This is a genomic window from Roseivivax sp. CAU 1753 (assembly GCF_054482575.1).
Map to the genome: position 1 here is coordinate 227522 of NZ_JBTLRF010000002.1, position 54042 is coordinate 281563.

The 54042-nt window shown below is 66.3% G+C and carries 60 protein-coding genes and 1 pseudogene (2 of these 61 only partly in view); 28 read left to right on the forward strand and 33 right to left on the reverse strand.

Translation table 11 applies throughout. The features are described from left to right. From ACXYMN_RS05975 to rbfA, 4 genes are all read right to left on the reverse strand, one after another. Positions 1 to 474, reverse strand: the 5' portion of a protein-coding gene (locus tag ACXYMN_RS05975) for an inositol monophosphatase family protein (RefSeq protein ID WP_459012587.1). Its footprint begins 321 nt before the window's first position; only the first 474 of its 795 coding nucleotides appear in the window; the start codon lies at positions 472 to 474; its stop codon lies off the left edge, out of view. After that, on the reverse strand, positions 461 to 1807 hold the full coding sequence (locus ACXYMN_RS05980) for a TldD/PmbA family protein (protein WP_459012588.1): 1347 nt from the start codon (positions 1805 to 1807) through the stop codon (positions 461 to 463). Before ACXYMN_RS05980 ends, ACXYMN_RS05975 begins: the two co-directional genes overlap by 14 nt. 67 nt (positions 1808 to 1874) lie before the next feature. Next, entirely contained in the window at positions 1875 to 2621 is a 747-nt protein-coding gene (locus tag ACXYMN_RS05985) for a phosphodiester glycosidase family protein (protein ID WP_459012589.1), read from the reverse strand. Between the two features lie 4 nt (positions 2622 to 2625). Beyond that, complete coding sequence (gene rbfA / locus ACXYMN_RS05990; RefSeq protein ID WP_459012591.1) at positions 2626 to 3021, reverse strand: 30S ribosome-binding factor RbfA; 396 nt, start codon at positions 3019 to 3021, stop codon at positions 2626 to 2628. Positions 3022 to 3108: 87 nt separating this feature from the next. On the opposite strand from rbfA, the gene dapB reads away from it, so the two are divergent. Beyond that, on the forward strand, positions 3109 to 3921 hold the full coding sequence (dapB, locus tag ACXYMN_RS05995) for a 4-hydroxy-tetrahydrodipicolinate reductase (protein WP_459012592.1): 813 nt from the start codon (positions 3109 to 3111) through the stop codon (positions 3919 to 3921). 130 nt (positions 3922 to 4051) lie between these two features. Next, positions 4052 to 4402: a dihydrodipicolinate reductase gene (locus ACXYMN_RS06000; protein ID WP_459012593.1), complete on the forward strand. Its 351-nt coding sequence runs from the start codon at positions 4052 to 4054 to the stop codon at positions 4400 to 4402. A 49-nt stretch (positions 4403 to 4451) separates the two neighbouring features. Here the strand turns inward: ACXYMN_RS06000 and ACXYMN_RS06005 are convergent, their stop codons facing one another. Then, positions 4452 to 4640, reverse strand: coding sequence for a DUF1674 domain-containing protein (locus ACXYMN_RS06005; protein ID WP_459012594.1), 189 nt, complete (start codon positions 4638 to 4640; stop codon positions 4452 to 4454). A gap of 65 nt (positions 4641 to 4705) precedes the next feature. Between ACXYMN_RS06005 and ACXYMN_RS06010 the strand changes: the two genes are divergently transcribed. From ACXYMN_RS06010 to ACXYMN_RS06020, 3 genes are read left to right on the forward strand one after another with little or no spacing between them, the layout of a single operon-like run. Further along, on the forward strand, positions 4706 to 5959 hold the full coding sequence (locus ACXYMN_RS06010) for an RsmB/NOP family class I SAM-dependent RNA methyltransferase (RefSeq protein ID WP_459012596.1): 1254 nt from the start codon (positions 4706 to 4708) through the stop codon (positions 5957 to 5959). A gap of 59 nt (positions 5960 to 6018) precedes the next feature. Next, positions 6019 to 8130 (forward strand): 4Fe-4S binding protein, encoded by a 2112-nt coding sequence (locus ACXYMN_RS06015; RefSeq protein WP_459012597.1) that lies wholly within the window; start codon positions 6019 to 6021, stop codon positions 8128 to 8130. Further along, on the forward strand, positions 8127 to 8993 hold the full coding sequence (locus ACXYMN_RS06020) for an FAD:protein FMN transferase (protein WP_459012598.1): 867 nt from the start codon (positions 8127 to 8129) through the stop codon (positions 8991 to 8993). Before ACXYMN_RS06015 ends, ACXYMN_RS06020 begins: the two co-directional genes overlap by 4 nt. A 44-nt stretch (positions 8994 to 9037) precedes the next feature. Here ACXYMN_RS06020 and ACXYMN_RS06025 read toward each other — a convergent pair whose 3' ends face one another. Together ACXYMN_RS06025 and rnhA are read right to left on the reverse strand one after the other, a co-directional pair. Then, a complete protein-coding gene (locus tag ACXYMN_RS06025) occupies positions 9038 to 9676 on the reverse strand; it encodes a trimeric intracellular cation channel family protein (protein WP_459012599.1) in 639 nt (212 codons plus the stop codon). After that, positions 9673 to 10131, reverse strand: coding sequence for a ribonuclease HI (gene rnhA, locus ACXYMN_RS06030; protein WP_459012600.1), 459 nt, complete (start codon positions 10129 to 10131; stop codon positions 9673 to 9675). The genes ACXYMN_RS06025 and rnhA overlap by 4 nt, the downstream gene beginning before the upstream one ends. Before the next feature lie 163 nt (positions 10132 to 10294). On the opposite strand from rnhA, the gene ACXYMN_RS06035 reads away from it, so the two are divergent. Beyond that, positions 10295 to 10855 carry a type 1 glutamine amidotransferase domain-containing protein gene (locus tag ACXYMN_RS06035; protein ID WP_459012601.1) on the forward strand — a complete coding sequence of 187 codons (561 nt, stop codon included), beginning with the start codon at positions 10295 to 10297 and terminating at the stop codon, positions 10853 to 10855. Positions 10856 to 10916: 61 nt separating this feature from the next. Here ACXYMN_RS06035 and ACXYMN_RS06040 read toward each other — a convergent pair whose 3' ends face one another. Next, positions 10917 to 11366: a DUF4399 domain-containing protein gene (locus ACXYMN_RS06040; protein ID WP_459012602.1), complete on the reverse strand. Its 450-nt coding sequence runs from the start codon at positions 11364 to 11366 to the stop codon at positions 10917 to 10919. 198 nt (positions 11367 to 11564) lie between these two features. Here ACXYMN_RS06040 and ACXYMN_RS06045 point away from each other — a divergent pair, with 198 nt between their 5' ends. Next, on the forward strand, positions 11565 to 12470 hold the full coding sequence (locus ACXYMN_RS06045; RefSeq protein ID WP_459012603.1) for a LysR family transcriptional regulator: 906 nt from the start codon (positions 11565 to 11567) through the stop codon (positions 12468 to 12470). A 112-nt stretch (positions 12471 to 12582) separates the two neighbouring features. Here ACXYMN_RS06045 and rlmN read toward each other — a convergent pair whose 3' ends face one another. Together rlmN and ACXYMN_RS06055 are read right to left on the reverse strand one after the other, a co-directional pair. After that, positions 12583 to 13761, reverse strand: a complete 1179-nt coding sequence (gene rlmN, locus ACXYMN_RS06050) for a 23S rRNA (adenine(2503)-C(2))-methyltransferase RlmN (protein ID WP_459012604.1) — start codon at positions 13759 to 13761, stop codon at positions 12583 to 12585. A gap of 131 nt (positions 13762 to 13892) precedes the next feature. Beyond that, complete coding sequence (locus ACXYMN_RS06055) at positions 13893 to 14420, reverse strand: invasion associated locus B family protein (RefSeq protein WP_459012605.1); 528 nt, start codon at positions 14418 to 14420, stop codon at positions 13893 to 13895. Positions 14421 to 14588: 168 nt separating this feature from the next. Here ACXYMN_RS06055 and ACXYMN_RS06060 point away from each other — a divergent pair, with 168 nt between their 5' ends. After that, on the forward strand, positions 14589 to 15590 hold the full coding sequence (locus tag ACXYMN_RS06060; protein ID WP_459012607.1) for an asparaginase: 1002 nt from the start codon (positions 14589 to 14591) through the stop codon (positions 15588 to 15590). Between the two features lie 21 nt (positions 15591 to 15611). On the opposite strand, the gene serB is transcribed toward ACXYMN_RS06060, so the two are convergent. Then, positions 15612 to 16493 carry a phosphoserine phosphatase SerB gene (gene serB, locus ACXYMN_RS06065; protein WP_459012609.1) on the reverse strand — a complete coding sequence of 294 codons (882 nt, stop codon included), beginning with the start codon at positions 16491 to 16493 and terminating at the stop codon, positions 15612 to 15614. Between the two features lie 416 nt (positions 16494 to 16909). Between serB and ACXYMN_RS06070 the strand changes: the two genes are divergently transcribed. The 8 genes from ACXYMN_RS06070 (at position 16910) to ACXYMN_RS06105 (ending at position 25073) form a co-directional block, all read left to right on the forward strand. Then, positions 16910 to 18064 (forward strand): phosphoserine transaminase, encoded by a 1155-nt coding sequence (locus ACXYMN_RS06070; RefSeq protein WP_459012610.1) that lies wholly within the window; start codon positions 16910 to 16912, stop codon positions 18062 to 18064. 119 nt (positions 18065 to 18183) lie between these two features. Further along, on the forward strand, positions 18184 to 19779 hold the full coding sequence (gene serA / locus ACXYMN_RS06075; protein ID WP_459012611.1) for a phosphoglycerate dehydrogenase: 1596 nt from the start codon (positions 18184 to 18186) through the stop codon (positions 19777 to 19779). A gap of 103 nt (positions 19780 to 19882) precedes the next feature. Then, positions 19883 to 20587: a metallophosphoesterase family protein gene (locus ACXYMN_RS06080; RefSeq protein WP_459012612.1), complete on the forward strand. Its 705-nt coding sequence runs from the start codon at positions 19883 to 19885 to the stop codon at positions 20585 to 20587. An 82-nt stretch (positions 20588 to 20669) separates the two neighbouring features. Then, on the forward strand, positions 20670 to 21104 hold the full coding sequence (locus ACXYMN_RS06085) for a universal stress protein (protein ID WP_459012613.1): 435 nt from the start codon (positions 20670 to 20672) through the stop codon (positions 21102 to 21104). Between the two features lie 10 nt (positions 21105 to 21114). After that, positions 21115 to 22659 carry an alanine/glycine:cation symporter family protein gene (locus ACXYMN_RS06090; protein WP_459012614.1) on the forward strand — a complete coding sequence of 515 codons (1545 nt, stop codon included), beginning with the start codon at positions 21115 to 21117 and terminating at the stop codon, positions 22657 to 22659. An 80-nt stretch (positions 22660 to 22739) separates the two neighbouring features. Continuing rightward, on the forward strand, positions 22740 to 23657 hold the full coding sequence (fmt, locus tag ACXYMN_RS06095; protein WP_459012615.1) for a methionyl-tRNA formyltransferase: 918 nt from the start codon (positions 22740 to 22742) through the stop codon (positions 23655 to 23657). Continuing rightward, entirely contained in the window at positions 23657 to 23893 is a 237-nt protein-coding gene (locus ACXYMN_RS06100; RefSeq protein ID WP_459012616.1) for a hypothetical protein, read from the forward strand. The genes fmt and ACXYMN_RS06100 overlap by 1 nt, the downstream gene beginning before the upstream one ends. A 190-nt stretch (positions 23894 to 24083) precedes the next feature. Further along, the gene (locus ACXYMN_RS06105) at positions 24084 to 25073 is read left to right on the forward strand and encodes a glutathione S-transferase family protein (RefSeq protein ID WP_459012617.1); all 990 of its coding nucleotides are present in this window, start codon (positions 24084 to 24086) and stop codon (positions 25071 to 25073) included. Between the two features lie 43 nt (positions 25074 to 25116). Here ACXYMN_RS06105 and ACXYMN_RS06110 read toward each other — a convergent pair whose 3' ends face one another. Then, on the reverse strand, positions 25117 to 25449 hold the full coding sequence (locus tag ACXYMN_RS06110; RefSeq protein WP_459012890.1) for a hypothetical protein: 333 nt from the start codon (positions 25447 to 25449) through the stop codon (positions 25117 to 25119). Between ACXYMN_RS06110 and ACXYMN_RS06115 the strand changes: the two are divergent. Together ACXYMN_RS06115 and ACXYMN_RS06120 are read left to right on the forward strand one after the other, a co-directional pair. Next, positions 25425 to 25511: pseudogene (locus tag ACXYMN_RS06115) on the forward strand (hypothetical protein); the annotation flags it as partial. The gene ACXYMN_RS06110 and the pseudogene ACXYMN_RS06115 sit on opposite strands and share 25 nt — an antisense overlap. 145 nt (positions 25512 to 25656) lie before the next feature. Next, the gene (locus tag ACXYMN_RS06120) at positions 25657 to 26829 is read left to right on the forward strand and encodes a lytic murein transglycosylase (RefSeq protein ID WP_459012618.1); all 1173 of its coding nucleotides are present in this window, start codon (positions 25657 to 25659) and stop codon (positions 26827 to 26829) included. A 16-nt stretch (positions 26830 to 26845) separates the two neighbouring features. On the opposite strand, the gene smc is transcribed toward ACXYMN_RS06120, so the two are convergent. The 17 genes from smc to ffh form a co-directional block, all read right to left on the reverse strand. Continuing rightward, complete coding sequence (gene smc / locus ACXYMN_RS06125) at positions 26846 to 30301, reverse strand: chromosome segregation protein SMC (RefSeq protein WP_459012619.1); 3456 nt, start codon at positions 30299 to 30301, stop codon at positions 26846 to 26848. A 198-nt stretch (positions 30302 to 30499) separates the two neighbouring features. Beyond that, complete coding sequence (locus ACXYMN_RS06130; RefSeq protein ID WP_459012620.1) at positions 30500 to 30913, reverse strand: hypothetical protein; 414 nt, start codon at positions 30911 to 30913, stop codon at positions 30500 to 30502. A 34-nt stretch (positions 30914 to 30947) separates the two neighbouring features. Continuing rightward, positions 30948 to 31739: an HpcH/HpaI aldolase family protein gene (locus ACXYMN_RS06135; RefSeq protein WP_459012621.1), complete on the reverse strand. Its 792-nt coding sequence runs from the start codon at positions 31737 to 31739 to the stop codon at positions 30948 to 30950. A gap of 28 nt (positions 31740 to 31767) precedes the next feature. Then, on the reverse strand, positions 31768 to 32577 hold the full coding sequence (locus ACXYMN_RS06140; RefSeq protein ID WP_459012622.1) for a division plane positioning ATPase MipZ: 810 nt from the start codon (positions 32575 to 32577) through the stop codon (positions 31768 to 31770). A gap of 109 nt (positions 32578 to 32686) precedes the next feature. After that, complete coding sequence (locus ACXYMN_RS06145; RefSeq protein ID WP_459012623.1) at positions 32687 to 33607, reverse strand: endonuclease/exonuclease/phosphatase family protein; 921 nt, start codon at positions 33605 to 33607, stop codon at positions 32687 to 32689. A 55-nt stretch (positions 33608 to 33662) separates the two neighbouring features. Beyond that, positions 33663 to 34259: a hypothetical protein gene (locus tag ACXYMN_RS06150; protein WP_459012624.1), complete on the reverse strand. Its 597-nt coding sequence runs from the start codon at positions 34257 to 34259 to the stop codon at positions 33663 to 33665. Between the two features lie 173 nt (positions 34260 to 34432). Further along, positions 34433 to 34654, reverse strand: coding sequence for a 50S ribosomal protein L31 (rpmE, locus tag ACXYMN_RS06155; protein ID WP_459012625.1), 222 nt, complete (start codon positions 34652 to 34654; stop codon positions 34433 to 34435). 11 nt (positions 34655 to 34665) lie between these two features. After that, complete coding sequence (gene rplS / locus ACXYMN_RS06160; protein WP_459012627.1) at positions 34666 to 35055, reverse strand: 50S ribosomal protein L19; 390 nt, start codon at positions 35053 to 35055, stop codon at positions 34666 to 34668. A 53-nt stretch (positions 35056 to 35108) separates the two neighbouring features. Continuing rightward, entirely contained in the window at positions 35109 to 35918 is an 810-nt protein-coding gene (gene trmD, locus ACXYMN_RS06165) for a tRNA (guanosine(37)-N1)-methyltransferase TrmD (protein ID WP_459012628.1), read from the reverse strand. A gap of 67 nt (positions 35919 to 35985) precedes the next feature. Next, positions 35986 to 37332 (reverse strand): hypothetical protein, encoded by a 1347-nt coding sequence (locus ACXYMN_RS06170; protein WP_459012629.1) that lies wholly within the window; start codon positions 37330 to 37332, stop codon positions 35986 to 35988. Positions 37333 to 37447: 115 nt separating this feature from the next. Further along, a complete protein-coding gene (rimM, locus tag ACXYMN_RS06175) occupies positions 37448 to 37954 on the reverse strand; it encodes a ribosome maturation factor RimM (RefSeq protein WP_459012891.1) in 507 nt (168 codons plus the stop codon). A 79-nt stretch (positions 37955 to 38033) separates the two neighbouring features. Continuing rightward, positions 38034 to 38825: a MipA/OmpV family protein gene (locus ACXYMN_RS06180; RefSeq protein ID WP_459012630.1), complete on the reverse strand. Its 792-nt coding sequence runs from the start codon at positions 38823 to 38825 to the stop codon at positions 38034 to 38036. Positions 38826 to 39069: 244 nt separating this feature from the next. Then, the gene (gene rpsP / locus ACXYMN_RS06185; protein WP_459012631.1) at positions 39070 to 39459 is read right to left on the reverse strand and encodes a 30S ribosomal protein S16; all 390 of its coding nucleotides are present in this window, start codon (positions 39457 to 39459) and stop codon (positions 39070 to 39072) included. 41 nt (positions 39460 to 39500) lie between these two features. Continuing rightward, positions 39501 to 39797 (reverse strand): chorismate mutase, encoded by a 297-nt coding sequence (locus tag ACXYMN_RS06190; RefSeq protein ID WP_459012632.1) that lies wholly within the window; start codon positions 39795 to 39797, stop codon positions 39501 to 39503. Further along, positions 39790 to 40392, reverse strand: a complete 603-nt coding sequence (locus tag ACXYMN_RS06195; RefSeq protein ID WP_459012633.1) for a GNAT family N-acetyltransferase — start codon at positions 40390 to 40392, stop codon at positions 39790 to 39792. Before ACXYMN_RS06195 ends, ACXYMN_RS06190 begins: the two co-directional genes overlap by 8 nt. Beyond that, positions 40389 to 40919 carry a GNAT family N-acetyltransferase gene (locus tag ACXYMN_RS06200; RefSeq protein ID WP_459012634.1) on the reverse strand — a complete coding sequence of 177 codons (531 nt, stop codon included), beginning with the start codon at positions 40917 to 40919 and terminating at the stop codon, positions 40389 to 40391. The genes ACXYMN_RS06195 and ACXYMN_RS06200 overlap by 4 nt, the downstream gene beginning before the upstream one ends. A 133-nt stretch (positions 40920 to 41052) precedes the next feature. Next, positions 41053 to 42555 (reverse strand): signal recognition particle protein, encoded by a 1503-nt coding sequence (gene ffh, locus ACXYMN_RS06205; protein WP_459012635.1) that lies wholly within the window; start codon positions 42553 to 42555, stop codon positions 41053 to 41055. Positions 42556 to 42873: 318 nt separating this feature from the next. On the opposite strand from ffh, the gene ACXYMN_RS06210 reads away from it, so the two are divergent. Then, on the forward strand, positions 42874 to 43752 hold the full coding sequence (locus ACXYMN_RS06210; protein WP_459012636.1) for a LysR family transcriptional regulator: 879 nt from the start codon (positions 42874 to 42876) through the stop codon (positions 43750 to 43752). Positions 43753 to 43891: 139 nt separating this feature from the next. Here the strand turns inward: ACXYMN_RS06210 and ACXYMN_RS06215 are convergent, their stop codons facing one another. After that, positions 43892 to 44239: an ArsR/SmtB family transcription factor gene (locus tag ACXYMN_RS06215; RefSeq protein ID WP_459012637.1), complete on the reverse strand. Its 348-nt coding sequence runs from the start codon at positions 44237 to 44239 to the stop codon at positions 43892 to 43894. Between the two features lie 253 nt (positions 44240 to 44492). Here ACXYMN_RS06215 and ACXYMN_RS06220 point away from each other — a divergent pair, with 253 nt between their 5' ends. The 6 genes from ACXYMN_RS06220 (at position 44493) to ACXYMN_RS06245 (ending at position 47943) form a co-directional block, all read left to right on the forward strand. Continuing rightward, positions 44493 to 44837 carry an AtpZ/AtpI family protein gene (locus ACXYMN_RS06220; protein WP_459012638.1) on the forward strand — a complete coding sequence of 115 codons (345 nt, stop codon included), beginning with the start codon at positions 44493 to 44495 and terminating at the stop codon, positions 44835 to 44837. Then, positions 44827 to 45582 carry a F0F1 ATP synthase subunit A gene (locus ACXYMN_RS06225; protein WP_459012639.1) on the forward strand — a complete coding sequence of 252 codons (756 nt, stop codon included), beginning with the start codon at positions 44827 to 44829 and terminating at the stop codon, positions 45580 to 45582. The genes ACXYMN_RS06220 and ACXYMN_RS06225 overlap by 11 nt, the downstream gene beginning before the upstream one ends. 81 nt (positions 45583 to 45663) lie before the next feature. Continuing rightward, the gene (locus ACXYMN_RS06230) at positions 45664 to 45900 is read left to right on the forward strand and encodes a F0F1 ATP synthase subunit C (RefSeq protein ID WP_076447653.1); all 237 of its coding nucleotides are present in this window, start codon (positions 45664 to 45666) and stop codon (positions 45898 to 45900) included. A gap of 88 nt (positions 45901 to 45988) precedes the next feature. Beyond that, positions 45989 to 46537, forward strand: a complete 549-nt coding sequence (locus ACXYMN_RS06235; protein WP_459012640.1) for a F0F1 ATP synthase subunit B' — start codon at positions 45989 to 45991, stop codon at positions 46535 to 46537. Positions 46538 to 46542: 5 nt separating this feature from the next. Further along, positions 46543 to 47106: a F0F1 ATP synthase subunit B gene (locus tag ACXYMN_RS06240; RefSeq protein ID WP_459012641.1), complete on the forward strand. Its 564-nt coding sequence runs from the start codon at positions 46543 to 46545 to the stop codon at positions 47104 to 47106. Positions 47107 to 47250: 144 nt separating this feature from the next. After that, on the forward strand, positions 47251 to 47943 hold the full coding sequence (locus ACXYMN_RS06245; RefSeq protein ID WP_459012642.1) for a hypothetical protein: 693 nt from the start codon (positions 47251 to 47253) through the stop codon (positions 47941 to 47943). A 33-nt stretch (positions 47944 to 47976) separates the two neighbouring features. On the opposite strand, the gene ACXYMN_RS06250 is transcribed toward ACXYMN_RS06245, so the two are convergent. After that, the gene (locus ACXYMN_RS06250; protein WP_459012643.1) at positions 47977 to 49140 is read right to left on the reverse strand and encodes an alkane 1-monooxygenase; all 1164 of its coding nucleotides are present in this window, start codon (positions 49138 to 49140) and stop codon (positions 47977 to 47979) included. A gap of 67 nt (positions 49141 to 49207) precedes the next feature. Continuing rightward, positions 49208 to 50266, reverse strand: a complete 1059-nt coding sequence (mutY, locus tag ACXYMN_RS06255; protein WP_459012644.1) for an A/G-specific adenine glycosylase — start codon at positions 50264 to 50266, stop codon at positions 49208 to 49210. 90 nt (positions 50267 to 50356) lie between these two features. Between mutY and ACXYMN_RS06260 the strand changes: the two genes are divergently transcribed. Genes ACXYMN_RS06260 through ACXYMN_RS06270 form a run of 3 tightly spaced genes read left to right on the forward strand, consistent with a single transcriptional unit; the run spans position 50357 to position 52740 of the window. After that, positions 50357 to 50869 (forward strand): DUF721 domain-containing protein, encoded by a 513-nt coding sequence (locus ACXYMN_RS06260; RefSeq protein ID WP_459012645.1) that lies wholly within the window; start codon positions 50357 to 50359, stop codon positions 50867 to 50869. Between the two features lie 39 nt (positions 50870 to 50908). Then, positions 50909 to 51619, forward strand: coding sequence for a DsbA family protein (locus ACXYMN_RS06265; protein WP_459012646.1), 711 nt, complete (start codon positions 50909 to 50911; stop codon positions 51617 to 51619). Then, complete coding sequence (locus ACXYMN_RS06270) at positions 51616 to 52740, forward strand: CaiB/BaiF CoA transferase family protein (RefSeq protein WP_459012647.1); 1125 nt, start codon at positions 51616 to 51618, stop codon at positions 52738 to 52740. The genes ACXYMN_RS06265 and ACXYMN_RS06270 overlap by 4 nt, the downstream gene beginning before the upstream one ends. 93 nt (positions 52741 to 52833) lie before the next feature. Here the strand turns inward: ACXYMN_RS06270 and ACXYMN_RS06275 are convergent, their stop codons facing one another. Further along, positions 52834 to 54042, reverse strand: the 3' portion of a protein-coding gene (locus tag ACXYMN_RS06275) for a Y-family DNA polymerase (protein ID WP_459012648.1). 447 nt of this gene lie beyond the right edge of the window; 1209 of the gene's 1656 nt are visible here — the last part of the coding sequence; its start codon lies beyond the right edge, outside the window; its stop codon occupies positions 52834 to 52836.

Sequence of the window (54042 nt, forward strand, 5' to 3'; positions counted from 1 at the left end):
TTTGGTGGCCAGAACCTCGGCCCCGGCCAGCTCGGACCTCCGGCTGGGGGCGATGGCGCGACCGTTCAGCTGCGCGCCCTGACCGCGCGCGGCCTGGTACAGCTTGTCGCGCATCGGCAGGAACACCACGGCGGCGGTGATCTCGCCGGCCACGGACACCGCCAGCGAATGCGCCCAGGTGTCGGATCCGTCGATGAAACTGCGGGTGCCGTCGATCGGGTCGACGATGAAGGTCGCGGGCGAGGTCAGCCGCAACGGATCATCCTCGCTTTCTTCCGACAGCCACCCATAGGCGGGGCGGGCGCTGCGCAGGGTGTCCTCCAGCACGTCGTTCACGGCGATGTCGGCGGCGGTCACCGGCCCCTGGCCGTCGCCCTTGTCGCGCGTGTCAAGGGGGCCGCCGACAAAGCGCGTCGCGGTCTCGGCGGCCAGTCCCGCCGCCCGAAGCAGAAGGTCGAGGTCACTCTCCGGCAAGGGTCAGTCCTTCGACCAGCAGCGACGGCACCACGCGGCTGAGCCAGGGGCGCGCGTCGTTGGCGGGCCGGATCGTGCGCAGGAAGGCAGGCAGCGACCCGGCGATGGTCACGCCCGAGACCGGATAGGCGATTTCGCCGTTTTCGACCCAGTGGCCCGCCGCGCCGCGCGAATAATCGCCGGTATTGGGGTTGATGGTCGCGCCGATCATCGAGGTGACGATCAGGCCGGTGCCCATCTCGCGGATCAGGTCGTCGCGGCTGTCGCGGCCCTGCGTCAGCGCCACGTTCCACACCGAAGGCGACGGGCCGGACGCGACCGACCGCGCGGCATTGCCGGTGGGGGAAAGACCCAGCTTGCGGGCGCAGGCCAGGTCAAGCGTGTAGGATGCCAGCGCGCCGTCCTCGACGATCTTGCGCGGACGCGTCGGCAGGCCTTCGGCGTCGAAGGGGCGCGATGCGGTGGCGCGCGCACGGTGCGGGTCCTCGGTCAGGGACAACCCCTTGGGCAGCACGTCGCGCCCCAGCGCATCCAGAAGCCAGGACGCCCCGCGCGACACCGCCTGGCCTGACGCCGCCGCCAGCAGGTGCCCGATCAGCGACGACGAGATGCGTTCGTCGAACAGCACAGGGTAGGCCCCGGTCTTCGGACGGCGCGGGTTCATCCGCGCGACGGTACGCTCCCCGGCCCGGCGTCCGATGTCCTCGGGGCTGCGCAGATCCGACTGGAAGATGCGCCCGTCGCCGTCGTGGTCGCGCTCCATCCCGGTGCCTTCGCCCGCGATCGCGACGCAGGAGGTCGACCGCTGGGTCCGCGTGTAACCGCCGGAAAAGCCCTCTGTGGTCGCCAGGTGGACGCGGGTCGCGCCGTAGCCCGCCGAGGCCGCGTCGATCCGGGTGATGCCGTCCACGCCAAGGGCTGCGGCCTCTGCGCGCCGGGCATCGTCTTCCAGCATGGCCGGGTCCGGCTCTGTGGTGGGATCGGCAAGCTCCAGCGCGGCAAGATCCCAGTCGCGGGCCAGATCGGCGGCGGGGGCGAGCCCGATATAGGGATCCTCGGGGGCCTCGCGGGCCATGGCGACGGCGCGCTCGGCCATCTCGGCCATGGTCTCGGGCCGAACATCCGACGCCGATACCGTGGCCGAGCGTTGCCCGATCAGCACCCGAAGTCCGATCTCGACCGCCTCCGAGCGTTCGGCCTGCTCCAGCCTGCCGCCGCGCACGTCCACGCCAAGCGAGGTGCCATCGACAGCCATCGCATCGGCATCGGGCGCGCCCGCGGTCTTCGCCGCGTCGAGCAATTGTTCGGTCAGTCTGGACAGGTCGTGCGCCATGGGGCCTCCGCAAGGTGTCGCATCGCCGAGAGGTAGGTCGCAGGCCGCCCGAGCGCAAGCCGCTGGATCAGTCGGGGCTGGGCACCACGACACCCACGATGGGGCCCATCGGGCGGCCCAGATCGGCACGGTTGAGCGATGGCGCGTAGATCCGCGAGATGTTGCCGTCGAGAAACAGCGCCTGCGGCAGGGCCAGCGCGTCGCGGAACAGGCGCCCGAACTCGTGGAAGGTCACCGGCTTTTCCGAGATCGCGAACACCACCTCGCTGCCATCGGCAGAGGTGCCGACGCCGTTGCGGATATAGCGGCTGTCGCTGTTCACCAGGAAACGCGGGTGCAGATCGCCGTCGATCACCAGCATCGGGCCGGATTGCGTGGCATAGCGGCAATCGGGGGCCTCGCGTTCGAAGCGCCGCGTCTCGATCACACGGGCACGTCCCGCGCCGATGCAGAACACGCCGTTGGGCAGCAGCCCGAAGTTTCCGGGCCCCGCCGAGGCGATCACCCGTTGCTCTTCGCGGCCCTCTTCGACGTAGTGGCCCACCGGCGCGCGATCCGGATGGTACATGCCGGCGTTCATCGCGAAGGCCAGCCGTTCGCCCTTGCGGTTCAGCTGCTGGTCGACCTGACCGAACTGGCCGAACGGCACGCCGTCGTCGTTGTAAAGAAACAGCCGCAAGCCTTCGGCGGCGGGATCGACCCGGCAGATCGTATAGGGCGTGCCGTCATGGGTCAGCGCTTCGCAGCTCACCGCTTGCGCAGCGGCGGGAAGGCTGCCGAAGAGCAGCGGAAACAAGAGGCCGGGCCATCGCATCGGCCTAATCGTCAAGATCGCGCTGCACGTCGTCCTGGGCGAACAACCGGCGCGTCTCGTCGAGCTTGTCGAAGGTGTCATCCAGCCGGAACCGCAGCTCTGGCGCGTATTTCAGCGTGAGGTGCCGGGCAACCTGACGACGCACCTCTCCGGAATTGCGGGCGAGGACCTTGATCACCTTGTCGCGCCCCTTGCCACCCAGCGGCAGCACATAAGCCGTCGCCACCTTGAGGTCGGGCGACACCCGCACCTCGCCGACGGTGATCGACATGCCCGAAAGGTCCGGATCGTGGATGTCGCCGCGCATCAGCACATCCGACAGGGTGCGGCGCACCAGTTCGCCGACGCGCAGCTGGCGCTGGGTCGGTCCGGGTCCGTCATGAAAAGATCGTTTGGCCATGGGGGGCAGATACGCCTTCGACCCGGCTTTGCCAAGGCGCGGCACGCAAGGTAAGGGAGACGTCAGTCGGTCTGAAGGAGATAGGACATGGGCGATTTGCCGGGTGTGGTCATCACGGGTGTGTCGGGTCGGATGGGCCAGATGCTGGTGCAATCCTTGGCGGCGTCCGACACGCTGCGTGTCGCGGGCGCGGTCGAGCGCAGCGGCCACGACTGGATCGGGCGCGATCTGGGCACCGCGATGAACGGCCGGGCGTCGGGCGTCGTTGTCACCGACGATGCCGAGGCGGCGTTTGCGCAGGCCGACGCCGTGATCGACTTTACCGCGCCCGAGGCCAGCATCACCTTCGGGCGGCTGGCGGCGGCAAGGGGGCTGGTGCATGTCATCGGCACCACCGGGTTCACCGACGCTCAGATCGAGGCGCTGCAAGAGGCGTCGGACGGCGCGGTGCAGATCCGCGCGGGCAACATGTCGCTTGGGGTCAACCTTCTGACATTGCTGACGAAAAAGGTCGCCGCCGCGCTGGATGCGGATTTCGACATCGAGGTGGTCGAGGCGCATCACAACCGCAAGGTCGACGCGCCGTCGGGCACGGCGCTGATGCTGGGCGAGGCCGCAGCCGAGGGGCGCGGCGTGGCGCTGGCGGATGTGTCGGATCGCGGACGCGACGGGATCACCGGGGCCCGCAAGCGCGGCGATATCGGCTTTGCCGCGATCCGGGGCGGCGACATCATCGGCGAACATGACGTGATCTTCGCCGGTCCGGGTGAACGGATCGTGCTGCGCCACGTGGCCTCGGACCGTGCGCTCTTTGCCCGTGGCGCGCTCAGGGCGGCGCTCTGGGGGCAGGGCAAGGCGCCGGGGTTCTACGACATGCTGGACGTTCTGGGGCTGGACTGACCGGAGATCCGCCCGCCCGTCCATCCGTCCATCCGTCCATCTGTTGCAATCTTCACGAGCCTGTCAGCGTCGGTTGCCTTCGGGTCGGCTCCGCTATCTTCACGATACCGTCGTTTGTCTGGAGATGATGATGCGCACACCCCTGCTCCTGACGCTCTGCGTCGCACTGTCTGCCCCGGTCATGGCATCGGCCGAACGCGTGGTGTCGAAACCCGAATTTGTCGATCTGGTACAGGGCAAGAAACTGACGCGACCGCTGGTCGAGCTTCAGGTCACCCCGGATGGCGCAATTGCTGGCACCGGCGCTGCCTGGGACGTGACCGGCAAGTGGACCTGGCAAGACGGGTATTTCTGCCGCGATCTGGTCTGGGGCGGCGATTCCTTGGGCTACAACTGCCAGATGGTCACCGCCACCGGCGACCGCATCACCTTCACCTCGGATCGCGGTCAGGGCCGGTCGGCGGGCTTCACGCTGCGCTGACGTTCTTTGCTGTCGGGGCTGCCGGGACTGTCGGGCCAGCACCCGACCCTCAGAAGTCGATCGCCAGCCCCTTCTTTTCCCAGTCGCCGTAGCGCACCGGCTCTGGTCCGTCGCGGCCACCAAGTTCGATCGGGCGGGCGTTTTCCCGCTCTTCCGCCTCGGCGATCCTGCGGCGTTCCGCAGCCTCGGCCAAGGCTCGCCGTGCGGCGGGCGGCAATTCGGGGTTTTCGTCGCTCATTCGCGGTTCCTCCGGTCTGTCCGGGTTGATATACGCCTCCGGCGAGCGGGAACAAGGCGGACGACATGGATCAGGCGCGGCGCGCATGCGTGGACCTACTGGATGGCGTTCTGGCCGAGGGCCGCCTGCTGAGCGAGATGACCGGCGGCGACCGCTTCCTGCGTCTTGCCCCCGAGGATCGCGCCGCGGCGCAACGGCTGGCCGCGGATGTGTTGCGCAACATCGACCGGGCGGACCGGCTGCTTGCGCCGCATCTTGCGAAAAAACCGCCGTTGCGGGGCATGCATATCCTGCGTCTGGGCACGGTCGAACTGGCCCGGGGCGGTGCCGCGCATGGTGTGGTGAATGCCTGTGTCGGCCTGGCCGAAGGGCACAAGCGGACCCGGGCGCTCAAGGGGCTGATCAACGCGGTGCTGCGCAAGATCGCCGACGAGGCCCCGGCGGTCTGGGACACTTTGCCGCCCGCGCGTCTGCCCGAATGGCTGCGCGGGCCGTTGCTGGCGGCCTGGGGCCGCGATGCCGTTCGCGGGATGGAGCGGGCGCACCAGACGGGCGCGCCGCTCGATCTGACGGCCAAGGGCGATGCGGCTGCGCTGGCCGAGGCTGTGGGCGGCACGCTTCTGCCCACCGGCTCGGTGCGGCTCGACGCGCGGCGTCAGGTCTCGACGCTGCCGGGCTATGCGGCGGGCGACTGGTGGGTGCAGGATGCCGCCGCGGCACTTCCGGTGCGCCTGCTAAGCGATCTGGCGGGACAGACCGCGCTTGACCTCTGCGCGGCACCCGGTGGCAAGACCATGCAACTGGCCGCGGCGGGGGCCGATGTGACGGCGCTGGACCTGTCCGAGGCGCGTCTTGCCCGGGTGCAGGAAAACCTGACCCGCACCGGCCTTGCCGCCCGGATCGTCGCGGGCGATGCGCTGACCCATGCGGGCGGGCCCTACGATACGATCCTGCTGGACGCGCCCTGCTCGGCCACCGGCACGATCCGCCGCCATCCCGATCTGCCCCATGCCCGCACCGGCGAGGGCATCTCTGAACTGATCGCGCTTCAGGCGCGGATGATCGACCATGCGGTCACGCTTCTGAAACCCGGTGGGCGGTTGATGTTCTGCACCTGCTCGCTGATCCCCGACGAGGGCGAGGTTCAGATCGACGACGCGCTGGAGCGGCATCCGTCGCTGCGGGTGGTCCCGCCGGACGCCCCCTGGATCGAGGCCCACTGGCGCAGCAGCGAGGGCGGTCTGCGCCTTCGCCCGGATTTCTGGGCCGACACGGGCGGCATGGATGGCTTCTACATGGCCTGCCTGACAATCGCCTGATCCGGCCCCGCACCAAGGTCGAATATTGCCCGTGACAGCAGCCCCCTAAGGTCGCGCCCATGGGGGGATCACGCTTCATCCTGGCCGCGTGCCTGTGGCTTTGTCTGGCGGTATCGGCATGGGCCGCACCGTCCGAGCGCGCGCGTATCGCCGAAAAGGTCATCGCCCCCATGAGCCTTGGCGACGCCATCGGCGACGACGGTGTCTATGAATTGCTCAATTCCGGCGGCCAGCACGCCGGTTACGTCTTCGAGACCGAACCGCTGGCCCCCTTGCCGGGCTTTTCCGGCGCGCCGATCAACGTGCTTGTGGTGCTCGACCTCGAAGGGCGCTTCATCTCGGTCCGGCTTCTGGATCACAACGAACCGATCTTCGTGTCGGGCCTCGGGCAGGCCCCGTTCCATGCCTTTTTCGAGCAATACGAGGGCCATTCCATTTCCGAAAGCCTCGTTGTCGGCACGCCCTATGGCGGTGCGACGGGCGGCGGCGCGCTGGTCTATCTCGACGGGGTGACCAAGGCCACGGCAAGCGTGCGCATCGCCCACGAATCGGTGCTGGCGGCCACCCTGTCGGTGGCGCGCGAAAAGATGCAGGGCATCGCGTCCGGTCCGCCCGCGCATCCCGACAGGGACTACCGCGAGGATCTAAATTGGCAGGCGCTGGTCGATCAGGGGCTGGTGACGCATGAACGCGTGAGCAATGCCGAACTGCAGGCCGCGTTCGACGGCACGATCTGGTCCGACGACGACCCCGAGGCGCTGGACGCCCCCGACGAGGCCTATCTCGACCTCTGGGTGGTCGATCTTGGCGCGCCCTCGATCGCGGCGGCGGTGCTGGACGCGGACACCTACGAGGAACTGCAACGCTTCATGGAGATCTCGGATTTCGACGAACCGATCCTGGTGGTGGAGACCGCCCGCCACGGGCTCGTGTCCGAGGATTTCGTGCGCAACACAGCGCCCGACTGGCTGTCCGCCGAACAGGGCGGCCTGCCGGTGGCGCTGCGCGATGCCGACCTGTTCGTCGGCTTGCATGACGACGTGCCCGAGGCGCTGCATGACGGTGCCGCGCTGATCCTGCGCACCGACCGGCGGCTTGGCTTCGATCCGACGGCGGAATGGACGCTCAAGGTGCAGGCGGTGCGCGCACACGGCATGTTCCAGCCCGAGATCGGGTCAGTCACGCTGAGTGTCAGCCACCAGACGCCCGAGCGGTTTTTTTCCCGCCCCGGTCAGGTCGAACGGCTATCGCCCTGGCAAGAGGCGATCTTCAACCGGCAAGGCGACCTGATCGGACTTGCGGTCTTCCTTGGCATGCTGCTGCCGACGCTGCTTTTCGCGCAGAAACGTCTGGCCGGGCTGGCCGCCTTCACGCCGGTGCGGCTGGGCATCCTGGCGATTGTGCTGGGCTTTGTCGGCTGGTGGGGGCAGGGGCAGTTATCGATCGTGACCCCCTTGGCGGCCTTGCAGACGGCGCTGGCGGGCGGGTCCTTTGCCTTCCTGCTCTACGATCCGTTCTCGCTGGCGATCTGGGGGGCCACGATCCTGGGTTTCGTACTGTGGGGCCGGGGTCTGTTTTGCGGCTGGCTGTGCCCCTTCGGCGCGATGCAGGAGTTCGCCCATCACATCGGGCGGCTGTTGCGCATCCCGCAGATCGACGTGCCCGCGCGCTGGGACCGGTGGCTGAAATGGATCAAGTACGTCGTGCTGGCGGCGCTTGTGGGCATCACCCTGACGATCCCGCAGGCGATGGACAAGGCCGCCGAGGTGGAGCCGTTCAAGACCGCGATCACCACCTTCTTCCTGCGCGAATGGTATTATGCGGCTTACGCGCTGTTCTGGATCTTTCTCGGCATGGTGCTGTTCAAGGGCTTCTGCCGCTATGTCTGCCCGCTGGGCGCGCTTCTGGCCATCGGCGGGGCGCTGCGCCTGCGCCGCTGGATACCGCGCCGGGTGGAATGCGGATCGCCCTGTCAGCTCTGCCGCGTCGAATGCCAGTACGGGGCGATCGAGAAGACCGGCAAGATCGACTATTCCGAATGTTTCCAATGTCTCGAATGCGTGAGCATTCACGATGACGAAAACCGATGTGTGCCGCTGGTTCTGCAAGGCCGCGCCGCCAAGCGCCCGCCGCGCGTGACCGGCCACCCGAACACGGTGCCCGCGCAATGAGGCGGCGTCGGTTCCTGACCCTTGCGGCAACCTTTGCCTGTGCGCCGCGCCTTGCGGTGGCGGGCACCTGGCGCGGGTTTGCGCTGGGGGCAGACGTGTCGGTGCAGCTTGACGGCCCCCGGGCCGAGGTCAGTGCCATGCTGGCCGACATTCCCGTGATCCTCGACCGGGTCGAGGCGGCGTTCTCGATCTACCGGGCGGGCAGCGAGGTGTCGCGCCTCAACCGTGACGGATGGCTCCGGCCCAGCCCGCTGTTCCGGCAACTGACGGATCTTGCCGACACCGCGCATCGGCTGACCGGGGGCGGTTTCGATCCGACGGTGCAGCCGCTCTGGCGGGCGCTGGCCGAGGGGCGCGATCCGACCGCCGCGCGGGCGGCCATCGGCTGGGGCCGGGTCCGACGCGGTGACGCGGTGCAGCTTGCGCCGGGTCAGGCGCTGACTTTCAACGGCATCGCGCAGGGCTTTGCGACGGATCTGGTCAGCGACCATCTGGCTGATCGGGGGGCCTCCGGGGCGCTGATCGACATCGGCGAACATCGCGCGCTGGGCGGGCCATTCCGCCTGGGGCTGAGCGATCCTGCGCACGGGCTTCTGGGCATGCGCACGCTGCGCGGCGGGGCGGTCGCGACCTCAAGCCCCGGGGCGCTGCGTCTTGGGCACGCGGCGCATATCCTGTCGCCGGACGGGGCGGTGCCGCGCTGGTCGACGATCAGCATCGAGGCCCCGCGCGCGACCATGGCGGATGCGCTGTCGACGGCGGCGGTGTTCATGGATGCCGCCCAGTTGCAAGCGCTCAAGGCGCGCGCCGCGATCACCCGGATCACCACCGTCGATGGCGCGGGCAACCTCCGCACCATCTGAGCCGCGACGCGACCCTGTGCGCCGATGCCGCGCGGGCAAATGCGTCAGGTCGGCGGCGGCTTTTCGCGCGGCGGTGTGCTCTTGTAGGTCGGCAGGGACCAGCCCAGCGCCAGCGTCCCGGCCCGCAAGCCGAAGGTCACCGCCGCGCAGCCGATCGCGGCGACGACATCGCCAAACCCCAGCCAGACACAGGCCAGCGTCATCATCGACCCGGCAAGGGCGCAGGTCACGTAAAGCTCGCCCTGGATCAGCACCACGGGCACGTCATTGGCCACCACGTCCCGCATCAGACCGCCAAGGCAACCGGTGGTCATGCCCATCACCACGACGATGGGGGCGGGCTGGCCCAGTGAAACTGCGATACCCGAGCCCGCCGCCGCCGCGACGGCCAAGGCGGCCGCATCGAGCCAGCGCAGCGTCGCGATGCGGCTTTCAAGCCTGTGCGCCGTCAGAAAGACAACCAGCGCCGCCCCCGAGGCCACCGCCAGGTAAGAGGGGTCCGCGATCCAGAACACCGGGTTCCGGTCAAGCAGCAGGTCGCGCACGGTGCCGCCACCGACCCCGGTCAGGCATGCCAGGAAGATGAAGCCGACCACGTCGAGCTGCGCCCGCGAGGCGGTCAGCGCGCCGGTTGCGGCAAACACCAGCACCGCCGCGTAATCGAGCAGGGTAAAGAGCGTCATCGCGCCGACTTGAACGGCGCCATTCCGTCGCGGGCAAGCTTGTCGGCGCGTTCGTTCTCGGGATGGCCCGCATGGCCCTTGACCCATTCCCAGGTCACGTCGTGGCGGGCTTGCGCCGCATCGAGCCGCAGCCAAAGCTCGGCGTTCTTGACCGGTTTTTTGGCGGCGGTCTTCCAGCCGTTCTTCTTCCAGCCATGGATCCAGGTGGTCACACCGTTCTTCACATAGGTCGAGTCGGTGATGATCGTGATTTCGGACGGGCGCGACAGGCTTTCAAGCGCGTTGATCGCCGCCAGAAGCTCCATGCGGTTGTTGGTCGTCACCGCCTCGCCGCCGCACAGTTCACGTTCCTTCACGATCTCGTCGCCGTCGCGGGCCTGCAGCAGGGCGCCCCAGCCCCCGGGGCCGGGATTTCCGGAGCAGGCTCCGTCGGTATAGGCATACAAACTTGACATCCCGCCCGTGTCGCGCCCGCCGACCGCGGCGTCAAGAGGCCGCGTGCGCAACGCCGCCCGCCTGTGCCGGTCGCATCTTTTCGGGAACGCGGGCCCGGGTGCGCGTGTTGGGTGACTGACGCGGGCAAACGGTCCCGCAAGGCAATAGACAGGAGATTTCTCCATGGCGACCATCAAAGACAGCAAGATCCTCATCGTGGCCACGCATGGCTTCGAGCAGTCCGAACTTGAAGTGCCGCGCGACAAGCTCCGCGACCACGGCGCGACGGTGCATGTGGCCTCGCTCGACGGCGCGGCCATCAAGGGCTGGGACGGAGACGACTGGGGGCGCGAGGCCGATGCCGATGCCACGCTGGCCGATGTCGACCCGTCCGATTACGACGCGCTCGTGCTGCCCGGCGGCCAGATCAACCCGGACCTGCTGCGCGTCGAGGCGGACGTGATCAAGACGATCCGCGCCTTCCACCAGTCCGGCAAGACCATCGCGGCGATCTGCCACGCACCCTGGCTGCTGGTCGAGGCAGACATCCTGAAGGGCCGCACCGCGACGTCCTACCCGTCGATCAAGACCGACGTCAAAAACGCCGGTGCCAACTGGGTCGATGAAACCGTGGTCGCCGATCAGGGCATCGTCACCAGCCGCAATCCGGATGACCTTGACGCATTCGTCGCCAAGATCGTCGAGGAGATCGAGGAAGGCACCCACGCGCGCCAGGCCGCGTAACCGCCCTGCAAGACATCAAGGCCGCCGCCTCCGGAACCGATCCGGGGGCGGCGCTTTTCGTTTACTCGACCGTGACAGTGATCACATCCGAGGCCATGACCGGATCATGCGGGCGGTGATTGGCGTCGCCCAGCACAAGCTGCAGCGTGTGTTCACCCGGGGCCAGCTCCAGCGTCACCTGGGTCTGACCGCCGCCGAAGTGGCGGTGGTTGTCGTCGGCGGGCAGGCCGTTCATCATCGCCTCCTGGTCACCGGGGACCTCTCCGAATGGGGGGCGGTCCACCAGGATGTGGTGATGGCCGGTCGCCTCGCGCTCGGTTCCCGCGGGGGCCACGCCCATGCCCTTCAGACCGAAATGGATCGTCACCGGAGAGGTGACCGTCGCGCCGTCCTGCAAGCCGATGAAGTAGACTTGCGCGGTGTCGGGCGCGGGCGTCGCGTCCTGCGCGCTTGCGGGCGCGGCCAGGCCTGCCAGCGTCACACAGGTGGCCAGTGCGATGCGTCGAATCATAAGCTCATCCTCCCTTTGCCGGTGCCGAATGCACCGCGCTTATCATAACACCAAACCGCGATTGTCCCGACATCTGCCTGTTTCCATGCGCCGAACAGAGCCCGCGATTACCTTCCAATTGTCCGCCCCGCGCCGCGATTGTGCCCAGATCTCGGGCGATACCTTTGTCCGAAGACGAATGACGCGAAGGAGCGGTCTATGGATCGGCTGACCGAGATGGAGGCGTTCGCCACAGTGGTGGATCAGGGTGGCTTTACCGACGCCGCCAAGAAGATGGGTATTTCCAAGTCCGCGGTGTCGAAGCATGTCTCGTCGCTGGAGGCCCGGCTGGGCGCGCGCCTGCTCAACCGGACGACGCGCCGGGTCAGCCCGACCGAGATCGGCCTGGCCTACTACGACCGCGCCCGCCGTGTTCTGAACGACGCAGGCGAGGCCGACGCGCTCGTCACATCGATGCAATCGGCGCCCTCGGGGCTGTTGCGCATCTCGGTTGCGACGGATTTCGGGGTCAATCACCTGTCGCCGATCCTCGGCGGGTTCCTCGCGGAATTTCCGGACATCACCGTCAACATGGTGCTCAACAACCGCTACGTCGAACTGATCTCGGAAGGCTTCGACATGGCCATCCGCATCGGCGAGCTTGAGGATTCCACGCTTCGGGCGCGCAAGCTGGCGGAGTGCCAGAAACGCATGATCGCCTCGCCCGGCTATTTCGAGAAGTTCGGCAGACCCGCACGGATCGACGATCTGAACGAACACAAGCTCTTGCACTATTCCAACCAGTCCTCTGGCAATGTGTGGAAGGTCACCGCACCTTCGGGCGAGAAGCGCCATGTGCGCACCGCCGGCTGGCTGTCAGTGAATGACGGACAATCGCTGCTGAATGCCTGTATCGCCGGGCTTGGCATCGCCTATCTGCCGTCATTCCTGTACGGCGACGCGATGGCCTCGGGCCTTGTGGAAGACGCCATTCCCGAATTGCCGACCGAGACGCAGGGCATCTACGCGGTCTATCCGCCGGGCCGGTTTACCCAGCCCAAGGTGCGCGCCTTCATCGATTTCCTGGTCCATCAGTTCGCCGACAAGGGCCTGAACGACTGGTAGAGTTTCCCCATGCCTGTTCCTAGGCAAACTCGCCCGGGCGCGTCCTTGCGTCCGGGTTTTTTTTCGTCTGCCGCCCGATCGTGGCCGCCGCGGGCAACGCCGCAGGGCCGGCTCAGCGCTCCGAGGTCTCGGCCTCGATCTCGCGGCGGGATTTGCGCGCCCGTTCGGTGGCCGATTTCAGCTGTCCGCAGGCAGCCATGATGTCTTCGCCGCGCGGGGTGCGGATCGGCGAGGCGTAGCCAGCCTTGTAGATGATGTCGGCGAAGGCCTCGATCCGCTGCCAGTCCGACCGTTGATATGGCGCGCCGGGCCATTCGTTGAACGGGATCAGGTTGATCTTGGCCGGGATGCCCGCGATCAGCTTGACCAGCCGCCGCGCATCCGCGTCGCTGTCGTTCACATCCTTCAGCATCACGTATTCGAAGGTGATGCGTTCGGAATTGGACAGGCGCGGATAGTCCTTCAGCGTCGACAGCAGCGTCTCGATGTTCCAGCGCTTGTTGATCGGCACCAGCTTGTCGCGCACCGCGTCCGTGGTGGCGTGGAAGGACACCGCCAGCAGGCAGCCGATCTCTTCCGCCGTCTTGGTGATCTCGGGCACCACACCCGAGGTCGACAGCGTGATCCGGCGGCGCGACAGGGAAATGCCCTCGCCATCCATGGCGATCTTCATCGCGTCGCGGACGTTGTCGAAATTGTACAGCGGCTCGCCCATGCCCATCAGCACGACATTCGACAAGAGCCGCGTTTCGTTCTTCGGCGCGCCCTGCTCGGGCCATTCGCCAAGGTCGTCGCGCGCCAGCATGATCTGGCCGACGATTTCACCGGCGGTCAGGTTGCGCACCAGCTTTTGCGTTCCGGTGTGGCAGAACGAACAGGTCAGCGTGCAGCCCACCTGCGACGAGATGCACAGCGTGCCGCGATCCGATTCGGGGATGTAGACCACCTCGACCTCGTGACCGCCTGCGATCCGCACGAGGTATTTGCGCGTGCCGTCCCTCGACACGGTCTTCGAGACGACCTCGGGCAGGCGAATCACGAAATGCTCGGCCAGCAGGCGACGGTAGTCCTTGGACAGGTTCGTCATCGCATCGAAGTCGCGCACGCCCCAATGGTAAAGCCAGGCCCAGATCTGGTTGACCCGCATCTTCGCCTGTTTCTCGGGCGTGCCGATGTCCAGCAGCGCTGCGTGCAGCGCATCGCGGGTCAGGCCGATGATGTTGGCAAGGCCCTCGGGCGCCTTGCGCGGGATGGTGACGAGGTCCTGCGTGATCGGTGCATTGGCGGTCATATCGGTCGCTCCAGGGCGCGGCATGCGCGCCTCAGTTCGGGAAAGTGGGCGTGATACAGGATGTATGGGACGAGTCCAAAAGAAAAAGGGCGGATCGCGCCGCCCTTGCCCGACCCACCCTGCCGCCTGGATCAGCTCGTGCAGCGGCGCTGGGCATCCTCGACCGCAGCGGTGAAGCCCAGAAGCGAGAAGGTGTCCTTGGTCTGGGTGCCGCGCGACGAGCGGGCCGTCACGATGGCGCTCGCGCCGCGCTTCATCGCGGTCACGATGCGGGCATCGTCCTGCGGCGTGGCGGGCCAGGCCCATTCCCCCTCCGAGAACAACTCGAACTCGGTGCCGCTGATGTTGAGGTTCACGGTCGAGCCGTCGGCAAAGGGATAGCCGCCGGTGAACGCCACCTGACCGGCCACATTGGCGCCGGGGCGATAAAACACCATCAGCAGGATTTCACCGCGAGTGACCGCGACGACACGTCCGTCCCGGGTATTCACGCTTTCCTTGTAGGTGGTCACCGCCCAGCATTCGCGCGGCTCTGTCCCCTCGAACACCGACCAGTCGGTCATGGCATCGACGCGGTTGGTGCTTTCTGCCTGCGCATGGGCCAAGCCGCCACATGCCAGCAAGGCTGCAACAAGGCCACTTTTGATCACAGATTTCATTGCCCGAAACTCCACCAGACCTGATCCTCAATCTCTTGGGTTGCGCCCTGTCGGCTCCGGTTTATTGTTCCCGGTAACACCCGTTTTCGCACGGGACCCTAGCCTGATTTTGCAGAGCGCGAAAAGCCCTGTCGGCAGATTATCGCCAAGTCGTGAGGAAACCCATCCATGAGCACCCAAGCGGCCCGCCTGTGCGAGGTCTGGCGCGGTCCGTTCGCGGAATCCTGTCACCATGGGCACGCGGTCGTGGCCGGGCCGGACGGGGCGGTCGTGAACGCATGGGGCGATCCCGAGGCGATGATTCTGCCGCGGTCCTCGGCCAAGATGATCCAGGCGTTGCCGCTGGTTGCGTCCGGCGCGGCGGATGCCCGGGGGTTGACGCCCGAACACCTGGCGCTGTCCTGCGCCAGCCATCAGGGCGCGCCGCTGCATGCGGACTTCGTGGCGGACTGGCTGATGGATCTGGGTCTGGGCGAGGCCGATCTGCGCTGTGGACCCCAGCCCAGCCGGGACCGGGCGCTGCGGCACGCGATGCAATGCGCGGGCGCGGCCCCGTCGCAGCTTCACAACAACTGCTCGGGCAAGCATGCGGGCTTTCTGACGCTGAACGCCCGGCTGCGTGGCGGCAGCGAATACCACGCGCCCGAGCATCCGGTGCAACAGGCCTGCCGAGAGGCCTTCGAGGTGGTGACCGACCGCCCCAGCCCCGGCTTTGGCATCGACGGCTGTTCGGCGCCGAATTTCGCCACCACGATGGCGGCGATGGCCCGTGCGATGGCGTGGTTCGCCACCGCCCATCACCGCGCCGACACGCTGTCGGCTGCCGGGGCGCGCCTGCGCGACGCGATGATCGCGCATCCGATGCTGGTGGCGGGGGAAGGGCGGGCCTGCACGCTGCTGATGCGGGCCGCGAACGAACCGGTCGCGCTGAAGACCGGAGCCGAGGGCTATTTCGTTGCGATCCTGCCTGCGCGCGGGCAGGGCATTGCGCTCAAGATCGCCGATGGCGCGACCCGGGCCGCCGAATGCACCATCGCCGCGATCCTGGTGCGGATGGGGGTGCTGGACGCGGCGCATCCCGACGTCCAGCGCTTTCTCAACCCCGAGATCCGCAACTGGCGCGGGGTGGTGACCGGCAGCATCCGCCCGGCCCCGATCCTCTCTGCCTGAGCGCGCATCCCGCAGCGGCGTCTATCCGGTCGCGAAGGCGCTTTTGGCATAGCCCTGAATATAAAGCAGCGCGGTCAGGTCGCCGTGGTTGATGCAGTGCCGGGCCTGTTTCTGCACCGACGGCTTGGCATGCAGCGCGACGCCCGTACCGGCCCGGGCCAGCATGCCCAGATCGTTGGCACCGTCGCCCACGGCGATCACATCCGCGGCCGTAAGGCCCAGCCGTGCGCTGATCTCCTCGAGGGCCTGAACCTTGGCGTCGCGTCCGAGGATGGGGTGGGCGACCTCGCCGCTCAGTTTGCCATCCTCGATCAAGAGCGTGTTGGCGCGATGCTCGTCGAAACCCAGGCCTGCCGCGACCGATGCGGTGAAGGCGGTGAAGCCGCCCGAGACCAGCGCAGCATGACCGCCATTGGCCTTCATCGTCGCGATCAGGGTGCGTCCGCCGGGCATGTAGCTGATCCGCTGGGCCAGCACCCGGTCGATGACGCCGGTCTCGAGCCCCCGGAGCAACGCCACCCGTTCGGTCAGCGCGCCTTCGAAGTCCAGCTCTCCGTTCATCGCCCGCGCGGTGATGTCCTTGACGTAGGGGCCGACGCCCGCCTCGTCGGCCAGCTCGTCGATGCATTCCTGCTCGATCATGGTGCTGTCCATGTCGGCCAGAAGCATGCGCTTGCGCCGACCCTCGGCGGGCTGGATCACCATGTCGATCCACAGCGCGGCCATGTCGATGCGCACCAGCGCCGCGTTCTCGGGGGCGTCAGGGACGGGAAACTCGCAGGCCTCGTCCGGGGCCAGCCAGTCGATCGCGCCGCCGCCCCAGGCATTGCGCAGCGCCTCCGCGGCGGCGGGGTCGAGGCTGGGGTCCCGGGGATTGCTCAGAAGGGTGACGATGTGGGTCATGGATGGGCCTTCCTTGGGGTCGCCGCGCTATAGACCGCCTGATGGCGGGGGAAAAGAGGGCGCGGGCGCATCGCGGGGCCATGATGCGGCGTCCAGACGCCGGACCGCCTTGGTTTATCCCGCCACGTCCGGACGGCATTCAAACGGCGCGCCAAGCCCGGCCAAATCGCCGCGCCGGGGGACGGCCCGGCGATGCGCGACAGCCTGCGGAGGGCTGTTTCGCGCGCGATCTGGCGACCGTTCCGGCCCCGGCGCAGACCGCGCTGTCCCATGCGGCGCGCGAACTCGGTAAAATGCGTGCCGGATACGTTGTCGCAGCGGCATTTCTGCGCTTGCGAAAACGCGGCTCAACCAGTAACTGCGGCGGCGGGACACCCTTCCCCAACGAAGGGCGACTATCTGAAAGGTTAGCCATCATGAGCACCACGAAACCGGTCACGCGGCCGGCAAACCCGCGATTTTCTTCTGGCCCCTGTGCCAAGATCCCCGGATTTTCCCTCGACATGCTGTCCGACGCGGCCCTTGGGCGGTCGCATCGTGCCAAGGTGGGCAAGGACAAGCTGAAAGCGGCCATCGAGGGCACGCGCGCGGTCCTGGGCATTCCCGCAGATTACCGGATCGGCATCGTGCCGGCCTCGGATACCGGCGCGGTCGAGATGGCGATGTGGTCGCTTCTGGGCGAACGCCGCGCGACGATGGTGGCCTGGGAAAGCTTCGGCGCGGGCTGGGTCACCGATTGTGTGAAGCAGCTCAAGATCGACGCCGACGTGGTGACCGCCGAGTATGGCGAGATCGTCGACATGGCGGCGCTCGACTATGACACCGACGTGGTCTTCACCTGGAACGGCACCACCTCGGGGGTGCGGATGGCGTCGGGCGACATGATCCCTGACGACCGCGCGGGTCTGACGATTTGCGACGCGACCTCGGCGGCCTTTGCGCAGGACCTGCCCTGGGACAAGCTCGATGTGACGACGTTTTCCTGGCAGAAGGTGCTGGGCGGCGAGGCGGCCCACGGCGTGCTGATCCTCAGCCCGCGCGCGGTCGCGCGGCTGGAAAGCTACACGCCCGCGTGGCCCCTGCCCAAGATCTTCCGTCTGACCAAGGGCGGCAAGCTGATCGATGGCATCTTCGTCGGCGAGACGATCAACACGCCCTCGATGCTGGCGGTCGAGGATTACCTCGTGGCACTCGACTGGGCGCGCTCGGTCGGTGGTCTGGCGGGCATGATGGCGCGGGCGGATGCCAACGCGCAGGCGGTCTGGGATTTCTGCGACGCCAATGACTGGATCGACAACCTGGCAAGCGATCCCGCGACGCGGTCGAACACATCCGTGTGCCTGAAGTTCACCGATCCGTCGATTGCCGATCCGGCAGGCTTTGCCAAGGCGGTGCAGAAGCGGCTCGAGGCGGAAGGCGTGGCGCTGGATGTGGGGTCGTATCGCGATGCGCCAGCCGGTCTGCGGATCTGGTGCGGCGGCACGGTCGAGACGGCGGATGTGGCGGCGATGCTGCCCTGGCTCGACTGGGCCTATCACGCCGAGCGGGCCGCACAGGCCGAAGCCGCCTGAAAAACATTCCCCACCGGGCCCAAAATCTTTGAAAGATTTTGCACCTGAGAATTTTAGATAAAATTCTCAGGCTTCGGGCCCGGTCCACCACATCCCATCGCATGTAAAGGACCAGACACATGGCTCCCAAGGTTCTCATTTCCGACAAGCTGTCGGACGCCGCCGTCCAGATCTTCCGCGACCGTGGCATCGACGTCGATTTCCAGCCCGATCTCGGCAAGGACAAGGACAAGCTGGCCGAGGTCATCGGCCAGTATGACGGTCTGGCGATCCGCTCGGCCACCAAGGTCACGCCGACGATCCTCGAGAACGCGACCAACCTCAAGGTCATCGGCCGGGCCGGCATCGGCACCGACAACGTCGACAAGGACGCCGCCTCGAAGAAGGGCGTGATCGTCATGAACACCCCCTTCGGCAACATGATCACCACCGCCGAACATGCCATCGCGTTGATGTTCGCCGTGGCGCGCCAGATCCCCGAGGCCTCGGCCTCGACCCATGCGGGCAAGTGGGAGAAATCGAAATTCATGGGGGTCGAGCTGACCGGCAAGACCCTGGGCGTCATCGGCGCGGGCAATATCGGCGGCATCGTCTGCGACCGGGCGCGTGGCCTGAAGATGAAGGTCGTGGCCTATGACCCGTTCCTGTCCGAGGAAAAGGCCGCCAAGATGGGCGTCGAGAAGGTCGCCCTGGACGACCTTCTGGCGCGTGCCGATTTCATCACCCTGCACGTGCCGCTGACCGACCAGACCCGCAACATCCTGTCGCGCGAAAACCTCGGCAAGACCAAGAAGGGCGTGCGCATCATCAATTGCGCGCGCGGCGGTCTGGTCGATGAGGCAGCTCTGGCCGAGCTCTTGAAATCCGGCCATGTGGCGGGCGCGGGCTTTGATGTCTTCGCCGAGGAGCCGGCCACTGAAAACCCGCTCTTTGGTCTGCCCAACGTGGTGGTGACCCCGCACCTGGGGGCCGCGACCACCGAGGCGCAGGAAAACGTCGCCCTGCAGGTTGCCGAGCAGATGGCCGATTACCTGCTGACCGGGGCCGTGACGAACGCGCTCAACATGCCGTCGGTGACCGCCGAAGAGGCCAAGATCATGGGCCCGTGGATCAAGCTGGCCGATCACCTGGGCGCCTTTGTCAGCCAGATGACCGACGAGCCGATCAAGTCGATCAACATCCTCTATGACGGCTCGGTCGCCGAGATGAACCTCGAGGCGCTGAACTGCAGCCTGATCGCGGGCATCATGAAGCGCGTGAACCCCGAGGTGAACATGGTCTCCGCGCCGCTCTTCGCGAAAGAGCGTGGCATCAAGCTGTCGACCACCAACCAGGGCAAGTCCGGCGTGTTCGACGGTTATATCAAGGTGACCATCCTGACCGAAAAGCGCGAACGGTCGATCGCGGGCACCGTGTTCTCGGATGGCAAGCCGCGCTTCATCCAGATCAAGGGCATCAATATCGACGCCGAGATCGGTCGCCACATGGTCTATACCACCAACGAGGATGTCCCCGGAATCATCGGCACGCTGGGCATGACCATGGGCCGGAACGGCGTCAATATCGCCAACTTCACGCTGGGCCGGTCGGCGGCCAAGGGCGAGGCGATCGCACTGCTTTACGTCGATGACCGCATCGATGCGGGCGTGGTCGCGGAACTGCAGGGCACCGGCATGTTCAAGCAGGTCAAGCCGCTCGAGTTCGACGTCGCCTGAGGCGACGGACACGGGGCATCGCAAGGCCGCGGGGGCGCGTTTCCCGCGGCCTTTTCTTTTGCGCCGGTGGCAGGCAGTCTGCGGCACCGACAGGAGGCGCGCGATGATCTTTGCCATGGGCGACATTCACGGCCAGAGGGCCGAGCTCGAGCGCGCGCTCGACACCATCGCCCAAGATCCGGCGCATGGGGCGCCGGTGGTCTTTCTGGGCGACTACAGCGACCGCGGCCCGGACAGTCGCGGCGTGCTGGATATCCTGATCGCCGGCCAGGGGGGCGGGGCGGACTGGACCTGCCTGATGGGCAATCACGACGACCTGATGCTGGATTTTCTGACCGGCCCCGCGCCGCGGTCGCAACGGGATGCCTTCTGGCTGTCGGACATGGCGGGCGGGCGCGCCACGGTGCGGTCCTACGGCGTCGATACCGACACGCGGCGGCCGATTGCCGATATCCATGCCGATTTCCGGGCGGCCGTGCCCGCGGCGCACCTGGCATTCCTGCACGGGCTCAGGCTGTCGTTCGAGACCGAGGCGCAGTTCTTCTGCCATGCGGGGATCTGCCCCGGGGTACCCTTCGATGCGCAGACCAAGCGTGACCTGATCTGGATCCGCGAACCCTTCCTGTCGGCGACCGGGGATCACGGCAAGCTTGTCGTCCATGGCCATACCGCGATCGAGAGGCCGTGCCATTACGGCAACCGGATCAACCTTGACGGCGGGGCAGGGTATGGCCGCCCGCTGCGTCCCGTCCTGCTGGATCGACACGCAGCCTTTGCCCTCGAAAACGGCAGCCGCAAGGCGCTTTGAGAATTTCTTAACAAATCGTTTTGGACAAGGCGTCCAAGCGCCTAGGCTCTCGAAACACAGGCACAAAACAGGGAGCTATGTGATGCCCGGACCCTTCCTTGTCGGTTACGATGGCTCGACGCCATCGGACCGCGCGCTCGATTTCGCTGTCGCGCAGGCCAAGCTGCAGGGCGTGTCGATCATTCTGATCCACGTGCTGGAATGGTCGCCCTATTCGTTCCTTACCCAGGAGGAGCTGGCAGAACGGCATTCGCGGCGCACAGAAGAGATGTCCCGCGCAGAATCCGCCATCGTCAAACCGGCCATGGCGCGCGTCGCAGACAGCGGCGTCGAGATCACGCCGGTCATAAAGTACGGGCATTCAGCCGAGATCCTGACCCGTGTCGCCAAGGAGCGCGGCGCGAGCCAGATCGTCGTCGGTCGCGACGGCCATGGCGGCATCTCGGCGCGGCTGTTCGGGTCGACCGCCGCCACGCTGATCCAGATTGCCACCATCCCCTGCACCATCGTTCCCTGAGGAGATCGCAATGCCCCCCTTCCGTTTCAATCTTGCGGCGCTGATCGGTCTGCTGGTTCTGGCCGCGCCCGCCCATGCGCAAGGCATCGACGAGACCGTGAACACGATCTTCGCGAACGCAACCGGCTGGTTCGTCAGCCTGATCTTCTCGAACTTCCCCGGCACCACCTTCCCCTGGATCGTCGGTTGGCTGGTGGTCGCGGCCACGGTCTTCACCTTCTACTTCGGCTTTGTGCAATTGCGCTGGTCGGGGCATGCCATTTCGCTTGTAAAGGGCGACTATTCCGATCCCGATGACGCGGGCGAGGTCAGCCATTTCCAGGCCCTGGCCACGGCGCTGTCGGGCACGGTGGGTCTTGGCAATATCGCCGGTGTGGCGGTGGCCATCGGCATCGGCGGTCCGGGGGCCACGTTCTGGATGATCCTTGCCGGTCTGATGGGCATGGCGTCGAAGTTCACCGAATGTACGCTGGGCGTGAAATACCGCAACGAATATCCCGATGGCACGGTGTCGGGTGGCCCGATGTACTACCTCAGCCGCGGCTTTTCCGAACGCGGCCTGCCCGGCGGCGGCTTTCTGGCGGTGATGTTCTCGATCTTCTGCATCTTCGGCGCGCTGGGCGGCGGCAACATGTTCCAGGCCAACCAGGCGCACCAGCAGCTTGCCGGAGTGTTCGGCGACTACCCCGGCTGGATCACCGGCGTGGTCTTTGCGGTCATCGTCTTTGCGGTCATCGTCGGCGGGCTGAGGTCCATCGCGCGGGTGACCGAGAAGGTCGTGCCGTTCATGGGCGTGCTGTATGTGGGCACGGCGCTTGTCATCATCGCGATGAACGCCGACCAGATCGGCTGGGCGTTCGGCCAGATCTTCGAGGGCGCGTTCACCGGTCTCGGCGTGGCGGGCGGCTTTGTCGGGGCGCTGATCCAGGGCTTCAAGCGCGCCGCCTTCTCGAACGAGGCGGGCGTCGGGTCCGCCGCCATCGCCCACTCGGCGGTGCGGACGAAAGAGCCGATCACCGAAGGCTTCGTGTCGCTGCTCGAGCCGTTCATCGACACCGTCGTGGTCTGCACCATGACGGCGCTGGTGATCATCATCACCGGGCAGCTTATCTCGGACCCCGAAACCGGGCTTTACGTGCTGAACGAGGCGGGCAACGCGGTCATGACCAAGGGCGACAATTCCGGCGTCTCGCTGACCTCGGCGGCGTTCTCGTCCGAGATTGACGGCTTCAAGTACGTGCTGGCGCTGGCGGTCATCCTGTTTGCCTTCTCGACCATGCTGAGCTGGTCCTATTACGGCCTGAAGGCCTGGACCTATCTCTTTGGCGAGGGCAAGACCAAGGAGGTCGTCTTCAAGGTGATCTTCTGCTTATTCGTGATCGTCGGAGCCTCGGCCAATCTTGGTCCGGTCATCGATTTCTCGGATGCGGCGATCTTCGCCATGGCTGTGGTCAACGTGCTGGGGCTCTACTTCCTGATGCCCATCGTCAAGCGCGAGCTGACCAACTACACCGCCAAGCTGCGCTCGGGCGAGATCAGGAAGTTCAAGACTTGATCGGCTGATCGGTCGCGCGGCCCTTCCCTCGGGGGGCCGCGCGGGCTAATTGCGAAGGCGCAAGGATCAAAGGAGTTTCCATGCGCCTCGTCTTCATGGGCACGCCCGACTTTTCGGTTCCGGTTCTCGACGCGCTGATCGCGGCGGGGCACGAGGTGGCGGCGGTCTATTGCCAGCCGCCCCGTCCGGCGGGCCGGGGCAAGAAGGATCGCCCGACGCCGGTCCAGGCACGAGCCGAGACACTGGGCCTGCAGGTGCGGCATCCGAAATCCCTGAAATCCGCCGAGGCGCAGGCTGAATTCGCCGCGTTGAAGGCGGATGTTGCGGTGGTCGTGGCCTACGGTCTGATCCTGCCGCAGGCGGTGCTGGATGCGCCGCGCCTGGGCTGCATCAACATTCATGCGTCGTTGCTGCCGCGCTGGCGCGGGGCGGCACCGATCCACCGCGCGATCCTTGCGGGCGATGCGCGGACCGGCATCGCGATCATGCAGATGGAGGCGGGGCTCGATACCGGTCCGGTGCTGATGTCCGAGGCCACCGAGATCGGCCCGGAAGAGACCACGGGCGGGCTGCACGACCGGCTGTCGGCGATGGGCGCGCGGATGATCGTGGACACGCTGTCGAAACTGACCCGCCTGACGCCGCAGCCGCAACCGCAGACCGGCGTCAGCTATGCCGAGAAGATCGACAAGGCCGAGGCCCGCATCGACTGGACCCGGCCCGCCCGCGATGTCGACCGCCAGATCCGCGGGCTGTCGCCTTTTCCCGGGGCCTGGACCCTGGCCGGGGAGACGCGGCTGAAGCTTCTGGGATCGCGGCTGGCGGACGGCACCGGCGCGCCGGGCGCGCTGCTGGATGACGGCTTTCGGGTTGCCTGCGGCGCGGGGGCGGTCGTGGTGACCCGGGCGCAGAAGCCGGGACGCGAAGCGCAGGACGCCGATGCGTTTCTGCGCGGTTTCGATCTGCCCGCGGGCAGTCGTCTTGGAAAGGACAGCTGATGTTACCCACCCTGATCGGCACGCTGGTGATCGCGGCGCTTGTCGGCGTCGCCGCCGAGAAGACCGGCTTTACCCATAACGGCATCCTGCAAAGCGTGATCATCTGCATCGGCGGCGCGTTCCTGTTCTATTTCGTCTCGATCATGTTCGGGGTCGGGTTCGGGCGGCAGGGCTGGAATGCGATCCTGTCCTCGATCGGGGCGCTGATCATCGTGCCGTTCCACTGGCGCAAGTGACGGGTCGAACCGGCATTGCGCCGGTCCGACCCGTGCGAGAGACGCTGTCTCTCGCGCTCTCTGGAGTATTTCCGGTCCGATCGTGAGGCGACCCGCGCTGTGCACTGGCGCAGGGCGCGCGCGCGGTCAGGCGGAATGGCAGTCGGGGTCCCTGCGCCTAAATTTATCCAAACGCAGAAGGAGGCCGCCGATGGGACAGCTCGTCAATGGTGAATGGCACGACCAGTGGTACGATACCGCGAAGACCGGCGGGGCCTTCGTTCGCTCGGACACCACGTTCCGCAACTGGATCACCCGGGACGGGGCGCCGGGGCCGACGGGCGCGGGGGGATTTGCCGCCGAAAGCGGGCGCTATCATCTGTATGTCAGCCACGCCTGCCCCTGGGCGCACCGGACGATGATCTTTCGCGCGCTCAAGGGGCTTGCGGAGCATGTGGGCGTTTCGGTCGTGCATCCGGACATGATGTCGGAAGGCTGGAGTTTTTCGACGGGTTTTCCCGGCGCGACCGGGGATCGGGTCTACGGACTGCCCTTCGCGCGGGATCTGTATCTCAGGGCCGATCCGGGCATCTCGGGGCGGGTGACGGTACCGATCCTTTGGGACAAGACGCGCGAGACGATCGTGTCGAACGAGTCCTCCGAGATCATCCGGATGTTCAACCAGGCGTTCGACGGCATCACCGGCAACCGCGACGACTATTGGCCGGAGGATCTTCGGGCGGCTATCGAGCCGGTCAATGCGCGTATCTACGACACCCTGAACAACGGCGTCTACAAGGCCGGTTTTGCCACCACCCAGGCGGCGTATGACGCGGCGGTGCGACCGCTGTTCGAGACGCTGGACTGGATCGAGGACCGGCTGGGCCAGAGGCGTTATTTGATGGGGGCACAGCCGACCGAGGCCGACTGGCGGCTGTTCACGACGCTGATCCGTTTCGACGCGGTCTATCACGGCCACTTCAAGTGCAACCGCAACCGGATCGTCGATTTCCCGCATATGTCGGGATATCTGCGCGAGCTGTACCAATGGCCCGGCGTCGCCGGAACGGTGCATTTCGACCATATCACGAGGCACTACCATTACAGCCACGATACCATCAATCCCTGCCGGATCGTGCCGATCGGTCCGCAGATCGACCTGATGGCACCGCATGGGCGGGCGCATCTGAAGGCGGCGTGATCGGCCGTAAGGCCGCGACCCTGGGCCCGATCATTCTTCGGGGTCAGTGCGGTTCGCTGTGGTCCGAGGCGTAGTGTTCGGCCATCGCCGCCAGATCCTCGGGGGCGGTGCCCGCGGGGACGAAGGCGCAGGCATTGGCGCAGAGGTTGAAGATCGATCCATCCGAAAAGAAGCTTGACCGGCTGACGAAGATCACCTTGCAGTCGGGCTGCCGGTAGCTGGCCAGGTCGGCGACCGCGAAGGCGCTGCCATCCTCGAGTACCAGGTTCAGGACGATCAGGTCGAACTGCGTCGATTGCAGCGCCGTGGCCGCGGCGGACTGGCTTTCGCAGCGCACCACGGACATGCCCAGCCGCTCTACGTGGCGTTGCCACAGGCGACCAAGCTCGGGATTGCTTTCGACGATCAGGATTCTCATGCGGTGAGGGGCCAGAATAAGACCAGACGAATATCGGTCAAAAGCCCGCCCCATCATAGGGCTAATTCGTGCCAGGGTGTGCCATGCACGGAATCTTGCCGATCTTTTAACCCGGAGGTGGCACTGATAGCCTTTGCCAAACCGGGTATTGCAAGAGGTATGTCCATGCTCCGTGCGCTGATCGTCGTGTTGCTGACCGTGGCCGGGCCGTCCCTTGCCGAGACGCCCTGTGGCGGCAGCTTTCCTGACTTCGTGTCCGGTCTCAAGGCCGAGGCACGCGCGCAGGGCCATGACGCCGCGACCGTGGACCGCTTTTTCGCGACCGTGTCGCAAAGCCAGGCGGTTCTGGCGGCAGACCGGCGGCAGGGGTTCTTTCAGGCGCCGTTCATCGACTTCTCGCGCAAGCTCATCAGTCAGAACCGACTGGACAAGGGGAAAAAGCTGGGTGTCACACACGACGCCATATTCGACCGGATCGAGGCGGAATACGGCATTTCGCGCGGTGTGCTGCTGGCGTTCTGGGCGTTCGAGACGGATTACGGCGCGATCCAGGGCGACTATAACACCGCCGATGCGCTGGTGACGCTGGCCCATGACTGCCGCCGCCCCGAGATTTTTCGCCCGCAGATCTTTGCCGCGCTGGAATTGTTCGACCGCGGCGCCTTTGACCCCGCGCGCACCACCGGGGCCTGGGCCGGCGAGATCGGCATGGTGCAGATGCTGCCCAAGGATATCCTCGAAAACGGCGTCGATGGCGACGGCGACGGGCGGGTCAGCCTCAAGACCTCGGCAGAGGATGCGCTGATGTCGGGCGCGGCGGTGCTGTCGTCGCTGGGATGGCGACCGGGGCAGCCGTGGCTCGATGAGGTCACGCTGCCTGCGGAATTCGACTGGTATCAGACCGGGCTCGAGACCGAAAAGACCGTGGCCGAATGGCGCGCTTTGGGTGTCTCCGCGCGGAACGGGGATCTGGCGTCGGGTGATCTGTTGGCCTCGATCCTGCTGCCGCAGGGCAGGGGCGGCCCAAGTTTCATCGCCTATCCGAACTTTCGCGTATATTTCGAGTGGAACCAAAGCTTTACCTACGTTCTGACCGCCGCCTATTTCGGCACCCGGCTGGAAGGAGCGCCGGTCTACATCGCGGGAAACCCGTCGCCAGGCCTTTCGGGCGCGGAGATGCAGAGCCTGCAAGAGGCGCTGCAGGCGCGGGGCTATGACGTTGGCGGGGTGGACGGTATTCTGGGTGCAGGCACGCGGGCCGCTGTGCGCGACGTTCAGCGCGACCTGGGCCTGCCTGCGGATGCCTGGCCGACGCGGGCGCTGCTGAACCGGCTCTGACGCCGTTCGGGGCCGCTCAGGCGACCATCTTCTCGGCGTTCTTGAGGTCCACGGACACCAGCTGGCTGACACCCTGTTCCTGCATGGTGACGCCGAACAGCCGGTCCATACGGGCCATCGTGACGGCGTGATGGGTGATGATCAGGAAGCGGGTGTTGGTGCGGCGGCACATCTCGTCGAGCATATCGCAGAAGCGGGTGACGTTGGCATCGTCCAGCGGCGCGTCGACCTCGTCGAGTACGCAGATCGGGGCGGGGTTGGCCAGAAACACCGCGAAGATCAGCGCCAGCGCGGTCAGCGTCTGCTCGCCCCCCGACAAGAGCGACAGGGTCGATAGCTTCTTGCCCGGCGGCTGGCACATGATTTCCAGCCCGGCTTCGAGGGGATCGTCGGATTCGACCATGACCAGGTTGGCCTCGCCACCGTTGAACAGATGCGTGAACAGCAGGGAGAAATTGGCGTTGACCTGCTCGAACGCGGTCAGCAGCCGTTCACGGCCCTCGCGGTTGAGAGACGCGATGCCGGAGCGCAGGGTCTTGATCGCCTCTTCCAGGTCGGTCTTTTCCGACAGCAGCAGGTCGTGTTCGTCCTGCACCTCGCGGGCATCGTCCTCGGCGCGCAGATTGACCGCGCCCAAGGCATCGCGCTGGCGCTTCAGGGCGTTGACCCGGGCCTCGATCTCGTCGGCGCGGGCAATGGCGGCAGGATCGACATCCAGCTGTTCGAGCAGTCCGGCGGGCGTGGTGTCCTGGTCTTCGGCGATGCGGTCCGCGGCACTGGTCACGGCGTCGCGCGCGGCTTCGGCGCGGGCCTCGGCGGCGGCGCGGGCTTCCCGGGCTTCGGACGCGGTGCGTTCGGCGTCGCGTTCGCCCGCCACGGCCGCGCGCAGGGCGGCTTCGGCCACGGCCAGCGCATCCCCGGCGGTCTTGCGGCGCGTCTCGGCGGTATCGATGGCCGTGCTGAGCGCGGCATGCTGCTCCTCGATCTGGCGCGGCAGGTCTTCGGCCTCGGCAAGGTCGTCCTCGGCGGCCTCCTTGCGGGCGGTCAATTCGCTGCTGCGGCCCTTGGCGGTCTCGAGACGGTGCCGCCAGCCGGACAATTCCTTGGTGACCTGTTGCGCGCGGGCGGTGCGTGCATCGCCTTCGCGGCGCAGCTCGTCGTGGGCCGAGCGCTTGGCCATCATCGTCATCCGCGCGGCCTCGACCGTCAGCTTGATGTCCTCGACCTCGGCGCGGGCGGCTTCGAGATTGCCAAGCTCGGCCACCGCGCGCTGCGCCTCGACCCGCTGCTTGCGGGCTGTCGTGGCCTCGTCCTCGTGGCGGGTCACGGCAAGCCGCGCGCTTTCCTGCCGGCCCTCGGCCATGTCGCGGTCGGCCTCGGCGCGGTTGAGCGCGCGCGACGCTTCGGTCACCGCCTGGTCCGCGGCGCGGCGCGCCTCGCGGGCCTCCTTGTCGGCGCGGGTCAGGTCGGACAGGCGCATCTGCAACGCCTCATGCGCCCGAGCCGCCCCCTCGAGCCGCGATCCGGCATGCGCGCTTTCCTGTTTCAGCGCTTCGAGGCGGTTGAGCTGTTCCAGGCGCAGGGCGGCCGCAGAGGGCATGTCTTCGGCCCAGGCGCGATAGCCGTCCCAGCGCCAGAGGTCGCCATCGACACTTACCAGACGCTGACCGGGCTTGAGGTTCGGTTGCAGTGCGTTGCCTTCATCCGCATCCACCAGCCCGATCTGGCCCATGCGGCGTTCCAGCACCTCGGGCACCGAGACATGCAGGGTCAGCGGCGTGACGCCCCGGGGCAGGGGTTGCGCCGCATCATAGGCGGGCAGCACCGCCCAGCCCGAGGGACCGTCGGCCTCGACCTCGGGGGCGCGCAGATCGTCGGCGAGGGCGGCCCCCAAGGCCTTCTCGAAGCCCTGTTCGACTTGCAGCCGGTCAAGGATCTGGCCGCCCTCGGCGGTGTCGCGGTCGAGCAGGCGGGCCAGCGCGCTGACCTCGGCCCTGAGCGCATTCATCTCGCCCTCGGCCTCGGACCGTTCGGCACGGGCGTCGGCCTCTCGGGCCTGGGTTTCCGCCCGCGCGCCCTCGGCCTCGGTCAACACGGTTTCGGCGTCGCGCGCGGTGGTCTGCGCGGTGGCAAGCCGGTCTTCGGCGGTCTGGCGCGCGGCGCTTGCGCCTGCCAGGACCGTTTCGGCCTCTTCGACGGCGGTGCGGGATTTCACCGCTTCGGTTTCGTGCCGGTCGAGCATCTTCTGGGTGTCGGCCAGGTAGCGATGCGCCGATTGATGCCGCGCGGCAAGGCGGGCGACGTCTTCGGTCTGTTCGGTCAGCAGGCCTTCGCGTTCCTGCAGGATGGCCGCGGCGGCCTGCGATTCCTCGGCGGCGCGGGCCAGCCGGTCGGGATGGCCGGAACCGGCCTTGGCCAGTTCGCGCGCTTCCCATTCCAGCCGGTCGATGGTCTCGCCCGCGTCGCGGTTGAGGCCCGCCTCGCGGTCGATGTCATGGGTCAGCTGTTCGATGCGGCGGGTCAGGGTGCGGATGGTGTCGTCGGCCCGGGCCTTCTGTTCCTTGAGGGTGTCCCGCTCGACGGTCAGGCGCTGCAGGATCGCGGCGGCGACGGTTTCCTCTTCGCGCAGGGCGGGCAGCGCCTCTTCCGCGCTTGCGCGCGTCCTCGCCGCGTCCAGGGCGGCGCGTTCCGCCTGGGCGGCGGCGGACAGCCGGGCGCGCAGGGCTTCGTCCGCGGTGGCGCGCGCAAGATCGGCATCGGCCCAGCGACGATAGAGCAACAGCCCCTCGGCCTGGCGCAGATCCGTGCCGATGGCCCGGTAGCGGGCGGCCTGACGGGCCTGCCGTGCAAGGCTGGACAGCTGGCTTGCCAGCCCCTCGATCACGTCGTCGATGCGGGTCAGGTTGGCTTCGGTGTTCTTCAGCTTCAGTTCGGCCTCGTGGCGACGCTGGTAGAGGCCCGCGATCCCGGCGGCGTCCTCGAGGATGCGGCGGCGGGCCTTCGGCTTGGCGTTGATCAGTTCCGAGATCTGGCCCTGCCGCACCAGCGCGGGCGATTGCGACCCGGTGGCGGCGTCGGCGAACAGCATCTGCACGTCGCGCGCACGCACGTCCTTGCCGTTGGTCTTGTAGGCAGAGCCCGCATCGCGGGTGATCCGGCGCACGATTTCAAGCTGGTCGGTGTCGTTGAAGCCCGACGGCGCGAGCCGCTCGGAGTTGTCGATCTGCAGGACCACCTCTGCGAAATTGCGCGCCGGGCGCGATGCGGCACCGGCGAAGATCACGTCCTCCATGCCGCCGCCCCGCATCGCCGTAGGGCGGTTTTCGCCCATCACCCAGCGCAGCGCTTCGAGCAGGTTGGACTTGCCGCAGCCATTGGGCCCGACCACGCCGGTCAGGCCATCGGCGATGACAAGGTCCGTGGGGTCCACGAAGCTTTTGAAGCCGGTCAGTTTCAGTTTCGAAAAGCGCAAGGTTCGGACCCCCGATTCCGCGTATCGGTTGATTTTGGGCCTTGGCGGACCCGTCTGTCAAACAATTAGCGCTGTATGTCGCAGGCAGGCATGGCTTATCCACAAGATATCGCGTGCCATCCCATCTATTGAGGGGGATGTACGCCGGCCGGTGGCCTGTGGGCGGCACAGGCGGGATCGGCATCACCGGCGCGATTGTCATCCTTTGCGGCAGGACAGGCTGAAGGTGGACGACACCATCCGTTCGCCCACCGGGCGGGAGGCCCCCAGGACATCGCAGATCCAGTTCGCCCCGCGCGGCAGCTTTGGCGGTTTTTCCGCGCCGGGGCAGGCCAGGGCGAGGATCATCATCGCTTGGTCGCCGACGATCCATTCGACCGGACAGCCGGTGCGGATCTGGGCGGCAATGCCTGCCTTGCGGGCGACGGGCTGAAAGCGCGGGGCAAATTCCACCGATACGCGCTGCGCCTCGATCAGAGCGCCGTTGCCGCGGAACAGAAAGGTGCTGCCGTCCTGGCTGACCCGGACAGGTTCAATGCCCGAAAAGCCGGGGCCACCGGTGTTGCAGCCGGTCAAGGCCAGAAGCAGCAGGAGTAGGGGCCAGATGCGCATGACCCATGACATGCGCGCCATGGTTAATGTCGGGTTAAGCCCGTGGATCGAGACCGCCGCCCGGTTGCCGCCATCGGGCCGCCAGCGCCTGCAAACCCTGCGACAGGAACACGACATCCGCGCCGACCGCGACGAACTGCGCACCGGCGTCGATATGGCCGGCAATTGCGCCGTCCGAGAAATCTATGATGCCTGCGGCCTTGTCGGATGCCGCGATACGGGCCAGCGTCCGGGCCACCACGCGCTGCATCTCGGGGGCGTCCGGGCGGCCCGGATAGCCCAGATCGGCCGACAGGTCGGCGGGGCCGACGAAGACGCCGTCGACGCCCTCGACCGTCAGGATCTCGTCGAGCGCGTCGAGCGCGGCACCGGTTTCGACCTGCACCAGCAGGCACATCTGGTCGTTCGCCGAAGCCACGTAATCGGCGTCGCGCCCGAAATTCGTGGCACGGCCCAGCGCGCCACCCATGCCGCGGATGCCCTCGGGCGGATAGCGCATCGCACGCACCAGCGCGCGGGCCTCGTCGGCGGAATTGACCATCGGGATCAGAAGCGACTGCACGCCGGTGTCGAGCACCTGCTTGATCAGCCACGGCTCGCCCATCGGCAGGCGCACGACCGGATGGGTATGGGGCGACACCACCTGCATCTGGCGCGCGATGGCGGCCAGATCGTTGGGCGTGTGTTCGCCGTCTATCAGCACCCAATCGAAGCCTGCGCGGGCGACAACCTCGGAGACATAGGAATCGGTCAGCCCCATCCAGAGGCCAATCTGCTGCCGACCCTCGCCGAGGGCCGCCTTGAAGCCATTTATCGGTGCGGGCATCGGTGCCTCCTGACTGTGCGCGGCGCGATCAGAACCCGATCGTGACGCCGGGCAGCTTGAGCGCCTTCATCAGGTCGCGCAATTCCTGCCGTGCCGCCACGTTCGAGATGTTGAGCTGCTTGACGCCCACATCCTTGAGGTCGAGCAGGGTCAGCCCGCGCGGGAACAGTTCGCGGAAGATCACCCGCTCGGAAAACCCGGGCGCCACGCGAAAGCCGATGCGCTTGGACAGGGTCGCGAGCGCCTTTTCCATCTTCTGCTTGTTGACCATGTTCTGCGCGCCAAGCCGGTTGCGCAGGACGATCCAGTCGATCGGCTGCAACCCGGCCTGCGCGCGCAACTGGCGGGCGTTCCAGACCATTTCGGAATAGACCGAGGGGCCGACGATCCTTTCGCCATCGGACGCGATATGCGCCAGCAGGTCGAAATCGACGAAGCTGTCATTGAGCGGTGTCACCAGCGTATCGGCCAGCGAATGCGCCACCTGGCTCAGGCGGGTATGCGAGCCCGGGCAGTCGATTAGCACGAAATCCGATCGCGGTTCGAGCACGGCAACGGCGGCGGACAGGCGGTGGTCATAGACGTTCTCGCCCGGGGCCAGCGTGTCCTGGTCGATCTCGGGCAGTTCCATGTAATGCGGCGTCGGCAGATCAAGGCCCTCGGCGGCCATGGTGGCGCGACGGTTGTGGATGTAGCGCCCGAAGGTCTGCTGCCTGAGGTCGAGGTCCAGGGTGCCGACCCGGTGGCCCATCCGGGCCAATGCCGTCGCAATATGCATCGAAACGGTCGACTTGCCCGCACCGCCCTTTTCGTTCCCGACAACGATGATATGCGCCACGTCCCGTTCCCCAGATATTCCGCGATCTTCAACCGGCGCTACGGTATCTAGGGGAACACCACAAGGGAAGCCGTGACATTGGCAAGACCCGCGCGGCGCGGCAGATTGATCACTCGGGCAGGTAGAGGTCGGCGGCGACGGGGTAGTGATCGGACGGCCAGTCGCCCGCGAACCGACGTTGCAGGACGTGCGGCCCGGCGGCGACGCGGATGCCCGCGGACAGCCCGATAAGGTCGATGGCACCGAACAGGTTGATGCCCCGGTCGAAGTGATAGGTCGCCCCTGGCACATCGACAAACGCAAGCCCCGCATCCTCGAGGATCGCCGCCGTTTTCGACCCGGTCCGCGCGTTCAGGTCGCCCGCGAGGATCACCGGCACGCCTTGGTCGAGAAAGCCACCGATGCGGGACGCCGTCAGGGCCGCCGACTTGAGCCGGTTGGAGCCGGAGCGGTATTCGTAATGCACGTTCAGCACGACAAAGGCGCGCCCGCCGCCGCGCGGTCGCAGCTTCACCCAGGACGCGAAGGCCGGATAAGAGCCGTTGAAGGTGCGCGAATAGATCACCTCGGGCGTGTCGGAAAAGAAGAACCAGCCCTGATCCAAGACCGTGTAACGGGCACGGCGATAGAAGATCGGCTGCGTCGACGGAAACACGCGCCAGTCGCCGATTGCGGCAGCGGCATATCCCGGGTTGTTCTTGAGCAAGAAGCTGCGCGCCAGGTTCACATCGTCGGAATTGCCGCCCGCGAAACTCTCCATCTCCTGAAACGACACGATATCGGCGTCGAGCGCCTTGAACGCCGCATCCATGGCCGGGGCGCGGGTGGCCCAGTCGGCGCGCGACCAGGCCCCCTCGGCGCGGTCGAGCCGGATGTAATGCACGTTATGCGTCGCGATCCGGTGGGTGCCTTCGGGCCCGGGCGGCATTGCCGCGCCGGACGAGTTGGAGACGTGAAGCGCACAGGCGACCAGCCCCGGAAGGGCTGCAAGGCCCAGGGCCAGGGTAAGGATGCGGCGGATGATCTGCATGATGTCTGGCCCCTGCCTTGCCCGTCCTTGCCCCGTCTTGCCCGGCCCCGCGCCCCTATGGTGCGGTTTCGACAATGTATCCGTCGGGAATCTCGATGCCGTTGCTTGCCAGCACTACCCTGCGCGGCAGCCAGTCATAGCTCGGGTCGGCGCGCACCGGGCCCCAGTAAAGCGGCCCGCCCATGCGCCACGGATCCAGCACCAGCCCTTCGGGCATATCGGCCCCGGCGGCGCTGATTACCAGCGTCGAATGCTCCAGCCGGAACAGGTTGCGCGGCGGCGCGACGGCGCGGTGCAGATCGAGCGTCCGGAACGCTTCCTGCGCCATGCGCCGTTCCATGTCCTGCGCCCAATGCCAGCACAGACCGCGGCGCTTCAGCCCGGTATTGACCTTGGTATTGTGCAGGATCGGTCCATCCTCGACCTGGTAAAGCGCGCGCAGCTCCATCGGATAGGTGATGGCGATGCGGGCGGCGCGGCTGGCCTCTTCTGGGTCGACGCCCGGGTCGAGGTCCCGGAAGGCCGCTGCAAGTGCCGCGATTTCGGCCTGGCTGGCGGCTGGTCTTTCGGGTTCGACGGGCGCGCCGCAAGCCGTCAGGATCAGCCCCGCGCATAACAGATAGATCAGGTGCACGCTGCGGTTCAGGGTCATGGATCGGCCGGTTCTGCTGCTCGGGGTCAACCTAGCCGCCCGCCGCCGCGCTGTCGATTGCGGGTCGGGGGCGCGGACTCACAAGATCGCGATTCCCGACCGCCGAATGCCGCGCACGAAAAACGCCGCCCCGAAAGGCGGCGTTTCTGCAAATTCCGGTCTGGCGCAATGGCTCAGAAGCCGAGACCTTCGTACTTCTTCTTGAACTTCGACACGCGACCGCCCTGGTCGAGCAGGCGCGACGTGCCGCCGGTCCAGGCAGGGTGCACGGTGGGGTCGATATCGAGCGAGATCGTATCGCCTTCCTTGCCGTAGACGCTGCGGGTCTCGAACGTGCTGCCGTCGGTCATCTTGACGGTCACGACGTGGTATTCGGGGTGAATGCCTTTTTTCATCTCTGCACTCCTCAAGCCTGGGCGCGGTCGCCCTTGGGCGACTTGTAGGTGGTGTCTTCCGCGATGCGGGCCGACTTGCCGCGACGGGCGCGCAGGTAATACAGCTTGGCGCGACGGACGCGACCACGGCGGACAACCTCGATCGACTGGATATTGGTCGAGAACAGGGGGAACACCCGCTCCACGCCTTCACCAAAGGAAATCTTGCGGACGGTGAACGAACCGGCGATGCCGTTGCCGTTCTTGCGGCTGATGCACACACCTTCGAAGTTCTGCACGCGGGTGCGCGTGCCTTCGGTCACCTTGAAGCCGACGCGGATGGTGTCGCCGGCCTTGAAATCGGGAATATCCTTCCCGAGCGAGGCGATCTGTTCCGCCTCGAGTTCTGCGATCAGATTCATCTGACCCACTCCTATTTCTGCTTGCGGTTCGATCCGCAAAGTTGATTGCCGCCTCAGAGCTCTTGGTCTTCTTCCGGGTCCCTACCTTGCGCTTGCAGGTAAGCCCGCCAGAGATCAGGTCGTCGTTCCTTTGTCAGCCTTTCGGCCTCGTTCCGCTGCCAGTCGGTGATCTTCGCGTGATGGCCCGACAGAAGCACTTCCGGGATCGCGCGACCGTTCCAGACGGCGGGTTTCGTAAACTGCGGGTGCTCCAGAAGTCCGTGCGAAAAGGATTCCTCTTCGACGGACGTTTGATTCCCGAGCACGCGCGGTATAAGTCGGACGCTCGCGTCGATCAAGGCCTGTGCTGCGATCTCGCCTCCGGTGAGGACAAAGTCACCCAAAGACACCTCTTCGACACCGAAATGGTCGATCACACGCTGGTCCAGCCCCTCGAACCGCCCGCAGATCAGCGTCATGCCGGGGCCTGCGGCCAGCGCGCGGGCGCGATCCTGGGTGAAGGGCGTGCCGCGCGGCGACAGATACAGCAGCGGCGCGTCAGGGGCGATCCGGGCGCGCGCCTCGATCAGGGCCTTTTCCATCACGTCGGCGCGCAGCACCATGCCCGCGCCGCCGCCCGCGGGGGTGTCATCGACATTGCGGTGCCTGCCTTCGCCGAAGTCGCGCAGGGGGATGGTCTCAAGCTGCCAAAGCTTGTCCTGCAGGGCGCGTCCGGTCAGCGACAGGCCCAGCGTGCCGGGAAACGCCTCGGGAAAGAGGGTGATCACCTGCGCGGTCCAGAGGTCCTTTCGCCCGCCCGTCTCGGACATCAGGTCGCGCGGACGGGTCGACCCGGCGATGGATTTGCGGCCAAAAGAGCGCATGATGCGTCGTCTCGTTGCTGTCTCGATGCGCCAGCCCATAGCGGCTTCGCGGCGGCTTGGCAAAGGGTCAGCCGAAGGTCAGGTAATCCGATGCCTCGGGTGCCGCGACGATCTGCCCGCTGGCGATGTCCCATGCCGGGCGCGGTCTGGCCACGCGTCCGGGGTAGGATTCGAACATGCCGCAGGGCATGTCCCAGCGCGTCGTGCCTGCCAGTTCCGCCACCCGGTCAAGCCGCCTGGCGATGGTCATGGCCGAGGCCGCGACCGCGTCGTCGGGCGTCAGACCGATCTCGTTGCGGCAGTAGACATCGGCATTCCACGCGCTGATGACCGCCTGCACCGCGGCCAGAAACGCCGCGTCATGCCGTTTGGCGGCGCTTTCGAGCGTGCCGTCCATCACCAGGTCGAAGAACCATTGCGCCACGGTGGCGCGGTTGCATTCTGGCCGGGTGACACACCAGAGCGCGGCGTCGCGCTGTCTTGGATCAAGCGGATCATGGCGGATCACGATGTGATGCCAAAGCTCGGGATCGGCAACCCCGAGCGCGTCGAGCGCCTGGCGCATGTCCGAAAGTTCCAATGACGACTGCGCCAGCGCCTGCGTGGCCTCGAAAGCATCGCGGGTCCGCTCAAACGCGATCCGCTGCTTGCCGAGTGCCGAGATCTGGTCGCGGATATCGATGGCAAGCGCGGGATTGCGAAACTCCTGCGCCAGACGTCCGGCCTCGGCCGGGGCTGCCGCAGACAGCCGGTCGAGCATGAACAATTCGCGCACCTGGGTGTCGCTGAGCTCTTCCGAGGCGGGCACCTGCCAGAGGTCGACCACGTGGCCGATCACCGTGGAAATGGCGAAATCGAGCAGGTCGGGTTCGTCCGGTCCATAGGGTTTGGCGTCAAGCCAATACCGCCGCGCAAGTCGCGTTGTGATATGCGCGCGTTGCGTGTCGATGTCGGGGAAGCTGTCCGGTGGACGCCGATGCGCCCGGGCCAGAAGCAGGGCTTCGGGTCTGGCCCGCGACGACTGTGCCTTTGACGACTGTGCCCGTGACGACTGTGCCTTTGAAGACTGTGCCTTTGAAGACTGTGCCCGCGACGACGTTGGTCGGGCGGGTTTTGGCGGGACCGGGCTAGGCTGGCCATGTGTAGCCAGCGCCGCCGAGGATTGGGCGGCTTCGGTCCGGGGGGCTTCGGTCCGGGGGGCTTCGGTCCGGGCGGCGGCCGTCTCTGCGGGGCGGGGGGCGTCGGTTGCGTGGTCCGCGCGTCGGCCCCAACTGCTCAAATGGACCGCGATGGTCGACAGGATCGCGATCGCCAGCAACAGTCCGGCCTGGCCGACGGCATCCGTCAGCCCGGTCGTGACAGACCGCGGCACCGCCATGAGCGCAACGCCCGGCGCGATCGCCAGTGTGGACAATACCAACCTTTGATGCTGCACAAACATACCCACCCACAGAAATACCTGCACAGGTCTAGACCCGAATATCGGCGGAAAGCGGGCAGGGCTTGGGCGTCACCAAGGAGATCGCGGGTCAGTCGAAAATACCGTCCGGGGGATCGGCGACGATCTTGCCGGCCGACAGATCGACCGTCGGTACCACCGATTGCGTGAACGGCAACAGCACGGTTTGCGCCGCGTCGGGTTGCGTGACCTCGAGCAGATCCGTGGCGCCGTGGTTGAGCACCGCCTTGACCGTGCCCAGCAGGGCGCCGCCGGTGTCCTGCACCGTCAGGCCGATCAGATCGGCGTGATAATACTCGTCATCGGGCAGTTGCGGCAGGCGGTCGCGCGGCACGAACAGTTGCGTGCCCCGCAGCGCGTCGGCGTCTTCCTTCGACCGCACACCCGACAGCCGAACCGCGAAGCCCTGCTTCACGGGGCGCGTGATCTGCATCTCGAAGGTCTGGCTGGCATCCTCGGTCTCAAAGGGGCCATAGTCGACGATGGCTTCGGGGTCGGCGGTAAAGCTCTTGATGCGCGCTTCGCCATTGACGCCGAAGGCACCGCCGATCACGCCGACGCAGATCCTGTTGTCCACCATGTGCCTCGCTCCTTGCGGTTCCTGCCCATGGCGATAGCGCCCGACGGCAGCGAAACGCAATCGCCGGTCTGTCCGATCAGAAGCCGAGCTGGATGTTGCGGGTAAAACCGACGCGGGCGCCGATATCGTCGCGACGCCCGTTCTTGACGATCGGGCTGTCGGCGGCATCGTTCATGTAGCGATCCCAGGTCAGCCCAGTCTCGAGGCCCCAGTTGTCGTTGATCTGATAGGTCATCACGACCTCGGCACCGACGGACACCAGACCGCCATCGGCGTCGTAGGCCGGGTTCAGCGCCGAGGCTTCGGACGCGGACACGCCGAAATAGGTATCGGTGAATTCGGCGCTGCCGAACAGCGCGCGCGGGCCCATCGTCAGGGTCAGGTCCCGACGCGGGTTCATGATGACATCCGCGCCGATTTCGCCAACCACGCCCTCGTGGCCGCCGAAACCCTGCCGGATGTCGGCGAAGGCGCTGAAGTTGCGGGTGCCGTAGCTGACGCCAAGGCCCAGTTCGAACGCCGCGTCGATGTCGTCGAGACCGGTCAGCAGGTCGTATTCGCTGGCGTCACGCTCGGCGATGTAGCGAAACGAGCCGCCGATCCCGAAGCCCAGCTTCGGCGCGCGCGGGTCCGGATCGCCAAATGCCAGCGAGCCGATGTTGATGGAGTGGAACTTGAACCCGATATCGGGGCTGTACCCGTACTCGTCCGCGCCGAAATAGGCCGGTCCACTGGCGACACCGCCGCGCAACGAAAAGCTGAGCGCGGGCGCATTGCCCCCGGCCGATGCGCCCGACGTCTGCGCGGTCACCGTCGCAGGCGCCACGAGAAGGGTCGTCAGGGCGGCCAGGGAAACCAGTGTCTTCATTGCGGATGCTCCTGCAAAAAACGTGCTGGTGCGCAGCGCGAAAGGGCCTGCGCACAGGATCTGTTGATTCGAATGTAGGGCGTGGCATGGACTTTGAACAGGGCTCACCAACAATTTTCAGCAGGTCGTGAATCCGTGCATCAGGTTCGGTCAGATGGCGAAAAAAGCGCGCGGAGAGGGGTCTCTCCGCGCGCGCAATGCCCCTAAAGGCGGGCTGACAACAATGCCCCGCAAGGCGGGCTGATTACTCTGCGGTTTCCTCGGCAGGGGCGTCTGCCGCGGGCGCTTCGGACGCAGCCGCGGCCTTTTCGGCGCGGGACGCCGCGCGTTCCTGGGCGGCCTTGCCGGGCGTGCCCTTCTTGAGGTTGGACCGCTCGGTCTTCGGGGCCTCGCCAGCCGCCTCGAGGAACCGTGCGATCCGGTCCGTGGTCTGGGCGCCTTGGCCGAGCCAGTACTTCACCCGCTCGAGGTCCATGACGACGCGGCTTTCGTCATCCTTGGGCAGCAGCGGATTGTAGGTGCCCAGCTTCTCGATGAAGCGGCCATCGCGCGGCATGCGGCTGTCGGCGACGACGATTGCGTAATGCGGGCGCTTCTTGGAGCCGCCGCGGGCGAGGCGAATTTTGGTAGCCATGATCGTTTCTCCTTGGGATATTCAATGCCGGGCACGCCCGGTCAGGATTGGTGCTTCTTGTGGTGCTGGATGACTTCCTGAATGATGAAGTTCAGGAATTTCTTGGCGAATTCCGGGTCGAGATCGGCCTCTTCCGCCAAAGCTTCGAGGCGCGCGATCTGGTCCTTTTCGCGCGCGGGATCGGACGGCGGCAGATCGTGCTGCGCCTTGAGGACGCCCACGGCCTGGGTGTGCTTGAACCGTTCCGCAAGAGTGTAGACCAGGATCGCGTCGAGCCGGTCGATCGAGGTGCGATGCGCGCCCAGAAGGGTCGCGGCGCGGTTGATGGCGTCAGTCAATGGCCCAGCCTTTCGGTTTGAACAGCGGATCGATGTAGTTCTGGATTTCCATCTCGATGCCATGGGCGATCTGCGACTGGCGCAGCGCTTGCGGCGAGGGATGGCGGTAGCAGACATCGCTGCCGTCCACGGTTTCGGCGGCAGGGTCGCGGACAGCACCCAGCCGCTCGGCCAACAGGACCGAGCTCAGGTCCTTGGGGTCGAGGTAAGAGACGGCTGTGTCCCAGCCCGCCGTGTCGTAGAAATACCGCCGGACCCGGGCCGTCGCCTCGAGCGCGTAGCCGTGCCCGGCCCGATCCGGCCAGATGATCCAGGCGATCTCGCGCTCGGGCCATTTCGCGGGTTTCCAGCCGCCCGCCATGCCCACCGTCTCGCCGGTACCCTGAAGGTGGATCATCCACATGCCGTAGCCGCGGATTTCCCAGTGGCCGATTTCGGCGGCATAGAGCATCCAGGCTTCATAGGTATTGAGCGGACCGCCCATGAACCGCGACCGGTAAGAGGCGAAGGTGGCCTTGAAGTCCGGATAATCACCGGCCTCGGGCGCGCGCAGCTCGAGCCGGTGCGTGGTGAGCGTGGGGATGGTCTGGATCATGCGGCCACCTCGGCGGCGGACGGGTGCCGCCAAAGCTCGTCGATGCCCATGAACGGGTTGTCATAGGTCCGCTCATGCACCGCGCCGAGGCGACGGGCAAGGGCCTTGGAGCGGGTGTTCGAGGGCACGATGTTCGACGTGAGGGTGGTCAGGCCAAGCGGGCCATAGGCCCATTCGCGGGCTTTCAGGGCGGCCTCGTAGGCGATGCCCCGACCCTCGTATCCGTCGAACACGACCCAGCCAAGCTCGGGTTCGGGCCACCCTTCGGGATTCCAGATGCCGCTGATCCCGGCAGGCTGGCCCGATGCCCTGTCTTCGACGGTGAAGTAGCCATAGCCATGGATGTGCCAGTGCCCGATATTGCACGCCCACCAGCGCCACGTCTCTGCGCGCGCCATCACCGGTCCGAAGCCCGGTGCGCGGACCGGGTCGGCGTGGAACGCGGCCAGCGCGTCGAAGTCGCGCAGTTCGGGGCCGCGCAGGATCAGGCGCTCGGTCTCGAGGCGGGGAGCGGGAGTCAGGCCCATGCCGATGCTCCGGTGCCAGTGGCAGGCGTGGCGCCTGCGTATTTGGAAAATGGAAAGGCAGCAGTGCCGCGCATGGCCACGGGCGCGCGCCAGCCGGCATGGTCGGTCGCGGGACATGGGCGCGCAGAGATCGTCATTTCTTCTTGCCGAAGCCAGACAGGCCGCCGGGCAATGTGCCGCCCATGCCGCCGGGAAGCCCGCCCGTGCCGCCCAGCGCCCTGGCCGCGGCTTCGAGCTGCTTCGGGTCCATCTGCGACGGGTCCATGCCCGCGGGCATGCCGCCCTTGCCGAACATGCCGCGCATCGCCTGTTTCATCATGCCGCCTTTGCCCATCTTGCCCATCTTCTTCATCATGTCGCCCATCTGGCGCTGCATCTTGAGAAGCTTGTTGAGCTCGGACACGTCGAGGCCCGACCCCTTTGCGATGCGTTTCTTTCGGCTGGCCTGCAGCATCTGCGGGTTGGCGCGTTCGCGCTTGGTCATCGAGTTGATCAGCGCGATCTGTCGACGCAGGACCGAATCGTCGATGCCCGCGCCTTCCATCTGCTTGGCCATCTTGCCCATGCCCGGCATCATCGACATCATGCCTTCCATGCCGCCCATCTTCTGCATCTGCTCGAGCTGCATCTTCAGGTCGTTCATGTTGAACTGACCCTTCTGGAAGCGCTTCATCATGCGCTCGGCCTGTTCGACCTCGAGGGTTTCCTGCGCCTTCTCGACCAGGGCCACGATGTCGCCCATGCCCAGGATGCGGCCCGCGACGCGGTCCGGCTCGAAGGTTTCGAGCGCGTCCATCTTTTCGCCGAGGCCGACGAACTTGATCGGCTTGCCGGTCACGGCCCGCATCGACAGCGCCGCACCGCCACGTCCGTCGCCGTCCATCCGGGTCAGCACCACGCCGGTGACGCCGATCTTGTCGTCGAATTCCTCGGCGACGTTGACCGCGTCCTGACCGGTCAGCCCGTCAACCACCAGCAGCGTCTCGCGCGGGGTGACGGCGTCGCGCACGGCGGCGGCCTGGGCAATCAGGTCATGGTCGATGTGCAGACGGCCCGCCGTGTCGAGCAGGTAGACATCGTAGCCTCCGAGGCTGGCCTGGGTCTTGGCGCGTCTGGCGATGGTGACCGGGTCCTCGCCCTTGACGATGGGCAGGGTGTCGACGCCGATCTGGCGACCGAGGATTTCGAGCTGTTCCATCGCCGCGGGACGGTTGACGTCGAGCGACGCCATCAGCACCTTCTTGCGATCGCGTTCGGTCAGTCGCTTGGCCAGCTTGGCGGTCGTTGTGGTCTTGCCCGACCCCTGCAGGCCGACCATCAGGATCGGCGCGGGCGGGTTGGCGATGCGCAGCGCGCCGGGTTCCTCATCGTCGCCGGCCAGGACCTGGATCAGCTCGTCATGGACGATCTTCACGACCTGCTGGCCGGGCGTGATCGATTTGGTGACGGCAGCGCCGGTCGCCTTTTTCTCCACTGCCTTGATGAAATTGCGGGCCACGGGCAGCGACACGTCGGCCTCGAGCAGCGCGACGCGCACCTCGCGCAGGGCGGTGCGGACGTCGTCTTCGGACAGGGCGCCCTGCTTGGTCAGCCGGTCGAAGACGCCGCCCAGGCGATCTGACAGATTCTCGAACATCGGGGCTGGCCCCTCCTACTGCGTTTCCCTGCCCCCCAGATGGGGGCGCCCGCGCGCATGCGCAAACCCCGATGGTCAAAACCGGTCGTGCCCCCGTGGGCGCAACGCGCTGACGGAGGGCGATCCCGGGCATGGCCCATGGGACCGGAAGCAATGGGACTTCCGGGGTGTTGCGGGCGCGTATAAGCGCGGGCGCGGCGGCGAGTCAAGTGTCGCCGCACCGCGGGCCACGATGCGGTGGCACTTGCAAATGCGCACCTGGCAGGCGCTTATGGGCGTTCACCGTGAAACTGCGCACACACATCCGGAGCGGGCCATATGGAAAACTGGGACGAGGTCCGCACGGCGTTTCAGGTGGCGCGCATGGGTACGGTATCCGGCGCCGCGGAGGTGCTGGGCGTGCATCATGCCACCGTCATCCGCCATATCGACGCGATCGAGGCGCGGCTGGGCGTCAAGCTGTTCCAACGCCATGCGCGCGGCTATACGCCCACCGAGGCCGGGCAGGACCTGCTGCGCGTGGCCCAGGCCACCGACGAACAGTTTCAACAGTTGACCAGCCGGATCAAGGGGCAGGGGGCCGAGGTTTCGGGCGAGCTGATGGTGACATCGCTGATCAACTTCGCGCCGCTCATGGTCCCGGCGCTGGCGTCGTTTCAGGAAGCGTATCCCGACGTGGTGGTGCGCTACATGACCGACGACCGGGTGTTCCGCCTGGAATACGGCGAAGCACATGTCGCGCTGCGCTCGGGCAGTCGGCCCGACGAGCCGGACAACGTGGTGCAGAGGTTCATGGATCACCACGTCGCGCTCTATGCGTCATCGGCCTATGTCGCCAGGAACGGGATGCCGACCGACGCGGAGGAGCTGATCCGGCATCGTTTCGTCGCGTCTGACAACATCGACAACCGGGCGCCGTTCTTTCGCTGGCTGAAAGAGAACGTGCCGCGCGACCGGGTGGTGTTCCGCACGTCCGACGTACGGGTGATGCGCAACGCGGTGATATCCGGCGTTGGGATCGGCTTCGTATCAGTGCGCGAGGCAGAGGATCTGAGCGAACTGGTCGAAATCATGCCGCCGCTTGAGGATTGGGTGTCGTCATCCTGGCTTGTCACCCATGTCGATCTGCACCGAACCGCGAAGGTCCAGGCGTTTCTCAAGCATCTCAAGGCCTATGTCGGCGGGACGGAGCGCTGACCGTCCGTCTTTCCATTTTCCAAATACGCATTTCCGCGTCTGGCCAGCCGCGCGACGCCGGACGGACCGCCGATCGTCGACAGCGGCGTCCACCCGGAAAGCCCGGGGCGGTTGATCGGGGCGATCCCGGCGAAGCCGCTTATCCGCCCGGGCGGGCGTCTTCGCGCGACCCAAGCTCGGTCTGGAGGAACCGTTCGAAATCGTCGAGGTGGATGGGTTCGACCTGACCGTAGCTCTGCATCCACACCGCCGCGTCGCGCAACGCATCGGGTTCGAGCTGGCACCATTTCAGCCGCCCGCGCTTCTCCTGCGAAATGAGCCCCGCCGCCGCCAGAATGCCCAGATGCTTCGAGATCGCCGCGAGCGACATTTCGAACGGTTCGGCGACATCGGTCACGGCCATGTCGTCTTCCAGCAACATGCCGAGGATGCGCCGCCGCGTCGGATCGGCAAGGGCGGCGAAGACGAGGTCGAGATCACGGGCCATGGGAAGGCACATGGCGGCCAATCCGCCCCGCCGTCAAGCGGCCATTGGCGTTACTCAACCCGGAAGTTGAATGACGCCGCGCCGCCGTTTTGATCGCGTCAAGCACAACCGCACCGCGGCGGGACAAAACCGCGACCTGATAACCGCCACAATTTCAATGGCTTGCAAGGGGCATTCCGGCCTTGCCCCGCCGCTTGACTCGACCGCCCGTGCCGCTTAGCAAACTGACGAACTCTGATGGGGCGTGACGGGCGTGGACGATCTCGACCACAAACAGCGCATGAGCGATCTCGAAGCCAGGATCGCGGCGATGAAAGCGGCCAAGTTGCCGCCGAAGCGCCACCAGGACGAGCACTACTCCCAGGCGCAGCATGCCTGGCGGATGGTGATAGAACTAGTGGCCGGTCTCGGGATCGGCTTTGGCATCGGATGGGGGCTCGACGCGGTGTTTGGCACGCAGCCCTGGCTTCTGGTGCTGTTTACATTGCTGGGGTTCGCGGCGGGCGTGAACGTGATGATACGCACCGCCCGGGAACTGCAGGACCAAAAGCTGGCCGAACCGGCCAATGAGGACGAGAGGACCAAAGATGGCGACTGAAGCTGGCGGTACTGAGACCGGTCTCGTGTTCCACCCGATGGACCAGTTCATCGTGTCCCCGCTGTTCGGGGATGGTCCGGTGGGCATGTTCACCATCACCAACGCAACGCTCTGGATGGCGCTGACCGTTCTCGCGGTGGTCGCGCTTCTGGTTCTGGGCACCGGCGGACGGTCGATCGTGCCGAGCCGGGCGCAGTCGGTCGCGGAACTTGCCTACGGCTTCATCTACAAGATGGTCGAGGACATCACCGGCAAGGAAGGCGTCAAGTATTTCCCGTATATCATGACGCTGTTCATGTTCATCGTCTTTGCCAATTTCCTCGGGCTCATTCCGATGGCCTTCACCACGACGTCACATATCGCGGTGACGGCGGTGATGGCGATGGCGGTGTTCCTCGGGGTGACGATCCTGGGCTTCGTCAAGAACGGCACCAAGTTTCTGGGCCTGTTCTGGGTCAGCTCCGCGCCGCTCGCGCTGCGCCCGATCCTGGCGCTGATCGAGGTTATCTCGTACTTCGTGCGCCCGGTCAGCCACTCCATTCGTCTGGCCGGCAACATGATGGCCGGACACGCCGTGATCAAGGTTTTCGCGGGCTTCGCGGCCATCGCGGCCATCTCGCCGCTGTCGGTCCTGGCCATCACGGCGATGTATGGCCTCGAGGTGCTGGTGTCCTTCATCCAGGCCTACGTCTTCACCATCCTGACCTGCGTGTACCTCAAGGACGCGCTGCATCCGGCACACTAAACGTTTCACGAACGACGGGCGGGCGCCCTGGCGCGCGCCCTGCAGACAACGCAAAGCAATTCCATCGTAAGGAGAGAACTCATGGAAGGCGATATCGTACAAATGGGCGCATTCATCGGCGCGGGCCTGGCATGCATGGGCATGGGTGGCGCAGCCGTCGGTGTGGGCAATGTCGCAGGCAACTACCTCGCCGGTGCGCTTCGGAACCCTTCGGCCGCCGCGTCGCAGACCGCGACCCTCTTCATCGGCATCGCATTCGCGGAAGCACTGGGCATCTTCTCGTTCCTGGTCGCACTTCTGCTGATGTTCGCCGTCTAAGAGACGTCCGGGCATTCCTTACGCGACGGGCGGGACCGGATCTTTCCGGACCGCCCGCTGATTGATGAGAGGCTTGACGGAGGACGCCATGGCGACCGAAACAACTGCCGCAGTCGGCGAAGGGCTTCCCCATAGCCCAGAGGCCGCTCCGGGCATGCCGCAGCTCGATTTTTCGACCTTCGGCAACCAGATATTCTGGCTGATCGTCACGCTTGTCGTGATCTATTTCGTGCTGTCCCGCATTGCCCTGCCACGCATCGGCGCGGTTCTGGCAGAGCGTCAGGGCACGATCACCAACGACATCGCCAGGGCGGAAGACCTCAAGAAAAAGGCAGACGAGGCGGAAGAGGCCTATCAGAAGGCCCTGTCCGATGCGCGGATCCAGGCGCAGAAGATCGCCGAGGAAACCCGCGAAGAGATCAAGGGCCAGGTCGCCGACGCGCAGGCCAGGTCCGATGCCGAGATTGCCGCGCAGACCGCGGAATCCGAAAAGGAAATCAACGCGATCCGGGCCTCTGCCATGACCAATGTCGAGGCGGTTGCGAAGGATACCGCGGCGGCCCTGGTGGCAGCGCTTGGCGCCACTGCGGACCAGGCCGAGATCGACCAGGCCGTCGATGCGCGGTTGAAGGGGTAAGCGAGATGAAGAAACTCACCATCCTGACCGCGTCCTCCGCAATCATCGCCTCACCCGCGCTGGCCGCGGGCGATGCATTCTTTTCGCTCAGAAACACCGATTTCATCGTGCTTCTGGGCTTTCTCCTCTTCATCGGCGTGCTGATCTACTACAACGTGCCCGCGCTTCTGGGGAAGTTGCTGGACGACCGCGCCGCGGGCATCCGGTCGGAACTCGACGAAGCGCGCGGGCTGCGCGAAGAGGCGCAGACGCTTCTTGCCAGCTATGAGCGCAAGCAGCGCGACGTTCAGGACCAGGCGGATCGGATCGTCGTGCAGGCGCGCGAAGATGCCGAGACAAGCAAGCGGCAGGCGCTTGAGGATCTCGACCGTTCCATCGAACGTCGCATCGCAGCGGCCAAGGACCAGATCGCCTCGGCCGAGCAGGCCGCAATCAAGGATGTCCGCGACCGTGCCATCACCGTGGCAATCGCCGCGTCGCGCGACGTGGTTGCCAAGAAGATGGGCGCGGCCGAACAGGGCAAGCTGATCGACGACGCCATCGCGCAGGTCGGACGCAAGCTGCACTGATCCGAACGCGATCCAGTTGCCAAAGACCCGGACCCTTGATCCGGGTCTTTTTCGTTTCGACCTGGCCGCGGGGGGGCGTTGGGGTGTCTTGTCGAGCAGGCGTCACAGGCGCTAAACTGGCGGCATTTCCGAGGAAGTCATTTCATGTCGATCCTGTCATTGCGCCAGAAGGATTTTACCCGTCAGGTCCAGGGCCGTGCCGTTGTCTGGATCGACCCGCGCAAGGTGCTTTATCATGGCGGCACGAAATGGCCCGTCGCCAAACTCCGCATCCGGCAGGCCAGCCGCTTTCTGCCCAAGGCAGTTGTCAGTCTTGCGCATCCGGCGCTGAAAGAGCGCGAGCCGTTCTTCATTCCGGGCGATCTGTTCGGTCGCACCACCACGCTGGAAGCCAATAGCAAATACAACAAGGTCGCCGATTTCATCGCGCATCGCGACACGGTCGATGACAGCATCTGGTTCCGGCAGTTGATGGACGAACTGCGCACCAGGGGGGTGGCGGTGCACAAGGATATCAGAATGCGCTCCGAGGCCGAGGTGCGGGATTTCTTCCGCGACTATGTTGGCGGCCTCGCGGACAGTCTGGTGGCCGAAGGCTTCTCGGACGAGAAGTCGAGCTACGAATCCACCGCCGTGATCAATCGCGACGGGGCGTTGGTGAAGACCGGCTCGGGCAATCACCGGTTCAACATGTGCCGGGTTCTGGGGGTCACCCCCTTCCCGCTGAAGATCGTCGGTGCGCATCGGGACTGGTTCACCGAACGGGCGGACCTGAGCACCGCGACGCTGGAGACGCTGCTCGACATGATCCGCAAGGTTGGCGCCGCGCATCGCTGACCCACCGGGGCAACGCCTTGCCGGGGCCACGCCTTATCGCGGGCGCGGGGTCCGGTGCTTGTTGTAGTCCGACCAGTCGGTGATTTCGGGGTAGAAGTGCTTGCGCCATGCGCGGACGCGCGGGTTCATCACCCGTTTCCACAGCGGCGGCACCATCGCGGCCATGGTCATCACCGGATAGCCGAAGGGCAGCTGCGGGGCCTCGTCGGCATCGTAGTTCTGCAGCAACGGAAAGCGCCGGTCCGGCTTGTAATGGTGGTCCGAATGGCGCTGCAGGTTGATCAGCAGCCAGTTCGACGCCCTGTGCGCCGCGTTCCAGCTGTGGCGCGGTTTGACGTGTTCGTACTTGCCGTCGCCCAGGTGTTTGCGCGTCAGCCCGTAGTGTTCGATGTAGTTGACCAGTTCAAGCTGCCAGATCGCGACGCCCGCCTGCACCAGAAACAGGCCCAGACCGGCCCAGCCGCCAATGGCGAAGGCCAGGAGCAGGAAAGCGCCCTCGAGCCCCCAATAGATCCAGAACGGGTTGCGGTGATGGGTCCAGGGCAAACCCTTGCGCGCCAGCATGTCGCGTTCGGCCAGAAAGGACGAGATCAGGCTGCGCACCAGGACCCGGGGATAGAAGCGGTGAAAGCCCTCGTTGTAGCGCGCGGTGACCGGGTCGCGGGGGGTGGCGACGTAGCGGTGATGGACCAGCAGATGCTCGGACCGGAAATGCGAATAGAACACCGACGCCAGCAGCAGATCGCCCAGCCGCCGCTCCCACTTGTTCTTCTGATGCATCAGTTCGTGGCTGTAGGTGATGCCCACCGTGCCCGAGATGACGCCCATCCCGAAGAACAGCCAGATCTTCTCGGCGGTGCCCAGATGCGCCGCATCGCGGGTGTAGATCAACAACCCCAGCAGCGTGGCAATCTGCAGCGGTGCCCAGATCAACGTGACAAGTCGGTACCAGAACAGCTGGCTGTCGGTGGTCTCAAGGTCGGCGTTTTCGGTGTTCAGTCCGAACGCGGCATCGAGCGCGGTGAACAGGTACCAGGTCATCAGCGGCGTCAGCGCGATCCACCAGCCGCCCTTGACAGCACCCAGCCACAGCACCGGCAGCAGGCCCAGCGACAGCCAGAACGGCAGCGCCGCGGACAGGCGCGCGACCCTGGCGGCAGGCAGAATGGTGGGGGAGGACAGGTCTTGATCGCCCATGCAACGGCTCCGGAGCGGAATTTGCGCGAAGTCTATGCCCGCCACGCCGGGGCGGCCAGAGGGCAGATCAGCGCGGTGCCGCAAGGTCAATGGCCTTGCGCATCAGCGTCGGCAAGTCCGCCGGGCGGAAGTCCGTGCGCGGCACGAAGATGCCGCGGACGGGACGTCGCTCCATCGGGACAAGGGCTGTCTTCAGGGTCAGACGCAGATGAAAGTGGGTGAAGGTATGGCGCGCCTCTTCGGGCAGCGTTTTCCATTCGGCGCGAATCGGCGGCGCCTCTTCGGCACTGCCCTGGGTGACGTCGATCCAGTCGGTCCCGGGCCAGCCCAGCATGCCCCCCAGCAACCCGCTGTCTGGGCGTCGTTCCAGAAGCCACGCGCCGTCCACACGCCGCGCGAGATAGGCGATACCGTGGCGCACGGGCTTTTTCTTTTTCGGGGACTTTCGCGGCAGGTCCGATTGCGTCCCCGCCGCCCAGGCCGCGCAGGACGGCCGCCAGGGGCACAGGCCGCAGGCGGGTTTTTTCGGCGTGCAAATCGTCGCCCCCAGATCCATTACCGCCTGGGCGTAATCGCCCGCCCGCCTGGCCGGGGTCAGTGCGGCGGCCTGCGCGGTCAGGATGGGTTTGGCCTGCGGCAGGGGCGTGTGTTCATCGTGCAGCCGCGCCATGACCCGTTCGACATTGCCATCGACCACGGTGGCGGGTTCATCATGTGCGATCGCCGCGATCGCCGCGGCGGTATAGGGGCCGATGCCGGGCAGGCTCAGAAGGCCCGCGTAGCTGTCCGGAAACATGCCGCCGTGATCGGCCACCACCGCGCGCGCGCATTTCAGCAGGTTGCGTGCCCGCGCGTAATAGCCAAGCCCGGCCCAGGCGGCCATGACGTCCTCGTCCCGCGCGGCGGCCAGCGCCCGAACGTCGGGCCAGCGCGCGGTGAACGTCTCGAAATAGGATATCACCGCGGCGACGGTGGTCTGCTGCAGCATCACCTCGGACAGCCAGATGCGATAGGGGTCGGGACGCGTGCCCGCCCGTCGCGCCTGCGGTCCCACGCGCCAAGGCATGGTGCGGGCATGGCGGTCGTACCAGTCAAGCAGCTGGGCAGGATCGGCGGCGTCACGCACGGATCAACGTCCTTTGATCGAAGAGGGTGGTCTCGGGGTGGCGCTTGCGGCGCTGAACCCTAATATAGAGCCAGGGCAGGAGTTCCAAGCATGAGACGACAGCAAGGCACGACACGCGGGTTCGCGCAGGCATCGGGTTTGCTCAAGGGGCGGATCCGTCAGGCCTCGGAAAAGCGCGGTTTTGCCGAATCGCGGGTGCTGACCCACTGGACCGAGATCGCGGGCGAAGACACCGCGCGCATCGCGCGTCCGGTCGAGGTCAGCTATGGACGCGGCGGGCTTGGCGCGACGCTGGTGTTGCTGACCACCGGCGCACACGCCCCCATGCTCGAGATGCAGAAGGAACAGATCCGCGACCGGGTGAACCAGATCTACGGCTATAATGCGATCCAGCGCGTCCGTATCACGCAGACCGCCCCCACCGGCTTTTCCGAGGGCCAGGTGGCATTCGCGCCCGCGCCCAAGACGGCACCCGCCGCGCCGCGGCCCGAAATCGTCGCCGAGGCGCGCAAAACCGCGCACGGGGTCAGCGACGATGGCCTCAGGTTTGCACTTGAACGCATGGCGACCAACGTCCTGTCCAGAGAAAAACAACGGGGCTGAGGCCCTGACCACGAGTAGAGCATGAAGAAGGTAGCTTTGATGACACGCATGATTTCCGCGACGGCCCTGGCCGCGGTTCTGGGCCTTGGCGGCTGGTTCGCGCTGCAAAATTCCGGCGCAGGTGGCGAGGACACGATGACACTTCCGGGGGCCGCCCTGGCGCAGGAAACCGGCGGCGATGGCGATGCCAGTGCCGATGTCGGTGACGGCACCAGCGCACCGGTCATGGAGATGACCCTCGGGGACGCGGATGCACCCGTCGAGGTGATCGAATACGCCTCCTATACCTGCCCGCACTGCGCCAGCTTCCACGCGTCGGTGCTGGACCAGCTCAAGGAAAACTACATCGATCCCGGCTTGGTCAAGTTTACCTATCGTGAGGTCTATTTTGACAAATATGGCATGTGGGCGTCGCTGGTGGCGCGCTGCGGCGGCAATCAGGACCGCTTCTTCGGCATCACCGACATGATCTACGAAACCCAGTCCGAATGGGCGCGGGCGGGATCGGACGCCGCTATTGCCGAAGGCCTGCGCAAGATCGGGCGGGTTGCGGGACTGGGCAACGACGAGCTTGAGGCCTGCTTGACCGACGGTGACCAGCTGCGCGCCCTGGTCGAATGGTATCAGACCAATGCCGAGCAGGACGAGGTCCGCTCGACCCCGTCTTTCGTGATCGACGGGGAGCTGTATTCCAACATGAACTACGGCGACTTCGCAGAGATCCTCGACGAGAAACTCGCGGACCAATGACCGTCTCTGCACCGCGCGGGCCGCTTCATGGCTTGAAGGTGATCGAGCTTGCACGCATCCTGGCCGGCCCCTGGGCCGGTCAGACACTGGCCGATCTCGGGGCCGAGGTGATCAAGGTCGAGGCGGAGGCAGGCGACGACACCCGCCAGTGGGGACCGCCCTTCATCGACCGCGACGGCGACCGGTCCGCGGCCTATTTCCATTCCTGCAATCGCGGCAAGACCTCGGTCGTGGTCGATCTGCGCACAGCAGAGGGGCAGGCGCGGCTGCGCGACCTGGTGGCCGATGCGGACATCCTGATCGAGAATTTCAAGGTCGGCGGTCTGGCACGTTACGGGGCCGACTACGACAGCCTGTCGGCGATCAATCCGCGGCTGATCTATTGCTCGATCACCGGGTTCGGGCAGGACGGGCCCTATGCGCATCGGGCGGGCTACGATTACATCATCCAGGGCATGTCGGGGCTGATGTCGATTACCGGCGATCCCGATGGTCAGCCGCAGCGCGCGGGCGTGGCGGTCACCGACCTGTTTACGGGGTTATATTCTGTCGTCGGCATCCTGTCGGCGCTGGAACAGCGGCATCGGACCGGCAAGGGCCAGCATATCGACATGGCGCTGCTGGATTGCGCGGTGGCCGCGACCGCCAATCAGGCGCTGAACTACCTGTCGACCGGCACGCCGCCGGGGCGGACCGGCAATTATCATCCGAACCTGACACCCTATCAGGTGTTCGAGGTGAAGGATGGCCATATCATCATCGCAACGGGGAATGACGGGCAGTACCGGCGGCTCTGCGGTCTTCTGGGGCTGCCCGAGATGGCCGAGGCCCCGGAATTTTTAAAAAATTCCGACCGTGTTGCGCATCGGGACGACATGACCGCGCGGCTGACAGCGGCAACGCTGACCTTTTCCAAGGTCGATCTGCTGGCGGCCTGCGAGGCCGAGGGCGTTCCTGCCGGGCCGATCAACGACATGGCCGAGGTCATGGCCGATCCGCAGGTGCAGGCGCGCGGTATGCAGATCGCCCCCGAGGGTCTGCCGGGCGTGCGCGCGCCGTTTCGGTTTTCGGATGCGGCGCTGGTGCTGGACAAGGCCGCGCCGAAACTCGGCGAAGGCTGAGCCGGGGGCCGCAGAAATTTAGCTAAATTTCTGCGGCTGCATAATCTTGATCAAGATTATGCATTCCCGTGGCCCGGGGGCGGCTTCTTGCCCTCAGGCAAAGCTCCCGTGGCAGAACCAGCCCGAGGACAGCGCGCCGCCATGCGCATAGTACAGCCAGAGACGGTCACCCCTGTCGGTATCGACCCGCCAGTAATCGCGCTGACCTGATCGCCAGTCGGGCTCTTCCAGCCACCATTCCGGCGCGATCCGTTCCGGCCCTTCCGCGCCCGTAGCGGTGAAATCCCGCCCGCGCCAGCGAAACCGCGCGGGCGGGTCGGGGTGATCTGCCGCATGGACCGGTTCGGGCCGCCACAGCAGCAGCGGGCGCGGCACCGGGGCGCGAGGCCATTCGCTGGCCGGTTCGGACCAGGCGGCGGCCAGTGTCAGGGCGGATTTCTCGGGGATATGGCTTTGCGCCGGGTGCCGCCGGGTGATCGCCTCGAGGCCCAGCCGCGCGCCCAGCCGCCCGACCAGATCGTCAAGCGCGGTCTGGCCCGACAGGCGCGCAGCCACGACGCGGCCTGCCTCGGCATGGCCCACCGGGTCGCGGGCGTGGATCGGTTCGTGCATCGTCGCCTCGAGCCGCAGCATGTCGATGCCGAAGCCCGCATCGATCTCGGACAGTTTCATCGCCAGCAGCGGGCGCAGCCGTTCGGGATCGTGGCTGGCCCGGGCGAGGCCGACGTTCAGCCATTGCATCGACTGGTCCGCGCGATAGGCCTCGAGGCGCAACTGTCGCGCGCCGCGTCCCTTCTTGCGCAGCGTATCGCAAAGCCGGGGCAGCATCCGGTCGAGCCCCGCCAGAAGGTCGTCCTCGCGCCCGATCGGGTCAGGCAGGCTCAGCCGGACCGAGAAGCGGTCGGGCGGCGCGGCGGGGCTGATCGGTTCGGGCGCGGCCCCCATCGCCTGATCGAGCCGGTAGACCAGCCCCTTGCCAAAGCGCCGCGCGAGGCTGGCCCGGGGCTGGCCCGCAAGATCGCCGATGCGCCTGAGCCCCAGCCGCGCAAGCTGATCGACCGTCTCGTCGGCCAGCCGCAGGGCGGTCACCGGCAGCGGGGCCAAGGCGCCATAGGTCTTGCCGGGGGGCGCGATGCGGGCGCTGCGGGCCTCGGCGGTGGCGATGGAAGGGGGCACGCCACCGCGTTCCCAATGCCGCCGCTTGCCCGCCCGGGACCGCGTCGCGCGGGCTTCCTGATCGACGGCGTCGCCGCTGCGGTGCGATCCGGCCTCGGCCTCGCCATAGCGCGCCAGCGCCCAGGC

Coding starts and splice junctions, on each gene's coding strand:
- ffh (WP_459012635.1), bottom strand. CDS start 42,555: ATGTTCGAGAATCTGTCAGATCGCCTGGGCGGCGTCTTCGACCGGCTG.
- ACXYMN_RS06230 (WP_076447653.1), top strand. CDS start 45,664: ATGGAAGGCGATATCGTACAAATGGGCGCATTCATCGGCGCGGGCCTG.
- serA (WP_459012611.1), top strand. CDS start 18,184: ATGGCTCCCAAGGTTCTCATTTCCGACAAGCTGTCGGACGCCGCCGTC.
- ACXYMN_RS06105 (WP_459012617.1), top strand. CDS start 24,084: ATGGGACAGCTCGTCAATGGTGAATGGCACGACCAGTGGTACGATACC.
- ACXYMN_RS06025 (WP_459012599.1), bottom strand. CDS start 9,676: ATGACGCTCTTTACCCTGCTCGATTACGCGGCGGTGCTGGTGTTTGCC.
- rnhA (WP_459012600.1), bottom strand. CDS start 10,131: ATGTCAAGTTTGTATGCCTATACCGACGGAGCCTGCTCCGGAAATCCC.
- ACXYMN_RS06055 (WP_459012605.1), bottom strand. CDS start 14,420: ATGAAATCTGTGATCAAAAGTGGCCTTGTTGCAGCCTTGCTGGCATGT.
- rpmE (WP_459012625.1), bottom strand. CDS start 34,654: ATGAAAAAAGGCATTCACCCCGAATACCACGTCGTGACCGTCAAGATG.
- ACXYMN_RS06270 (WP_459012647.1), top strand. CDS start 51,616: ATGACCGTCTCTGCACCGCGCGGGCCGCTTCATGGCTTGAAGGTGATC.
- ACXYMN_RS05980 (WP_459012588.1), bottom strand. CDS start 1,807: ATGGCGCACGACCTGTCCAGACTGACCGAACAATTGCTCGACGCGGCG.
- ACXYMN_RS06010 (WP_459012596.1), top strand. CDS start 4,706: ATGGATCAGGCGCGGCGCGCATGCGTGGACCTACTGGATGGCGTTCTG.
- ACXYMN_RS06260 (WP_459012645.1), top strand. CDS start 50,357: ATGAGACGACAGCAAGGCACGACACGCGGGTTCGCGCAGGCATCGGGT.
- rplS (WP_459012627.1), bottom strand. CDS start 35,055: ATGAATCTGATCGCAGAACTCGAGGCGGAACAGATCGCCTCGCTCGGG.
- ACXYMN_RS06235 (WP_459012640.1), top strand. CDS start 45,989: ATGGCGACCGAAACAACTGCCGCAGTCGGCGAAGGGCTTCCCCATAGC.
- rlmN (WP_459012604.1), bottom strand. CDS start 13,761: ATGACCGCCAATGCACCGATCACGCAGGACCTCGTCACCATCCCGCGC.
- ACXYMN_RS06135 (WP_459012621.1), bottom strand. CDS start 31,739: ATGCCCGCACCGATAAATGGCTTCAAGGCGGCCCTCGGCGAGGGTCGG.
- ACXYMN_RS06245 (WP_459012642.1), top strand. CDS start 47,251: ATGTCGATCCTGTCATTGCGCCAGAAGGATTTTACCCGTCAGGTCCAG.
- dapB (WP_459012592.1), top strand. CDS start 3,109: ATGGGCGATTTGCCGGGTGTGGTCATCACGGGTGTGTCGGGTCGGATG.
- ACXYMN_RS06035 (WP_459012601.1), top strand. CDS start 10,295: ATGGCGACCATCAAAGACAGCAAGATCCTCATCGTGGCCACGCATGGC.
- ACXYMN_RS06215 (WP_459012637.1), bottom strand. CDS start 44,239: ATGGCCCGTGATCTCGACCTCGTCTTCGCCGCCCTTGCCGATCCGACG.
- rpsP (WP_459012631.1), bottom strand. CDS start 39,459: ATGGCTACCAAAATTCGCCTCGCCCGCGGCGGCTCCAAGAAGCGCCCG.
- ACXYMN_RS06150 (WP_459012624.1), bottom strand. CDS start 34,259: ATGACCCTGAACCGCAGCGTGCACCTGATCTATCTGTTATGCGCGGGG.
- ACXYMN_RS06120 (WP_459012618.1), top strand. CDS start 25,657: ATGCTCCGTGCGCTGATCGTCGTGTTGCTGACCGTGGCCGGGCCGTCC.
- ACXYMN_RS06100 (WP_459012616.1), top strand. CDS start 23,657: ATGTTACCCACCCTGATCGGCACGCTGGTGATCGCGGCGCTTGTCGGC.
- ACXYMN_RS06040 (WP_459012602.1), bottom strand. CDS start 11,366: ATGATTCGACGCATCGCACTGGCCACCTGTGTGACGCTGGCAGGCCTG.
- ACXYMN_RS06145 (WP_459012623.1), bottom strand. CDS start 33,607: ATGCAGATCATCCGCCGCATCCTTACCCTGGCCCTGGGCCTTGCAGCC.
- trmD (WP_459012628.1), bottom strand. CDS start 35,918: ATGCGCTCTTTTGGCCGCAAATCCATCGCCGGGTCGACCCGTCCGCGC.
- ACXYMN_RS06200 (WP_459012634.1), bottom strand. CDS start 40,919: ATGGGCCTGACTCCCGCTCCCCGCCTCGAGACCGAGCGCCTGATCCTG.
- serB (WP_459012609.1), bottom strand. CDS start 16,493: ATGACCCACATCGTCACCCTTCTGAGCAATCCCCGGGACCCCAGCCTC.
- ACXYMN_RS06015 (WP_459012597.1), top strand. CDS start 6,019: ATGGGGGGATCACGCTTCATCCTGGCCGCGTGCCTGTGGCTTTGTCTG.
- fmt (WP_459012615.1), top strand. CDS start 22,740: ATGCGCCTCGTCTTCATGGGCACGCCCGACTTTTCGGTTCCGGTTCTC.
- ACXYMN_RS06250 (WP_459012643.1), bottom strand. CDS start 49,140: ATGGGCGATCAAGACCTGTCCTCCCCCACCATTCTGCCTGCCGCCAGG.
- rbfA (WP_459012591.1), bottom strand. CDS start 3,021: ATGGCCAAACGATCTTTTCATGACGGACCCGGACCGACCCAGCGCCAG.
- ACXYMN_RS06045 (WP_459012603.1), top strand. CDS start 11,565: ATGGATCGGCTGACCGAGATGGAGGCGTTCGCCACAGTGGTGGATCAG.
- ACXYMN_RS06085 (WP_459012613.1), top strand. CDS start 20,670: ATGCCCGGACCCTTCCTTGTCGGTTACGATGGCTCGACGCCATCGGAC.
- ACXYMN_RS06090 (WP_459012614.1), top strand. CDS start 21,115: ATGCCCCCCTTCCGTTTCAATCTTGCGGCGCTGATCGGTCTGCTGGTT.
- ACXYMN_RS06240 (WP_459012641.1), top strand. CDS start 46,543: ATGAAGAAACTCACCATCCTGACCGCGTCCTCCGCAATCATCGCCTCA.
- ACXYMN_RS06005 (WP_459012594.1), bottom strand. CDS start 4,640: ATGAGCGACGAAAACCCCGAATTGCCGCCCGCCGCACGGCGAGCCTTG.
- ACXYMN_RS06080 (WP_459012612.1), top strand. CDS start 19,883: ATGATCTTTGCCATGGGCGACATTCACGGCCAGAGGGCCGAGCTCGAG.
- ACXYMN_RS06020 (WP_459012598.1), top strand. CDS start 8,127: ATGAGGCGGCGTCGGTTCCTGACCCTTGCGGCAACCTTTGCCTGTGCG.
- ACXYMN_RS06070 (WP_459012610.1), top strand. CDS start 16,910: ATGAGCACCACGAAACCGGTCACGCGGCCGGCAAACCCGCGATTTTCT.
- ACXYMN_RS05985 (WP_459012589.1), bottom strand. CDS start 2,621: ATGCGATGGCCCGGCCTCTTGTTTCCGCTGCTCTTCGGCAGCCTTCCC.
- ACXYMN_RS06225 (WP_459012639.1), top strand. CDS start 44,827: ATGGCGACTGAAGCTGGCGGTACTGAGACCGGTCTCGTGTTCCACCCG.
- ACXYMN_RS06195 (WP_459012633.1), bottom strand. CDS start 40,392: ATGATCCAGACCATCCCCACGCTCACCACGCACCGGCTCGAGCTGCGC.
- ACXYMN_RS06000 (WP_459012593.1), top strand. CDS start 4,052: ATGCGCACACCCCTGCTCCTGACGCTCTGCGTCGCACTGTCTGCCCCG.
- ACXYMN_RS06060 (WP_459012607.1), top strand. CDS start 14,589: ATGAGCACCCAAGCGGCCCGCCTGTGCGAGGTCTGGCGCGGTCCGTTC.
- ACXYMN_RS06210 (WP_459012636.1), top strand. CDS start 42,874: ATGGAAAACTGGGACGAGGTCCGCACGGCGTTTCAGGTGGCGCGCATG.
- ACXYMN_RS06265 (WP_459012646.1), top strand. CDS start 50,909: ATGACACGCATGATTTCCGCGACGGCCCTGGCCGCGGTTCTGGGCCTT.
- ACXYMN_RS06130 (WP_459012620.1), bottom strand. CDS start 30,913: ATGCGCATCTGGCCCCTACTCCTGCTGCTTCTGGCCTTGACCGGCTGC.
- ACXYMN_RS06180 (WP_459012630.1), bottom strand. CDS start 38,825: ATGAAGACACTGGTTTCCCTGGCCGCCCTGACGACCCTTCTCGTGGCG.